This is a genomic window from Ensifer sp. (genome assembly GCF_035999135.1).
Lineage (GTDB): Bacteria > Pseudomonadota > Alphaproteobacteria > Rhizobiales > Rhizobiaceae > Ensifer.
The window spans coordinates 1-48,585 of sequence record NZ_DASYGZ010000238.1 but is presented as its reverse complement, the minus strand read 5'-3'; the positions used below and the strand labels follow the sequence as shown (position 1 = coordinate 48,585).

The 48,585-nt window shown below is 63.9% G+C and carries 32 protein-coding genes; 21 read left to right on the top strand and 11 right to left on the bottom strand.

The window, feature by feature from the left end; all coding sequences use genetic code 11:
* A partial coding sequence (locus tag VGO12_RS31185) for an isocitrate/isopropylmalate family dehydrogenase (RefSeq protein ID WP_327516611.1) occupies positions 1–255 on the bottom strand: 255 nt, incomplete at its 3' end.
* Positions 256–619: 364 nt separating this feature from the next.
* Here VGO12_RS31185 and VGO12_RS31180 point away from each other — a divergent pair.
* Both VGO12_RS31180 and VGO12_RS31175 read left to right on the top strand, forming a co-directional pair.
* Positions 620–1,261, top strand: coding sequence for a LysE family translocator (locus VGO12_RS31180; RefSeq protein WP_327516610.1), 642 nt, complete (start codon positions 620–622; stop codon positions 1,259–1,261).
* 106 nt (positions 1,262–1,367) lie between these two features.
* On the top strand, positions 1,368–3,422 hold the full coding sequence (locus tag VGO12_RS31175) for a M3 family metallopeptidase (protein WP_327516609.1): 2,055 nt from the start codon (positions 1,368–1,370) through the stop codon (positions 3,420–3,422).
* 13 nt (positions 3,423–3,435) lie between these two features.
* On the opposite strand, the gene VGO12_RS31170 is transcribed toward VGO12_RS31175, so the two are convergent.
* Positions 3,436–4,914: a glycosyl transferase family protein gene (locus VGO12_RS31170; protein ID WP_327516608.1), complete on the bottom strand. Its 1,479-nt coding sequence runs from the start codon at positions 4,912–4,914 to the stop codon at positions 3,436–3,438.
* Between the two features lie 149 nt (positions 4,915–5,063).
* On the opposite strand from VGO12_RS31170, the gene VGO12_RS31165 reads away from it, so the two are divergent.
* Complete coding sequence (locus VGO12_RS31165; protein WP_327516607.1) at positions 5,064–7,235, top strand: TonB-dependent receptor domain-containing protein; 2,172 nt, start codon at positions 5,064–5,066, stop codon at positions 7,233–7,235.
* A gap of 75 nt (positions 7,236–7,310) precedes the next feature.
* Here the strand turns inward: VGO12_RS31165 and VGO12_RS31160 are convergent, their stop codons facing one another.
* Positions 7,311–8,483: a dihydrodipicolinate synthase family protein gene (locus tag VGO12_RS31160; protein WP_327516606.1), complete on the bottom strand. Its 1,173-nt coding sequence runs from the start codon at positions 8,481–8,483 to the stop codon at positions 7,311–7,313.
* Positions 8,484–8,778: 295 nt separating this feature from the next.
* On the opposite strand from VGO12_RS31160, the gene VGO12_RS31155 reads away from it, so the two are divergent.
* From VGO12_RS31155 to VGO12_RS31135, 5 genes are read left to right on the top strand one after another with little or no spacing between them, the layout of a single operon-like run.
* Positions 8,779–9,819 (top strand): LacI family DNA-binding transcriptional regulator, encoded by a 1,041-nt coding sequence (locus VGO12_RS31155; RefSeq protein WP_327516605.1) that lies wholly within the window; start codon positions 8,779–8,781, stop codon positions 9,817–9,819.
* A complete protein-coding gene (locus tag VGO12_RS31150) occupies positions 9,816–10,817 on the top strand; it encodes a Gfo/Idh/MocA family oxidoreductase (RefSeq protein ID WP_327516604.1) in 1,002 nt (333 codons plus the stop codon). Before VGO12_RS31155 ends, VGO12_RS31150 begins: the two co-directional genes overlap by 4 nt.
* Before the next feature lie 4 nt (positions 10,818–10,821).
* The gene (locus VGO12_RS31145) at positions 10,822–12,441 is read left to right on the top strand and encodes an acyl CoA:acetate/3-ketoacid CoA transferase (RefSeq protein WP_327516603.1); all 1,620 of its coding nucleotides are present in this window, start codon (positions 10,822–10,824) and stop codon (positions 12,439–12,441) included.
* Positions 12,434–13,213 carry an enoyl-CoA hydratase/isomerase family protein gene (locus tag VGO12_RS31140; RefSeq protein ID WP_327516602.1) on the top strand — a complete coding sequence of 260 codons (780 nt, stop codon included), beginning with the start codon at positions 12,434–12,436 and terminating at the stop codon, positions 13,211–13,213. The genes VGO12_RS31145 and VGO12_RS31140 overlap by 8 nt, the downstream gene beginning before the upstream one ends.
* Complete coding sequence (locus VGO12_RS31135; protein ID WP_327516601.1) at positions 13,213–14,721, top strand: aldehyde dehydrogenase family protein; 1,509 nt, start codon at positions 13,213–13,215, stop codon at positions 14,719–14,721. The genes VGO12_RS31140 and VGO12_RS31135 overlap by 1 nt, the downstream gene beginning before the upstream one ends.
* Positions 14,722–14,820: 99 nt before the next feature.
* Here the strand turns inward: VGO12_RS31135 and VGO12_RS31130 are convergent, their stop codons facing one another.
* Positions 14,821–15,885, bottom strand: coding sequence for a LacI family transcriptional regulator (locus VGO12_RS31130; protein WP_327516600.1), 1,065 nt, complete (start codon positions 15,883–15,885; stop codon positions 14,821–14,823).
* 314 nt (positions 15,886–16,199) lie between these two features.
* On the opposite strand from VGO12_RS31130, the gene VGO12_RS31125 reads away from it, so the two are divergent.
* The 9 genes from VGO12_RS31125 (at position 16,200) to VGO12_RS31085 (ending at position 26,183) form a co-directional block, all read left to right on the top strand.
* On the top strand, positions 16,200–17,432 hold the full coding sequence (locus tag VGO12_RS31125; protein ID WP_414650804.1) for an ABC transporter substrate-binding protein: 1,233 nt from the start codon (positions 16,200–16,202) through the stop codon (positions 17,430–17,432).
* Between the two features lie 221 nt (positions 17,433–17,653).
* Entirely contained in the window at positions 17,654–18,532 is an 879-nt protein-coding gene (locus VGO12_RS31120) for a sugar ABC transporter permease (RefSeq protein ID WP_327516598.1), read from the top strand.
* Complete coding sequence (locus tag VGO12_RS31115) at positions 18,532–19,413, top strand: carbohydrate ABC transporter permease (RefSeq protein WP_327516597.1); 882 nt, start codon at positions 18,532–18,534, stop codon at positions 19,411–19,413. Before VGO12_RS31120 ends, VGO12_RS31115 begins: the two co-directional genes overlap by 1 nt.
* Positions 19,414–19,417: 4 nt before the next feature.
* Positions 19,418–20,533, top strand: a complete 1,116-nt coding sequence (locus VGO12_RS31110) for an ABC transporter ATP-binding protein (protein ID WP_327516596.1) — start codon at positions 19,418–19,420, stop codon at positions 20,531–20,533.
* A 6-nt stretch (positions 20,534–20,539) separates the two neighbouring features.
* Positions 20,540–22,048 carry a GMC family oxidoreductase gene (locus VGO12_RS31105; RefSeq protein ID WP_327516595.1) on the top strand — a complete coding sequence of 503 codons (1,509 nt, stop codon included), beginning with the start codon at positions 20,540–20,542 and terminating at the stop codon, positions 22,046–22,048.
* Entirely contained in the window at positions 22,045–22,824 is a 780-nt protein-coding gene (locus tag VGO12_RS31100; RefSeq protein ID WP_327516594.1) for a 3-ketoacyl-ACP reductase, read from the top strand. The genes VGO12_RS31105 and VGO12_RS31100 overlap by 4 nt, the downstream gene beginning before the upstream one ends.
* A 102-nt stretch (positions 22,825–22,926) precedes the next feature.
* Positions 22,927–24,582 carry a GMC family oxidoreductase gene (locus VGO12_RS31095; protein WP_327516593.1) on the top strand — a complete coding sequence of 552 codons (1,656 nt, stop codon included), beginning with the start codon at positions 22,927–22,929 and terminating at the stop codon, positions 24,580–24,582.
* A gap of 8 nt (positions 24,583–24,590) precedes the next feature.
* Positions 24,591–24,908, top strand: a complete 318-nt coding sequence (locus VGO12_RS31090; RefSeq protein WP_327516592.1) for a Dabb family protein — start codon at positions 24,591–24,593, stop codon at positions 24,906–24,908.
* A gap of 9 nt (positions 24,909–24,917) precedes the next feature.
* Positions 24,918–26,183, top strand: coding sequence for a glycerate kinase (locus VGO12_RS31085; protein WP_327516591.1), 1,266 nt, complete (start codon positions 24,918–24,920; stop codon positions 26,181–26,183).
* Between the two features lie 104 nt (positions 26,184–26,287).
* Here the strand turns inward: VGO12_RS31085 and VGO12_RS31080 are convergent, their stop codons facing one another.
* Entirely contained in the window at positions 26,288–27,625 is a 1,338-nt protein-coding gene (locus tag VGO12_RS31080; RefSeq protein ID WP_327516590.1) for an aspartate aminotransferase family protein, read from the bottom strand.
* A 148-nt stretch (positions 27,626–27,773) separates the two neighbouring features.
* Between VGO12_RS31080 and VGO12_RS31075 the strand changes: the two genes are divergently transcribed.
* On the top strand, positions 27,774–28,322 hold the full coding sequence (locus VGO12_RS31075) for a cupin domain-containing protein (RefSeq protein ID WP_065374039.1): 549 nt from the start codon (positions 27,774–27,776) through the stop codon (positions 28,320–28,322).
* Positions 28,323–28,561: 239 nt separating this feature from the next.
* Here VGO12_RS31075 and VGO12_RS31070 read toward each other — a convergent pair whose 3' ends face one another.
* The 4 genes from VGO12_RS31070 to hglS form a co-directional block, all read right to left on the bottom strand.
* Positions 28,562–29,794: a pyridoxal phosphate-dependent aminotransferase gene (locus VGO12_RS31070; protein WP_327516589.1), complete on the bottom strand. Its 1,233-nt coding sequence runs from the start codon at positions 29,792–29,794 to the stop codon at positions 28,562–28,564.
* 26 nt (positions 29,795–29,820) lie between these two features.
* Positions 29,821–31,353, bottom strand: coding sequence for an aldehyde dehydrogenase family protein (locus tag VGO12_RS31065; RefSeq protein WP_327516588.1), 1,533 nt, complete (start codon positions 31,351–31,353; stop codon positions 29,821–29,823).
* A gap of 89 nt (positions 31,354–31,442) precedes the next feature.
* On the bottom strand, positions 31,443–32,864 hold the full coding sequence (locus VGO12_RS31060) for an FAD-binding oxidoreductase (RefSeq protein ID WP_327516587.1): 1,422 nt from the start codon (positions 32,862–32,864) through the stop codon (positions 31,443–31,445).
* Between the two features lie 10 nt (positions 32,865–32,874).
* A complete protein-coding gene (gene hglS / locus VGO12_RS31055; protein WP_327516586.1) occupies positions 32,875–34,275 on the bottom strand; it encodes a 2-oxoadipate dioxygenase/decarboxylase HglS in 1,401 nt (466 codons plus the stop codon).
* 113 nt (positions 34,276–34,388) lie between these two features.
* Here hglS and VGO12_RS31050 point away from each other — a divergent pair, with 113 nt between their 5' ends.
* The 3 genes from VGO12_RS31050 (at position 34,389) to VGO12_RS31040 (ending at position 45,678) form a co-directional block, all read left to right on the top strand.
* Entirely contained in the window at positions 34,389–35,288 is a 900-nt protein-coding gene (locus VGO12_RS31050) for a LysR family transcriptional regulator (protein ID WP_327516585.1), read from the top strand.
* Between the two features lie 354 nt (positions 35,289–35,642).
* Entirely contained in the window at positions 35,643–44,270 is an 8,628-nt protein-coding gene (gene ndvB / locus VGO12_RS31045) for a cyclic beta-(1,2)-glucan synthase (RefSeq protein WP_327516584.1), read from the top strand.
* 253 nt (positions 44,271–44,523) lie between these two features.
* Positions 44,524–45,678 carry an OpgC family protein gene (locus VGO12_RS31040; RefSeq protein WP_327516583.1) on the top strand — a complete coding sequence of 385 codons (1,155 nt, stop codon included), beginning with the start codon at positions 44,524–44,526 and terminating at the stop codon, positions 45,676–45,678.
* 22 nt (positions 45,679–45,700) lie between these two features.
* Here the strand turns inward: VGO12_RS31040 and VGO12_RS31035 are convergent, their stop codons facing one another.
* Both VGO12_RS31035 and VGO12_RS31030 read right to left on the bottom strand, forming a co-directional pair.
* On the bottom strand, positions 45,701–46,333 hold the full coding sequence (locus VGO12_RS31035; RefSeq protein WP_327516582.1) for a LysE family translocator: 633 nt from the start codon (positions 46,331–46,333) through the stop codon (positions 45,701–45,703).
* A 149-nt stretch (positions 46,334–46,482) separates the two neighbouring features.
* Entirely contained in the window at positions 46,483–48,240 is a 1,758-nt protein-coding gene (locus tag VGO12_RS31030) for a glucan ABC transporter ATP-binding protein/ permease (protein WP_327516581.1), read from the bottom strand.
* Positions 48,241–48,585 lie beyond the last annotated feature (345 nt).

The window sequence follows — 48,585 nt, the reverse complement described above, 5'->3', positions numbered from 1 at the left end:
ATAAGGCACCGCATCCCACTTCGGACCGCCGACGGCGCCAAACAGCACCGCATCTGCCGCGAGCGCCTTTGCCATGTCCCCTTCCGAAATCGCCTGGCCGTGGGCGTCATAGGCCGAACCGCCGACCAGGCCCTCGTCGGTCACGAAGCCGGCGGAAAGCTCGGCGTTCATGTAGGCGATGATCTTGCGGACTTCCGCCATGGCTTCCGGGCCGATGCCGTCGCCGGGCAGAAGGAAGAGGTTGCGCACAGTCATGGATAGTCCTTCTCGCGGGGGGAAAACTCGGCCGCGTTCTAGCGCAACTTCGTATCGAGGGAAATCGGCGAAACGAAAGATTTGTGCGCGCACGCCAGGCGGTGCGTTCCCGGCGGAACAGCTGCTGTGCCGGGGGAGTGCGATGGTGTTTGCAAGGCAACGCATCTGCCGGCCATCGACCCTTCGAGGAGAAGATCATGTACAAGTTCGTCCGCGCGGTCGCCGCACATCTCCGGGCCACGACCAGGAACCTGACGTTTGCCGGCAAGCGGTCATCCGCGTCCTCCTATCAGTGGCTTCGCTTTCCGCTTGACTGAATCGGTGCCCCCGGATCGAATGCGGGAAACGCAACCGGGAACCTGCCATGTCCGAGACGCTTTTGTTCGGAGCTTTTCTCGCCGCTCTTTCCTATGTCCTCATTCCCGGACCGGCGTTTCTGGCGTTGCTCGGCATTGGGGCGGGCCAGGGACGCAAGGCAGGCGCGCTGTTCATGGGCGGGCATCTGGCCGGTGACGTCCTCTGGTCGACCCTTGCGCTGGTTGCGATCGTCGGCGCGCGCTCGGTCGGCACCACGATCTTCGATATTCTCGGCCTCTTCTGCGGTGCCTATCTCGGGTGGATCGGCTGGACGGCACTGCGCGCGAGACCGGCGGGCGAAAGCCGCGCCCTCGTAACTGTCGAGCGTCCCTTGCGCCGTGGGCTGATCTTCGGGCTCACCAATCCCAAAGGCTATCCGGTTGCGCTTGCAACCTTCACCGCCCTGCTCGCCAGCTCTGCCAGTGCGCTCGACTTCAACGCCCTGCCGGCGTTGCTCGGCGTCTCGCTCATCGGCTTTCTCGTCGCAGACCTGATCCTGATTGTCATCATCGGCACGTCTGTCGTCAGGCGCTTCTACCGACGCCATGAGCTGGCGATTGTCCGGCTCTCGGGCCTTCTGTTCATCGGGTTTGCCGTGCAGGCCGTGTGGCATGCGGCGCCCGGTCTTCTCGGTCTGCGCAAGCCTTGACGGTGCCGGCATCGGCAACCACCTACATTTTCGCCGCTTCCTTCTGTCATGGTCTGCGGTGTCTCTCCCCGGCCCTAAGCCGAGCCTGCATGCGAAAGGATTTCTGATGACCACTCTCAACCCCGCGCTCACACAGTGGACTGGCCACGAGGGCTTGCCCCGTTTCGACCTGGTGAAGGACGAGGATTTCGCACCCGCATTCGAGGCGGCGTTCCGGGAGCACGAGGCCGAGATCGACGCGATTGCCGACAATCCGCTTCAACCAACCTTCGAAAACACGATCGTCGCGCTGGAGATTGCCGGCGACGCGCTTTCGCGGGTGTCCTCGATCTTCTGGAACAAGGCGGGCGCCGACACCAACGAGACCATCCAGGCGCTGGAGCGCGAAATCGCGCCCAAGATGTCGCGGCACTATTCGAAGATCGGCATGAATGCGGCGCTGTTCAAGCGCATCGATACGCTCTGGCAGGGGCGGGAGGCGCTTGGCCTCGACCTCGAAGCCACCCGGGTGCTTGAGCGGCACTGGAAGGGCTTCGTCAAATCCGGCGCCAAGCTCGAAAAGCCGCAACAGGAGCGGCTCGCGGCGATCAACGAGAAGCTTGCGGGCATCGGCGCGAAATTCGGCCAGAACGTCCTTGCCGACGAAAAGAACTGGGTGCTCTTCCTTGAGAGCGAGAAACAGCTTGCCGGCCTGCCGGATTTCCTGCGCGACGCGATGGCGGCCGTCGCCGCAGATCGTGGCCAGAAGGGGAAATTCGCCGTCACGCTCTCGCGCTCGATCATCGAGCCGTTCCTGACCTTCTCCGACAATCGCGACTTGAGGGAACAGGCTTTCCGCGCCTGGATCGCACGCGGCGAGAACGGCGGTGAAACCGACAATCGTGGACTGATCGCCGAGATGCTGGCGCTTCGCGGCGAAAAGGCGAAACTGCTCGGCTATGAGAATTTTGCGGCGCTGAAGCTCGACGACACCATGGCGAAGTCGCCCGATGCGGTGAACGGACTGTTGATGCAGGTCTGGGAAAAGGCTGTCGCCCGCGCCCGCGAGGAAGAGGCCGAGCTTGCCAGGCTGATTGCTGCCGAGGGCCGCAACCACGACGTCATGCCATGGGACTGGCGGCATTACGCGGAAAAGCTCAGGGCCGAGAAATTCAGTTTCTCCGAAGGTGAACTCAAGCCCTATCTGCAGCTCGAAAAGATCATCGACGCCTGCTTCGACGTCGCCAAGCGGCTGTTCGGCATCACGGCGACGGAAAAGAAGGGCGTTGCCGGTTATCACCCTGACGTGCGGGTGTTCGAGATCAAGGACGCATCGGGCAAGCTGGTCGCGCTGTTCCTCGGCGACTTTTTCGCCCGGCCATCGAAGCGTTCCGGTGCATGGATGAGCTCGTTCCAGTCGCAGCACAAGCTGAAGCTCAAGAACGGCGCCGAAGGCGAACTGCCGATCATCTACAACGTCTGCAATTTTGCGAAACCCGCCCAGGGCAAGCCGGCGCTGCTGTCGCTTGATGACGCCCGCACCCTCTTCCACGAGTTCGGGCATGCGTTGCATGGCATGCTATCTGATGTCACCTACCCCTCGGTTTCCGGTACCGGCGTGTCGCGCGACTTCGTCGAACTGCCGTCGCAGCTCTACGAGCATTGGCTGACGGTGCCGGATATCCTGAAGCGCTACGCCGTTCACTACCAGACCGGCGAACCGATGCCCGAGGCCTTGCTCGGCAAGGTGCTGGCGGCGCGGACCTTCAACTCCGGCTTTGCCACCGTCGAGTTCACCTCCTCGGCACTGGTCGACATGGCCTACCATACGGCTGAAACGGTCACCGAACCGCTGGCGCTCGAAGCAAGGAAGCTCGAAGAGATCGGCATGCCGAAGTCCATCGTCATGCGCCATCGCAGCCCGCATTTCCTGCACGTCTTTTCGGGCGACGGCTATTCGGCCGGTTACTATTCCTACATGTGGTCGGAAGTGCTCGACGCGGACGCTTTCGCTGCGTTCGAGGAAACCGGCAATGCCTTCGATCCGGATATGGCCGGACGCCTCAAGGATCACATCTATTCGGTCGGCGGATCGGTCGACCCGGAAGACGCCTACAAAGCCTTCCGCGGCAAGCTGCCGAGCCCGGATGCGATGCTGGCGAAAAAGGGCCTCGCGGCCTGAGGGTGATGCCCGGTCACGCTGGATGGCGTGATCGTGCGCTCCACAGGGCGCGCGCCGTTCGGCAGGCCGCGGCGAAATCGTCGCTTCCGTCAAGGCTGATGAGGGCTGCGGCCGCCGTCGTCATGATGATCGTTTCCGCCCGCTCGTCGCGGGCGGCACCTGTCCAAACCGCCTGCCAGTATTCGCGGCTGCTGAGGCCCGTGCGCAGTTCAGCCGGCGGCGCAGCTGCCGCTGGAACGATGAGGTCCGACGGTTCGCCCGCGACAAGCCGGAAGAGCGGGGTCTGCCGGTAGGGCGTGAATTCCGCATGATCCCGCGTGTTGCCGAGGATCGTCAGGTCCTGCGTGCCAAGCAACAGGGCGATGTCGCGGCTGATCGTGCGGCTCGATGGGTTGGCGACGCCAAGCAGGCTGGCACGGGCGCTGAGCGGGTTGAGAAGGTGGATGGCGGCATTCAGCGGCATGCGCATCTCCATCAGGCGATAGAGCCCCAGCAGCCGATAGATCTGCGGAGCCAGCACCGACAGCGGCAGGTAGGCGATGCCAGCTGCGGAAAGCGCATCATGAGCCGCTTCGACGGAGCGGCAGATCGGGATGCCTGCGCAGGCTGCCGCGACTTCCAGCTTGTGTCGTTCCTCGCTTTCCTCGCCATAATTGCCATGCAGGACGACACGATGGCCGGCCGCGGCCACCAGCCGCGCCGCATGCAGGAACCAGGGGGCGGTTTTCAGCTTGGGTGAGAGATAGCAGGGCCAGTCGAGGTCGGCCGCGCCCTCTCCCGGTTCGACTGCGCCGATATGCCGTCGCATGGCGCGCACGAAACCTGCGATTTCGATCGCGGTCGGCCCGCGATAGTGCAGCACGGTCATCAGCGCGCCGATCTGCACCGGATCCGCTTCGCCGGCGAGAATGATCGCCAGCGCATCCTCAGCTTCGTCTTCACTCAAGGGCCGGCTGCGCCCCGCGCCCGTGCCGATCGTGGCGATGCAGCGGGCAAGCCGTTTTTGCGGTGCGGCGTCGCCGCCGATCCCGGCGAGCTTTGCCGCGAAATCCTCCGGAGCCGGTTCGCCTTCCAGAAGCCGGCTCGGCCGGACCGAAAGGGGCGGAGCGTTGCTGAGCCCCTGCCCGACCCAGCCCGAGTGACGCGCTTGAACCGAGGTGGACGGCCTCCGGGATCGGTCTGCGCCAAAAAGCGCCTCGGTCTCGGCCGCAACCGCCCGCACGCGCAGCCGCAGAGATTCAGCAAGCGGTGTCGGACGAAGCCCGTGGCCGGTGCGCAGAAACAGCGGATCGTCATAGTCGTCGCGCAGTTGGCCGAGCAGGCGGCTCATCGCCGACGGCTGCAGCCCGACGCTTGCCGCCGCCCGGCTGACGCTGTTTTCCCTGAGCAGCGCGTCGAGCGCCAGCAGCAGGCGCAATTTTCGGAGATCTGTCTGGCGCTCGCTCGAGTCCGATCCGACCGTCGTCTCGTCCGCTGCCTCACTCGCTATCACTCGGTGCCGCCTCACTGTCTGTTCCGGCATATTCGCAAGCCGTGTTTTGCGCCTGTTCAAATTTAGAACGGTTCCAAAACAGCGACGTTGCCGCCTGTCTCGCCAATATCTAAGTGGAGTTCGTTACTCAAGATATATGTGGGGCAAAGATGATCAAACGGGTGGGGCCTGCATTGGAAACCGGTGGCTCGTGGTGGCAGGCGGCGCCGTCACCAGGGCGCGTTTCGTTTGGCTGGTCGCGGCGTTTCGTTTGCGCTTGCCTTGCGGGCACGGCACTCGCCCTGCCGGTGAATGCGCAGGCGCAGAAGGCCAAGGAAAAGGCCGAGCAGGAGACAACCGAGCTCGAGCAGATCGTGGTAACGGCGACCGGCTTCGAACAGAACGTCAAGGAGGCGCCGGCCAGCATCACGGTCGTGACCGGCGAGGATCTGCGCAAGCGATCGTTCCGAGACCTGACGGATGCGCTCAGGGATGCGCAAGGGGTGGCCGTCACAGGTGTGGCCAACGAGCGCGATATCTTCATCCGCGGCCTGCCCGGCTCCTACGCGCTGATCCTCGTGGACGGCAAACGCCAGAGCACGCGCGACGCGCGCACCAACGGCAATTCTGGTTTCGAGCAGAGTTTCATCCCGCCGGCAGCGGCCATCGAGCGGATCGAGATCGTGCGCGGTCCGATGTCGTCGCTCTACGGTTCCGATGCCATGGGCGGCGTCATCAACATCATCACCCGCAAGGTCGCCGACACTTGGACCGGTTCGGTCACGACCGACGGCACGATGCAGCAGCACAAGCGCTTCGGCAACTCGGGTCAGATGTCGTTTTATGCCAGCGGTCCAATTCTCAAGGATACGCTCGGCGTGCAGATCTGGGGCCGGGGACTCAAGCGTGGTGAGGACAAACTTCTCTCCGGCATCACCGGCGCAAAGGAGCACGACCTGACGGGGCGGCTAGCCTATACGCCGAACGAGGACCACGACTTTTTCCTGGAGGGCGGGAAGGCGCGGCTGAAGCGCGACGCCAATGTCGGCAACACGATCGCGCCGGGCCCGCGGGCCGTCAGCACCTACAACGAAAACGACCGCGACCACTGGTCGTTCTCGCACACCGGGCGCTGGGGCCCGACGACCTCCGATTTCTCGATCCTGCAGGAATGGGCCGAGCGGCGGAACTACAACTACAGCCAGGCGGACAGCCGCTTCGTCAAGCAGCAGCGCGCGCCGGAGGTTCGCAACACCGTCATCGACGGCAAGTTCACCACGCCCTTCGATCTTGGCGGCAGCCACACGCTGGTCACCGGCGGGCAGTATTTCGAGGCGCGGTTGTCGGACCAGAATCCGGGCCGACGCAGTGGTCAGAACGAAACCTTCTCGGCGACGCAATGGGCGCTGTTTGCCGAGGACGAGTGGCGCATGGTCGACAGTTTCGCCCTGACCACGGGCCTGCGGCTCGATCACCACCAGGAATACGGCTACCATCTGAGCCCGCGCATCTATGGCGTCTGGGACGCGACCGACATGCTGACGGTGAAGGGCGGCGTCTCCACCGGCTTCCGCGCTCCGGATATCCGCAGCATTGCGCCGGGCTATGCCTATACGACCGGCGGCGGTGGCTGCACCTACGGGCCAAGCGGGACCTGCGGCGTGATCATCGCCGATCCGAACCTGAAGGCCGAATCGAGCACCAGCTATGAAATCGGCGCGGTCTGGGACAACGGCGACGTCATCCTCGGCGGCACCTATTTCTACACGGATTTCAAGGACAAGATATCCAACCTGCCGGTGATGGACGCGTCCGGAAATCCGGTGCGCTGGAGCGAGGATCCGAACTACCGCCTCTGGTACAACTACAACATCGATGACGCGATCATCCAGGGCGTGGAACTGACCGCCACGTGGAACGCGACCGCGGACCTGACGCTGCGCGCCAGCTATACCTACACCCAGTCGGAGCAGAAGACAGGCGATTTTGCAGGTTTCCCGCTGGCGCGCACGCCGGAGCACATGGCCAATCTGCGGGCTGACTGGTTCACGCCGATCGAGGGCCTCGAGGCCTGGGCCTCGGTCAACTATCACGGCGAGGAAATCTCTGCCGGCCCGCGCGTCTCCACCACCAGCGGAAAACCGGTGAAGATCAACGGCAAGACGGGCTACAAGTACGACGCCTATGCGACCGTCGATATCGGCACGAAATACGACGTCGGCGAAGGGCTGACGCTCAACGCAGCCGTCTACAACCTTCTCGACAAGGAGGTCGAACCGACGGACTTCAATGCCGTCGGCGAAGGCCGCCGCTTCTGGCTGAGCCTGACGGCGACATTCTGACCACGTCAGCGTTCGCCGGTCCACATGGGATGAGAAAGCAACGGCGCGCCCAAGGGGCGCCGTTCGCAATTGGGCTCATGCGACCTGCTCGACACCCAGGGTTGATAGCAGGCTCTGCATCCGCGACACCGCCAGGTCCGGCCGGTCGAGCACATTGGCGCGGTCGGCGAGACGGAAGATGTCGGAATAGTGCAACACCCCGCGCGCCGACTGCATGCCCGCCGGCATGGTGAAGTGCCGCTGGTGGCCGTTCAGCCAGGCGAGGAAGACGACGCCGGCCTTGTAGTACTGCGTCGGGGCTTCGAAGATCTTGCGCGACAGGGGAACGGTCGGCTCGATCACGCCGCGAAAGGTCGAAAGGTCGTCCTTTGCCAGTGCCGCCAGCGCCCTGGAGGCGGACGGCGCCACGGCGTCGAAGATGCCGAGCAGCGCATGACTGTACTTGCGGCCGTCGCCTTCGATCAGTTCGGCATAGTTGAAGTCGTCGCCGGTAAAGCAGAGCACCCCATCGGGCAGGCGGTCGCGCAGCGCCACCTCCCTGGCGTTGTCGAGCAGCGAGATCTTGATGCCCTCGACCTTGTCGCGGTTGGCCTCGATGATCGATAGCACGGTATCGAGCGCTTGGTCGAAATCGTCTGAGCCCCAATAGCCCCGAAGCTGTGGGTCGAACATGTCGCCGAGCCAGTGCAGCACCACCTTGTGCCGCGTTTGGCCGAGGATGCGACCGTAGACATGGCGATAATCGTCGGCGGAACGTGCGACGCGGGCGAGCGCTCGGCTCGCCATCATGATCGTCCGGCCCCCCTCGCCTTCGACGAAGCCGACCTGTTCCTCATAGGCCGCGATCACGTCGTCCAGGGAGCGCGCGTCAGCGGGCGCCAGATGATCTGTACCGGCGCCGCAGGCGAGATCGGCGCCCGGGACCTGCCGCGCCTCGGCCATCGAGCGGCGGATCAGTTGCTGCGCGCCCGGCCACGCCAGACCCATGCCACGCTGGGCCGTATCCATCGCTTCGGCGATCTTGAAGCCCAGGCCCCAGAGGTGATGGCGGAACGCCATCGTCGCGTCCCAGTCGATTGCCGGATTGCCCCAGGGATCGAGATCCCTGATCGGATCGGAAACCACATGGGCGGCTGCGTAGGCGATGCGGCTGAACGTCGGCGGCGTCTGCGGCCGCTCAATCGGTGTTCCCGTCAGCCGGTAGAGTTCGAGTGAACCGTCTTGGCGCGGCAGCGTCAGGCTTGTCATCGGGTCGGTCTCCTCCGCAGACGTTTGTCCTGAAATACTTTGGATCGTTCCAAATGGCAAGCGGCATTATTTTTAAGCTCGAATGCCTGACGTGCGGTTGGCGGCATCGCTGCCGTTTCCGACTGTTTTATATAGCTATTTTTAGACGCAAGATGCGACCGTCGCAAAATAAACGGTCATTCTCTTCCGCCAAGATGGCGTCGATCGCCGAAAAAGTGATCGCGGCCATCTTGACGAAATTGGAACGTTCCAATTATGAAAGAGGAAAGCAGACAAGAGAATTCGGGAGGATACTGTGGTCAAGGACAGGGTAACGGTCATCGATATCGCACACGCCGCCGGCGTGTCGAAGTCGACCGTGTCGCTCGTCCTTCAGGGCAGTTCGCTGGTCAACGAGGCGACGCGGGCCAAGGTCAACGCAGCCATTCGCGACCTCGGTTATGTCTACAATCGCAGTGCCGCCAATCTTCGCCAGTCGAAGTCCAAGATCATTGGCATCGTCGTCAACGACCTGACCAACAGCTTCTTTGCCGAGCTCGCCGTCGGCGTCGATGCGGTCGTGCAGTCGGCGGGCTTCGTGCAGTTCCTTGCCAACACCGGTGAAAAGATCGAGCGCCAGCGCGAAGTCGTCGCATCGATGCGCGAGCACGGTGTCTCCGGCCTGATCGTCTCGCCGGCGCGCGGCACCGAGGCTTCGGATCTCGCGCCGTTGGTCGACAGCGGCATTCCCGTGGTCCTCGTCGTTCGCGATATCGCCGGCGCCGAGGTTTCCTCGCTGATTTCCGACAACCACGCCGGTGCCATGGCCGCGGTGCGGCACCTCATCGAGCGCGGCCACCAGCGCATCGCCTTCCTTGGCGGCTTTCCCGATACCGCCGTCTTCGAGGCGCGCATGCGCGGTTATCGCGACGCTCTGATCGAGGCCGGCATGCCGGCTGCGGAGGCGCTGGTCATCGGTTCGGCGCCGTCGCGCGCCGGTGGCGTGACGGCGGTCGAGCAGGCGATGATGCTTGGCGATCGGCCGACGGCGGCGCTTTGCTTCAACGACGCGGTCGCCTTCGGCGTCTGTGATGGCCTGAGGGCGCGGCGGCTGGAGCCAGGCGCCGATTTCGCCGTCATCGGTTTCGACGACGTGATCGAGGCGAAGACCGCCGTGCCGGCGCTGACGACGGTGTCCGTCGATCCGCAAGGCATGGGGCAGCGGGCTGCCGAACTGCTCCTGAAGCAGATCAAGGCCGGCAAGGCGGAACCCGAGGCGATCGTCGGTTCGGTCCGCCTCGTCGTTCGTCAGAGCTGTGGCGGGCAATTGGAGAGAAAAAGGGAGGCACTGGCATGACACGGTGGGGTCTGATCGGCGCAAGCACGATTGCACGCGAATGGGTGATCGGCGCGATCCGCGCTGCCGGGGGCGAGGTCGTCTCGGTCATGAGCACCAGCGCCGAGCGAGGTGCTGCCTATGCCGAGGAAAACAATATTGCGAAGTCGGTGACTTCGCTTGCCGAACTGGTCGGCGATCCCGATGTCGATGCCGTCTATGTCTCGACCACCAACGAATTGCATCGCGAGCAGACGCTGGCGGCGATTGCCGCCGGAAAACACGTTCTTTGCGAAAAACCCCTGGCGATGACGCTTGAGGATGCCCGCGAGATGGTGTCGGCGGCGCGCGAGGCCGGTGTTGTGCTTGCAACCAATCATCACCTGCGCAACGCTGCCGCACACCGGGCGATGCGCGATGCGATCGCCGAAGGCAAGATCGGCCGGCCGATCGCCGCGCGTGTTTTCCACGCCGTCTATCTGCCGCCGCACCTGCAGGGCTGGCGGCTGGAGCGGCCGGATGCCGGTGGCGGCGTCATCCTCGACATCACCGTGCATGATGCCGATACGCTGCGCTTCATCCTCAACGACGACCCGGTGGAAGCCCTCGCCATCAGCCACAGTGCCGGCATGGGCAAGGAAGGACTGGAAGACGGCGTGATGGGCGTTATCCGTTTCCGTTCCGGCGTCATCGCCCAGTTCCATGACGCGTTCACCACCAGATACGCCGAGACCGGCCTTGAAGTGCATGGCACCGAGGGATCGCTGGTTGGCCGCAATGTGATGACGCAAAAGCCCATCGGCACGGTGACGCTGCGCAATGCCGATGGCGAGACCGAACTTACGCTCGACCATCGCAATCTCTACGAAACCGCGCTTTCCGCCTTCCATGCGGCGGCTCAGGGCAACGGCCGTCCATCGGCGACGGGCGAAGACGGCGTCTGGTCGCTGGCGGCTGGTCTTGCCGTGGTCAAGGCGGCAGCCACCGGCCAGGCCGTGGCGATCGAAACGGGACTTTGAACGGATGTCGATGAACAAGCATATCTCGCCGGCCGAAGCGGCGGCCCTGATCCCGGATGGCGCGGTGGTTTCCGTCTCGTCGTCGAGCGGTCTCGGTTGCCCGGACCTGATGCTGAAGGCGATCGGAGAGCGTTTCGAGGCGACCGGCCATCCGCGCAACCTGACGACGTTGCATCCGATCGCCGCCGGCGACATGAGCGGCATCAAGGGGGTCGACTACATCGCCAAGAAAGGGCTCTTGAAGAAGATCATCGGCGGCTCCTACCCTTCCGGTCCGTCGAGTGCCGAACCGCCGCTGATCTGGCAGATGATCGGCTCTGACGAAGTCGCCGCCTACAACATTCCCTCGGGCATCCTGTTCGACATGCATCGCGAGGCCGCGGCCAAGCGCCCTGGTGTGATGACCAAGGTCGGGCTCGACACCTTCGTCGATCCGTCGCGCGAAGGCTGCGCCATGAACGCCTCGGCTGCCGCCGAGCCGGTCGTGAAGAAAGTCTCCTTCGAGGGGGAGGACTGGCTTTATTTCAAGGCGATCGCGCCGCAGGTGGCGATCATCCGCGCGACGACGGCCGACGAGCGCGGCAACCTCACCTATGAGCACGAGGGCGCCTATCTCGGCGGCCTCGACCAGGCGCTCGCCGCGCGCAACAATGGCGGTATCGTCATTGCCCAGGTCAAGCGCGTCACCAAGGAAGGCTCGTTGAAGCCGCACGACGTGCGGGTGCCGGGCGTGCTCGTTGACTATGTGATCGTCGATCCCGACCAGAAGCAGACGACCCAGACGCTCTACGATCCGGCGATCTCCGGCGAGATCTTCCGGCCGCTCGACAGTTTCCGCGTGCCGGAGTTCAACATCCAGAAGGTGATCGCCCGTCGCGTAGCGCAGGAAATTGAGGCCGGCAGCGCCGTCAATCTCGGCTTCGGCATCTCGGCCAACGTGCCGCGCATCCTGCTCGAGGAAGGCTTGCACGGCGCCGTCACCTGGGTGATCGAGCAGGGCGCCGTCGGTGGCGTTCCGCTGCTCGACTTCGCCTTCGGCTGTGCGTCGAATGCCGATGCCTTCATGCCTTCGCCCTACCAGTTCACTTACTTTCAGGGCGCCGGCTTCGATGCCTCGCTGCTGTCCTTCCTCGAGATCGATCGCCATGGCTCGGTCAACGTCTCGAAACTCGCGTTCCGTCCGCATGTGACGGCCGGTGCCGGCGGCTTTGTCGACATCACCGCGCGGGCAAGGAAGATCGTCTTTTCCGGCATGTTCAATGCCGGCGCCAAACTTGCGATCGCCGATGGAAAGCTGGTGATTGAAAACGAAGGCAAACTGAAGAAGCTGGTCAACGAGGTCGAGCACGTCACCTTCTCCGGCCGTCGCGGCGTCGAGCAGGGCCAGGACATCACCTATGTGACCGAGCGCTGCGTGATGAAGCTGACGCCTGAGGGCGTGATGCTGACGGAGATCGCGCCGGGCGTCGATCTGCAGGCCCATATCCTCGACCAGTCGGAATTTCCGCTGATCGTGTCCGACACGCTGAAGACGATGGATGCGGCGCTGTTCCAGGACGCTCTTCTTGGCCTTGATTTGCCGAAGAAGCCGGCGCGCCGGCTTGACGGAGGCGACCGTGGCTGAGGGCCGTATCCGTATCGACATCGAAGGCGCCGTCGCGACCATGACGGTCGCGCGCCCCGAAAAGCTCAACGCCTTCGACATCGACATGCTGAAGGCGCTGGCATCGGCGTGCGACACGGTGGAAGCAGACCGCAATGTGCGGGTCGTGATCCTTACCGGCGAAGGCAAGGCCTTTTCCGCCGGTGGCGACATCAAGGCCTGGGGCGGCATGGATGCGCCCGCATTCGGCCATGACTGGGTGCGTTTCGGCCACCGCGTCTTCGAGCGGCTGGCGACATTGCGCATGCCCGTGATCGCGGCGCTCAATGGCCATGCGCTTGGCGGCGGGCTGGAGCTTGCTGCCGCCGCCGATATCCGACTGGCCGAGGCGCAGATCAAGATCGGCCTGCCTGAAACGAGCCTCGGCATGGTGCCAGGCTGGTCGGGCACGCAACGGCTCGTTTCCCGCTTCGGTGCTCAGATTATCAGGCGCATGGTTCTCGGCGGCGAGATGTTCACGGCCGAGGCGGCCCTTCGCGAGGGCCTGGTTGATGCCGTCGTCGAGACGGGAACGGTGCTCACAGCCGCCCGCGATTATGCGGCGCGTGTGGCCAAGCGTGGGCCGGCGGCGCTCGAGATTTCGAAACTGATGATTGCTTCGGCGAATGGCGAAGACAATGGCGCGGCGGTCGAAGCGCTCGGCTCGATCCTTGTCGCCAAGACCGGAGACCTCAAGGAAGGCGTCGCCGCCTTCAGCGAAAAGCGTGAAGCCCAATTCAAGGGAGAATGGTAATGACCATGCTCGTGAAACCCAAGTCGATCGAAGGCCACAAGGTCCGCGCCTTCCAGATGCTGATCGACGGCAAATGGGTGGACAGCGCCGAAGGGCGCACGATCGAGCGCGCGGCTCCGGGCCATGGCGTCGTCGTCAGTCGCTATCAGGCCGGCACCAAGGCCGACGCTGAAAAAGCCATTGCCGCTGCCCGCCGCGCCTTCGACGAGGGCGCCTGGCCGCGCATGACCGCGTCCGAGCGCTCGCTGGTGCTTTTGCGCGCCGCCGACATCATTGCCGAGCGTGCCGACGAGCTCGCCTATCTCGACGCGATCGAATCCGGCAAGCCGATCAGCCAGGCCAAGGGCGAACTCGGCGGTGCAGCCGATATCTGGCGCTACGCCGCAGCCCTTGCCCGGGATCTCCACGGCGAAAGCTACAACACGCTTGGCGACGGCACGCTCGGCGTTGTGCTGCGTGAGGCGATCGGCGTCGTCTCGATCATCACGCCCTGGAACTTTCCCTTCCTGATCGTCAGCCAGAAGCTGCCCTTTGCCCTTGCTGCCGGCTGTACCACGGTCGTCAAGCCGTCGGAACTGACATCGGCCTCGACGCTGCTGCTCGGCGAAATCCTCGAAGCCGCCGGCGTTCCCGCTGGCGTCGTCAACATCGTCACCGGAACGGGACCTGAGGTCGGTGCGCCGATGACGACGCATCCTGATGTCGACATGGTGTCCTTCACGGGGTCGACCGGCGTCGGTCGCCTGACCATGGCCAATGCGGCACAGACACTGAAGAAGGTGTCGCTGGAGCTTGGCGGCAAGAACCCGCAGATCGTCTTTCCCGATGCCAATCTCGACGAGTTCATCGATGCCGCGGTCTTTGGCGCCTATTTCAATGCCGGCGAATGCTGCAATGCCGGCTCGCGGCTGATCCTGCATCGTGACATCGCCGACGAGGTGACCAAGCGCATTGCCGAGCTTTCGGCCAAGGTCAAGGTCGGCGATCCGCTCGACCCGCAAACCCAGGTCGGTGCCATCATCACGCCGCAGCACCTGGAAAAGATTGCCGGCTATGTTTCTGCAGCCTCGAAGGACGGCGCGTCGGTCGCCCATGGCGGCGCGGCGCTCGATCTCGGCATGGGCCAGTTCATGGCGCCGACGATCCTTTCGGGCGTCCGGCCGGACATGGTGGTGGCGCGCGAGGAAGTGTTCGGCCCGGTTCTCTCGGTCCTGACCTTCGAGACGACGGACGAGGCGATCCGCATCGCCAATGCCATTGATTACGGGCTTTCGGCTGGCGTCTGGAGCCGCGATTTCGACACCTGCCTGACGATCGGTCGCCGTGTGCGCGCCGGCACCATCTGGATGAACACCTTCATGGACGGTGCCTCGGAGCTTCCCTTCGGCGGCTACCGCCAGTCGGGCCTTGGCCGCGAACTCGGCCGGCATTCGGTCGAGGACTATACCGAGACGAAGACGCTCAACATGCATATGGGCGCGCGCACCGGCTGGTGGATGCCGCGCTAAGACTACAGCTCAGGAGGAGAAAACATGCGGATCGGCGGCGGAAAACAGGAGCGGAAGGCAGCGCCACGCGGCGCCACCGTTTGCGCCCGTTCCCTCCGCTCAACCGGCCGCGTCGAAGCTTGCGGGGATCTGCGGACAGAGAAGCAGTTGCAGCCTGCTGACGTCGCTCTCACCGCCGATCTTCTGCAGCAAGACCCGGCCCATGTCCTCGCCGGTCGCGGTCAGGTCCTCGTAGATCGTTTCGACCTGGGGCTGGATGGCGCTCAACAGATGCGAGGTCTGCTTGGCAACGATGTCGTATTCGCGCCCGAGCGTCAGTCCGCAGTCGCTCATGCCGGTGATGGTCGCAAGGGCGCAGACCTCACCGCCGCACATGAAACTGTCGGGCGGATCAGGCTCGGCATAGCGCTGGCGCACCCGGTCGCGGATCATGCCGGCCGGGCTGTCGAGATCGACGCCGGTCAGGATCTCGTAGGCGCAGCCGGCCTCGCGCACGGCGGTCATGAAGCCGTGCTGCAGGTAGCCGGCGAAGGTGAAGTCGGCCGGGCCGCTGATCAGCGCCGGCTTGCGTCGCCCCTTGGCGATCAGGCGCTTCGTCGCCTGATAGGCGAAGGTGAAATTGTCGTAGTCGACGTAGGGGTGTGGCGTGGAAAGCTCCGTGCGCCCATGGGTGACGAAGGGAAAGCCGAGGTCGGACAGCAGCCGCACACGCGGATCGAGCGGTTCGGTGCGCGAAAAGATCAGGCCGTCGGCCATGGCGTTGCGGGTGATGTAGTGCACTGCCTCGACATTGGTCTTGTTGAGGAAGTTCGGCATGACGATCAGGTGGTAGGCGGTGCCCTGCAGCGCCTTGGCGATGCCGCTCATGATCGAGGTGCCGTAGCCGAGGATTTCTTCGTGTGGGTCGAGCAGCACGCCGATGACATTGGTTCGGCCGGTCTTCAGGCGTTGGGCGGCGCGATCGGGCGAATACCCGATCTCGTCGGCGACCTCGCGCACCCGTTTGCGGGTCTCGAGCGAGATCTGCGGCGCATCGGAAAGCGCGCGCGAAACGGTGGTGACGGCAAGGCCGGTGATTTCTGCGATCGTGCGAAGGGTCGGCTTGCCGCGCTTGGCGGTGGAGCCACTGTCTTCGGCATGAGCGGGCTTGGAGGGGGCGGCCAATGCTAGTCATCCTGAATGCGGGCGGGAGCGGTTTTTGTAACGTGGTGCGAACGCTTAGGCAATCGAATCATGAAAACGTTTTAAATCTCGCATTGCGTCATCGTATGTTGCACTGCAATAGCTAATGTGAGCTATATAATTCAGTAAATTCAATCGGTTCCGAAGGTGCTAAAGTACAAATTGGCGGAATGCTTGACTTGCTGAATTTATAACGTTTTAAATGGCCAGCCGCTGGCTGAAGCGGCGCGAATTCCGGGGTGGAGGAGGTTCCGCCTCGTTAACTTGCAAACGGGAGGATAACGATGCGCAAGTTGATGACGACGACGGCCGTAGTGGCGCTGATGATGGCGGCCACCGCCGCGCGCGCAGCTGAAAATGTGGAAGTTCTGCACTGGTGGACATCAGGTGGCGAAGCTGCCGCCCTCGACGTTCTGAAGAAGGATCTGGAAAGCAAGGGCATCTCCTGGACCGACATGCCGGTCGCCGGTGGTGGCGGTACGGAAGCGATGACCGTTCTGCGTGCCCGCGTCACCGCAGGCAACGCCCCGACCGCCGTGCAGATGCTCGGCTTCGACATTCTCGACTGGGCCAAGGAAGGCGCGCTCGGCAACCTCGATGAGACCGCGTCCAAGGAAGGCTGGGACAAGGTCATCCCGACTGCGCTGCAGCAGTTCTCGAAGTATGACGGCCACTGGATCGCAGCACCGGTCAACGTTCACTCGACCAACTGGGTCTGGATCAACAAGGCGGCACTCGACAAGGCTGGCGGCAAGGAGCCGACCAACTGGGACGAACTGGTCGCACTTCTCGACAACTTCAAGGCTCAAGGGATCACCCCGATCGCCCATGGCGGCCAGCCCTGGCAGGATGCGACGATCTTCGACGCAGTCGTGCTTTCGCTCGGCACGGATTTCTATAAGCAGGCCTTCATCGACCTCGACCCGGCAGCGCTCGGCGGCGACAAGATGAAAGAAGCCTTCGATCGCATGACGAAGCTGCGCTCCTATGTCGACGACAACTTCTCGGGTCGCGACTGGAACCTTGCGTCGGCCATGGTCATCGAGAACAAGGCCGGCCTGCAGTTCATGGGTGACTGGGCAAAGGGTGAGTTCCTGAAGGCCAAGAAGGTGCCGGGCACCGACTTCGTCTGCATGCGCTTCCCGGGCACGCAAGGTTCGGTTACCTTCAACTCTGACCAGTTCGCGATGTTCAAGGTCGCCGACGACAAGGTCCCGGCACAGCTCGCCATGGCTTCGGCCATCGAAAGCCCGACCTTCCAGTCGGCCTTCAACGTGGTCAAGGGTTCGGTCCCGGCCCGCACCGACGTTCCGGACACGGACTTCGACGCTTGCGGCAAGAAGGGCATCAAGGACCTCGCCGAAGCCAACACCAACGGCAAGCTTTTCGGTTCCATGGCCCACGGCCATGCCAACCCGGCTGCCGTCAAGAACGCGATCTACGATGTCGTGACGCGTGAATTCAACGGCGAACTGACGTCCGAAGAGGCCGTCAAGGAACTGGTCTCGGCCGTCGCGGCCGCGAAGTAACGGGCTCGTTCCGGGGCGCAACTTGAGTGTTGCAGCGACCTTGGCACGTCTTGAATGACGTGCGGCGCTGCCAAGCGCCCCGGACACCCACTCCGATATGCAGGCGCCGTTAAACCGCCGTGGCCAATGGGACGCGGGGAAGGGCGCCTTGATACCCAGAACCTCGCGCGGATGCCGACTTGGGGATGTCCCGACGGCCGCGCCAGAAGTGGTGAACGTTCATGGATAGCCGCAGTCGCCTGCAGGACCTGATACCGAAGCTGGTGCTTGCCCCGAGCTTCCTCATCGTCCTGATCTTTGTCTATGGCTTCATCGCCTATACCGGCTTTCTGTCGATGACGGACAGCAAGATGCTGCCGTCCTACAATTTCGTCGGTTTCAGCAACTATGCGAAGCTTTGGGCGCTGCCGCACTGGTGGCGGGCGGTGAGCAATCTGGCGATCTTCGCCGTGCTCTACATCGCCATCTGCTCCGTGCTTGGCCTCGGGCTTGCGATCCTGCTCGACCAGAAGATCCGCGCCGAAGGCTTCCTGCGGCCGATCTATCTTTACCCGATGGCGCTGTCCTTCATCGTGACGGGCACCGCGTGGAAGTGGTTCCTCGACCCCGGCATCGGTCTTGAAAACACCATGCATCTCTGGGGCTGGGAGAGCTTCTCCTTCAACTGGATCAAGGACCGCAACTACGCGATCTACTGCGTCGTCATCGCCGCCGTCTGGCAGTCGACCGGCTTCATCATGGCGATGTTCCTGGCGGGCCTTCGCGGCGTCGACAACGAGATCATCAAGGCGGCGCAGATCGATGGCGCCAAGACCTCGACGATCTATCGCCGGATCATCATTCCCCTGATGCGGCCGGTGTTTCTTTCCGCCTTCGTGGTGCTCGCGCATCTGGCGATCAAGGCCTACGACCTGATCATCGCGCTCACGGGCGGTGGTCCGGGGCAGGCGACCGAGCTGCCGGCGACCTTCATGTATTCCTACACGTTTACCCGCAACCAGATGGGCATCGGCGCGTCCTCGGCGATCATCATGCTGGTGATGATCTTCTCGATCATCGTTCCCTATCTCTATTCCGAAATCCGGGGAGCAAGACGCTGATGAGCGCTCCGAGCCCAGACAACATCATCTCGCACAACCGCCTCACCCGCGCGTTGATCTACACCGCGCTGATCCTCTTTGCGCTCTATTCGCTGCTGCCGCTCTACGTGATGCTGGTGAATTCGGTGAAGCCGCTCGACGAGATCCGCCAGGGCGGCATGCTCAACCTGCCGCAGACCTTTACGATCGAACCCTGGCTTCAGGCCTGGTCGACGGCGCAGATCGGCGTGCAGCCGACGGGCCTGAAACCGTTCTTCATCAACTCCATCCTGATGGTCGTTCCGGCTGTCGCGATCTCGACGATCGTTGGCGCCCTCAACGGCTACGTGCTGACGAAGTGGCGCTTCCCGGGCGCCAACATCTTCTTCGGCATGCTGCTGCTCTCGTGCTTCATCCCATTCCAGATCGTGCTGATCCCGATGGCGCGTATTCTCGGCATCCTCGGCATCGCCGGTTCGATCTGGGGCCTGATCATGGTGCACGTGGTCTACGGCATCGGCTTCACGACGCTCTATTTCCGCAACTACTACGAGGCCTTCCCGACCGAGCTGGTGCGCGCCGCACAGATCGATGGCGCAAGCTTCTTCCAGATCTTCTGGCGCATCCTGTTGCCGTCGTCCGGCCCGATCATCGTCGTCTCGGTCATCTGGCAGTTCACCAACATCTGGAACGACTTCCTGTTCGGCGCGTCCTTCTCCGGGCCCTACTCGACGCCGATGACCGTCGCGCTCAACAACCTCGTTTCGTCCTCGACAGGCGTCAAGGAATACAACGTCCACTTCGCGGGCGCGATCCTCGCCGCCCTGCCAACGCTCATCGTCTACATCGTGTCCGGCCGCTACTTCGTTCGCGGGCTGATGTCGGGCGCCGTGAAAGGATAAGCTCATGTCTTTCTTGAAAATCAGCAATCTGCGCAAATCCTACGGCTCGCTCGAGATCCTCAAGGACATCAACCTGGAGATCGAAAAGGGCGGTTTCCTGGTGCTCGTCGGCCCGTCCGGCTGCGGCAAGTCCACCCTGCTCAACACGATTGCCGGCCTGGAGCCGATCACCTCGGGCGAGATCGCCATCAACGGTCGCTCGGTCGCCGATCTGCATCCGTCGAAGCGCGACATCGCGATGGTGTTCCAGTCCTACGCGCTCTACCCCAACATGACCGTTGCCGGAAACATTGCCTTCGGCATGGAAATCCGCGGCGTGCCGAAGGATGAGCGCGAAAAAGCGATCAAGCAGGTCGCCGACATGCTGCAGATCGGCCATCTGCTCGACCGCAAGCCGAGCCAGCTCTCCGGCGGTCAGCGCCAGCGCGTCGCCATGGGCCGGGCGCTGGTGCGCAACCCGCAGGTCTTCCTGTTCGACGAGCCGCTTTCCAACCTTGACGCCAAGCTGCGCGTCGACATGCGCACCGAGATCAAGCGCCTGCACAACCGCATGAAGACGACGATCGTCTACGTCACCCACGACCAGATCGAGGCGATGACGCTGGCAACGAAGATCGCGGTGCTGAAGGATGGCGTCTTGCAGCAGTTCGGAACGCCGGCGGAGATCTATAACAACCCGGCCAACATGTTCGTCGCCGACTTCATGGGATCGCCGGCGATGAACCTTCTGACCGCGCGCATCGAAAAGAGCGGCGCTGACGTCGCCGTCACGCTGGCGCGTCCGAATGCCGAGCCGCTGAAACTGGCAGTGCCGCATGCCAACGGCGCGCTGTCGGCCTATGCTGGAAAGGACGTCGTCTTCGGCATTCGTCCGGAAGCGCTGACCGACCCTGACGGCGCCGACCGCAATGCCAAGGTGGTCGCCGAGGGTGAATGCCTGATCGAGGTGGTCGAGCCGGCCGGGTCCGATACCTTCGCGGTCACCCGTCTCGGCGGCAAGGAAATCGTTGCCCGGCTGAGAGCCGACGCCCGCATTGCGGCCGGCCAGACGTCGCGTCTTGCCTTCAACCTCGACAAGGCGGTGTTCTTCGATCCGCAGAGCCAGCAGCGGATCGCGTAACGGATCATGCAGGAGCAGCCGGACATCGTCATCATCGGGTCGGGGATCGGCGGCTCCACCATCGCTTCGGGGCTTGCCGGCTCAGGCGCCCGCATCGCGATCCTCGAGCGCGGCGAGCACCTGCCCGACACGCCCGAGGCGCGCAGCTACAGCTCGATCTTCGTCAAGGGCCATTTCCGGCCGAAGGAGATGTGGCGCGAGCCTGACGGGACCGCGTTCAATCCGGGAAACTTCTATTTCGTCGGCGGCAATTCCAAGCTCTTCGGTGCGGTTCTCCTGCGCTACCGGGCCGAGGATTTCACCGAGATGCAGCACCTGGGCGGCATCTCGCCGGCGTGGCCGTTTCCTTACGGCGAGCTCGAGCCGTGGTATGGCAAGGCCGAGCAACTGTTCGAGGTGCGCGGCGAACTGGGCGATGACCCGACGGAGCCGTTCCATAGCTCGCCATACGCTTTTGGCCCGGTGCCGGACGAGCCGGCCATAGCCCGCGCCCGCAGTGAGTTGAAGGCACAGGGCTTGCATCCGGCGACCTTGCCGCTCGGCGTGGATATCGACACGTGGCTTTCGGGCGGGCGCACGCCCTGGGATGGTTTTCCGAACACCGGCAAGGGCAAGAAGGACGCCGAGACCGCGCCGCTTGCCGCCGCGCTTGATGATCCGAACATTGAGCTGATCACGTCGGCGCATGTCGATACGCTGGAGGCTGGTCCGGATGGACGGATCGCGGCGATCCACTACACCCATGGCGGCGAGAAGAAGACGCTGTCGCCGAAACTGGTGATCCTGTCGGCCGGCGCGATCAACTCGGCTGCGATCCTGCTGCGTTCCGGCGACGGCAAGGGTCTGGCCAATGCGTCCGACCAGGTCGGTCGCAACTTCATGAACCACAATTGCAGCGCCATGCTGGCGATCAATCCGTTCAAGCGCAACGACAGCGTCTACCAGAAGACGCTGATGCTGAACGATTATTACCTGACCGGCGGCCGGGGCGGCCTGCCGCTCGGCAATGTGCAATTGCTCGGCAAGATCAACGCCGACATCCTCAAGGCCAACGCGCCGGGATTTGGCGCCTGGGCGCCACGCTTCGCCTTCGATCTCATGGCCGGCCATGCGGTCGACTGGTACATGATGACCGAGGACCTGCCGAACCCGGAAAGCCGGATCATGGTCGATGGCAAGGGCATCATCATGCAGTGGCGGCGCTCGAACATGGAGGCGCTCTCCTCCCTTGAGGCGAAGATGCGCGAGCATTTCAAGGCTGCGGGCTATCCGATCGTTCTGTCGCAAGCCTTCGACAAGCGTACGCCGTCGCACCAATGCGGCACGGTACGGATGGGCACGGACCCGAAGGACGCGCCGCTCGACACCTACTGCCGCGCCTTCGACCATGCCAACCTCTTTGTCGTCGACGCCGGCTGCCTGCCGACATCCGCCGCCGTCAACCCGGCGCTGACAGTCGCCGCCCAGGCGCTGAGGGTCGCCGACCATATCCTTACGAAGGAGATCCGATCATGACGTCATCGACGCGTCCCGTCGCCATCGTCACCGGCGGCCGCCGCGGCATCGGGCTCGGCGTTGCCCGAGCGCTTGCCGGTGAGGGATTCGATATTGCGATCACCGGACTTGGTGCTGCCGACAGCGCCACGGACAAGACGCTGTCCGAGCTTGCGGGCGATGGCGGCCGGGCGATCTACATCGAGGCGGATCTCGCCGATGTCGGCGGTCATGCCGCCACTGTCGAGCGCATCCGTGCCGAACTCGGGCCGATCCGCTGCCTCGTCAACAATGCCGGTATCGCCTCTGTCGTTCGGGGCGATTTCCTCGACCTTTTGCCGGAGAACTTCGACAGGATCGTCGCCACCAACCTGCGCGGCACGGTGTTTTTCACCCAGGCCGTTCTGATCTCGATGCTGACCGACCCGGCCGACCGGGCGCCCCGCTCGATCATCAACATCACCTCGGTGTCGGCGACCATGACCTCGCCGGAGCGGCTCGACTATTGCATGACCAAGGCCGGCCTTGCCGCCTTCAGCCAGGGGCTGGCGCTCAAGCTTGCCAGTTCAGGCATCTCCGTCTTCGAGATCCGGCCGGGCATCATCCGCTCGGACATGACCGCCGGCGTATCGAGCAAATACGACACGCTGATCGACGGGGGGCTGGTGCCGATGCGGCGCTGGGGCGAACCGGACGACATCGGCAACATCGCGGCCGGACTTGCCGGCGGCAAATTCGGCTTTGCCACCGGCTCGGTCATCCAGGCGGATGGCGGGCTGTCGATCGGCCGACTCTAGGAAACAGGCAGACGTTTTGAGGCTCGCAAGCGGGCAGGGTTTGAATTGGACACGTCGAAAATTTGGAACGTTCCAAATGGCGGCGGCGGAGGAAGACAGGGAATGAGCTACGACTACATCATCACCGGCGCCGGCCCGGCCGGCTGCGTTCTTGCCAACCGGCTCTCCGAGGATCCGTCGGTCCGCGTGTTGCTGCTCGAAGCCGGCGGTGGCGACTGGAACCCGCTGTTCCATATGCCCGCCGGCTTTGCCAAGATGACCAAGGGCGTCGCCAGCTGGGGCTGGGAGACCGTGCCGCAGAAGCACATGAAGGGCAGGGTGCTGCGTTATACCCAGGCCAAGGTGATCGGCGGCGGCTCGTCGATCAATGCCCAGCTCTACACCCGCGGCAACGCCGCCGATTATGACCTCTGGGCCTCCGAGGACGGCTGCACCGGTTGGGACTATCGCAGCGTGCTTCCCTACTTCAAGCGCTCGGAGGACAACCAGCGTTTTGCCGACGATTACCATGCCTATGGCGGGCCGCTCGGTGTCTCGATGCCGGTCTCCGCGCTGCCGATCTGCGACGCCTATATCCGCGCGGGGCAGGAGCTTGGCATCCCCTACAATCACGACTTCAACGGCCGCCAGCAGGCGGGCGTCGGCTTCTACCAGCTCACCCAGCGCAACCGCCGCCGCTCGAGCGCGTCGCTCGCCTATCTCTCGCCGATCAAGGACCGCCGCAATCTGACGGTTCGCACCGGGGCGCGCGTGGCCAGGATCGTGCTTGAGGGCACCCGCGCCGTCGGCGTCGAGGTCGTCACGGCCAAGGGCAGCGAGACCATCCGGGCGGAACGCGAAGTGCTGGTGTCCTCCGGCGCCATCGGATCGCCGAAGCTGCTTTTGCAGTCGGGCATCGGTCCGGCCGATCACCTGAAGTCGGTGGGCGTTTCGGTGAAACACGACCTGCCGGGTGTTGGCGGCAACCTGCAGGATCACCTCGATCTGTTCGTTATTTCCGAGTGCACCGGCGACCACACCTATGACGGTGTCGCGAAACTCCATCGTACGCTATGGGCTGGGCTGCAATATGTGCTCTTCCGCTCGGGCCCGGTGGCATCCTCGCTGTTTGAGACCGGCGGTTTCTGGTATGCCGATCAGAACGCCCGTTCGCCTGATATCCAGTTCCACCTGGGTCTCGGCTCGGGCATCGAGGCAGGCGTCGAAAAGCTGAAGAATGCCGGCGTGACGCTGAACTCTGCCTATCTGCACCCGCGCTCGCGTGGAACGGTGCGGCTTTCCTCTTCCGATCCGGACGCTGCACCGCTGATCGATCCCAACTATTGGGAGGATCCGCATGACCGCAAGATGTCGATCGAGGGCCTGAAGATCGCCCGCGAGATCATGCAGCAGGCAGCACTCAAACCCTTCGTGCTGGCGGAGCGCCTGCCGGGCAATTCGGTCGTCACCGACGAGGAGTTCTTCGACTATGGCTGCGCCAATGCCAAGACCGACCACCACCCCGTCGGCACCTGCAAGATGGGCACGGACGCCGCGGCCGTTGTCGGCCTCGACCTGAAGGTGCGCGGGCTTGAAGGCCTGCGCGTTTGCGACAGCTCGGTGATGCCGCGTGTTCCCTCTTGCAACACCAACGGGCCGACGATCATGATGGGCGAGAAGGGCTCGGACATCATCCGCGGGCTGCAACCGCTGCCGCCGGCGATCTTCGCCCATGAACGTAACGACAGTCGCCCGCGCGCCCGCGCCGATATCCGTTGAGGTCCTAAATGATCCGCCATTGCGTCTTCATCCGCTTCCGTCCCGAAATCACCGGGGAGGAAAAGGCGGCTATCTTTGCGGAGATTGCCGCGCTGAAATCACGGCTGCCGGGCTTTCTCGCCGCGCAAGTCGGCGCCAATGTCAGCCCGGAGGTGGGCATGGACAAGGGCTTTGGTGAGGGCTTCATCGTCGACTTTGCCGATGCGGCGGCGCGCGACGCCTATCTCGAAGACGAGGAGCATCGGAAGACCGGCGCCAAGATCGTTGCGGCTGCGGAAGGCGGCATTGCCGGCATCTTCGTCTACGACCTCGAAATTGCCGACTGAGCGAGAGCCATGATCGAAGCGCGCCCCTTCCTGACCCGGTTGTTCGAGGAAGCCGTTCGAGCCGCCGACCCCTATGAGGCGATCAAGGCACATCTGCCCGAACCGCCGAAGGGGCGGACGGTGGTCGTCGGTGCGGGCAAGGCTGCAAGCCAGATGGCTGCCGCTTTCGAAAAGCTGTGGCAACATCCCGTCAGCGGCACGGTCGTTGCACGCCACGGACCGGTGGAGCGGTGTGAGACGATCACGGTGCTGCAATCGGCCCATCCGGTTCCGGACGAAGCTGGGCTTATCGCATCGGACGCATTGTTGAAAGCGGTTACAGGGCTGACAGCGGACGATCTGGTGATCGCGCTGATCTCGGGCGGCGGTTCTGCCCTGCTGCCAGCACCGCCCGCAGGCTTGACGCTCGCCGACGAGATCGCCGTCAACAGGGCGCTGCTCGCCTCGGGCGCACCGATCTCGGCGATGAACGTCGTGCGCAAGCACGTGTCGCGGATCAAGGGCGGGCGGCTTGCCGCAACCGCCTTTCCGGCGCGAGTGGTCAGTCTCGTCGTCTCGGACGTTCCCGGCGACAACCCGGCCTTCGTCGCTTCGGGGCCGACCGTTCCCGACCGCAGCACGGCCGAGGAGGCGCTCGAGATCGTCGCCCGCTATCGCATGGAGCTTCCCGACGGTGTGATGACGCATTTGCGTTCGGAGGCAGCGAAGGCACCCGATCCGGACGATCCACGTTTCGCCAGGCACACGGTCCATGTGATCGCCTCTGCTGCCGTCTCGCTCGAAGCGGCGGCGGCCAGGGCGCGCGAACTCGGCATCGAGCCGCATATTCTCTCCGACGCGATCGAGGGTGAGGCCCGCGACATCGGTCGCATGCATGCAGCCCTTGCCCGCGAAGTGGCGCTGAGGAACCGTCCCTTCGCCAAGCCGGTGGTGCTTTTGTCCGGCGGCGAGACGACGGTGACGATCTCCGGCAAGGACTATGGCAAGGGCGGGCGCAACAGTGAGTTCCTCTTGTCATTGGCTCTCGATATCGACGGTGTCCCGGGGATCGATGCGCTGGCTGCCGATACGGATGGCATCGACGGCTCGGAAGACAATGCGGGGGCCTTCGCCGATGGCGAGAGCATCGCCCGCATGCGGGCGGCGGGCATCGATCCGCGGCTCCATCTCGTCCGCCACGACGCCTGGTCCGCCTTTTCGGGGAGCGACGATCTCTTCGTGCCGGGACCGACCGGCACCAACGTCAACGATTTCCGGGCGATGCTGATCCGCTAAGGCGCGGCGTCTGCAGGGAAGTTAGCCGGATTCCATCTTCGATTGGAAACGACAAAGCCGCCGCCGAGGTTCTTCGGCGGCGGCGTTGTGTTGACTGCCCGGGCTTACTTGGCGCGCTTCAGCGCATCGCCGAGGATCGAGACGATCTCACCAAAGTGTTTCTCTTCGGCGATCAGCGGCGGCGAGAAGGCGATGATGTCGCCGGTGACGCGGATCAGCAGGCCCTTTTCGAAGCAATCGACGAAGACGTCGTAGGCGCGGGCGCCGATGGCGCCGTCGCGCGACTGCAGCTCGATGCCGGCAATAAGCCCGATCGTGCGAATGTCGATGACATTGGGCAGGCCCTTGAGCGAATGCATGGCGTCGTGCCAGGCATCCTGCAGCTCGACGGCGCGGGTCATCAGGCCCTCGTCGCGGTAGATGTCGAGCGTGGCGATACCGGCGGCGCAGGCGGCCGGGTGGCCGGAGTACGTGTAGCCGTGGAAGAGCTCGATCGCGTTTTCCGGCCCATGCATCAGCGCGTCGTGCACCTTGCGGCTGGCAAAGACGGCGCCCATCGGGATCGCGCCGTTGGTCAGGCCCTTGGCCGCCGTCACCATGTCAGGGGTGACACCGAAGAAGTCGGTGGCAAACGCCGCGCCCAGGCGACCGAAGCCGGTGATGACTTCGTCGAAGATCAGAAGAATGCCGTGCTTGTCGCAGATGGCGCGCAGGCGTTCGAGATAGCCCTTCGGCGGGATGAGCACGCCGGTCGAGCCGGCGACGGGCTCGACGATGCAGGCGGCGATGGTTTCGGCGCCATGCAGCGCCACCAGCCGCTCGAGATCGTCGGCAAGCTCGGCGCCGTGCTCCGGCTGGCCCTTGACGAAGGCGTTCCTGGCGGGGTCATGCGTATGGCGCAGATGGTCCGAACCTGGCAGCTGCGGGAAGACGCGGCGGTTGTTGAGAATGCCGCCGACCGAGATGCCGCCGAAGCCGACGCCGTGATAGCCGCGTTCGCGGCCGATCAGGCGCGTGCGCGTGCCCTGGCCGATGGCGCGCTGGTACGCAATCGCGATCTTGAGCGCGGTGTCGACCGATTCCGAGCCGGAACCCGTGAAGAAAACGCGGTCGAGCTTCTGGCCTTCAGGGCCGGGCGCGATCTCGGCGAGGCGCTCGGCAAAGTCGAAGGCGATCGGGTGGCCCATCTGGAACGAAGGCGCGAAATCCATCGTCGACAGCTGGCGCTCGACGGCAGCCGCGATCTGGCGGCGGCCATGGCCGGCGTTCACGCACCAGAGCCCGGCGGTGCCGTCCAGAATCGCGCGGCCATCGGTGCTGGTGTAGTGCATGCCCTCGGCGGACGCGAGCAGGCGCGGCGCCTGCTTGAACTGCCGGTTGGCGGTAAACGGCATCCAATAGCTGTCGAGTACGGGGGCGTTGGGTTTGGTGTGCTGGTTCATGGCGTCCTCCTGAAGTCGCGCGATTGACGCCATGATTTGATTTGCCAAACAAGTCCTTTTCTGATGTCAGTTAAAGCATTGAATTATAACACTACGGAGTGGCGTATTTGCGATATTCCGAACAACCTGAACAGGGAACTGCACGCCCATGAGCGTCGACATCGGAAACCGGCTTCGACACCTCAGGCTGATGCACAATCTGTCGCAGCGCGAACTCGCCAAGCGCGCAGGTGTCACCAATTCGACGATTTCGCTGATCGAATCGAACGCGTCCAATCCTTCCGTCGGGGCGCTGAAGCGCATCCTCGATGGCATCCCGATCGGGCTTGCCGAGTTCTTTTCCTTCGAGCCGGAGAAGCCGCGCAAGGCGTTTTATGCAGCCGAGGAACTGGTGGAGATCGGCAAGGGGCCGATCTCCTACCGACAGATCGGCGAAAACCTCTTTGGCCGCAGCCTGCAGATCCTGAAGGAGGTCTATCAGCCGGGCGCAGACACTGGAAAAGTGCCGCTGGTGCATGACGGCGAGGAGGGGGGCATCGTGCTGTCTGGGCGCATCGAGGTCACCGTCGACGATGAGCGGCGGATCCTCGGGCCGGGGGATGCGTATTATTTCGAAAGCCGGCGACCGCACCGGTTTCGCTGCGTCGGGCCGGTGCCCTGCGAGGTGATCAGCGCCTGCACGCCGCCGACGTTTTGAAGAGGCAGGGGACGTACTCGTCGCAGCGGCGGAATGCCCCTCATCCCGCTGCCGCATATCCCTCTCAAGACCTGTGGACACGCCAAGCAGCTGCGCTCCGTGGGGAGCGAAGGCAGAAGGTTCGTTGGGTGGAAAAGGGGCTGGTGCATCGTTCTCGACGCTGTCCCCTCTCCCCGCAAGCGGGGAGAGGGCTAGGGTGAGGGGCATCTCCGAGCTCGGAGTGCCCGACAACTGCTTGATTACGAGAGCAGGGCGCAGGCGTCGGCGATACGCGTGAGCGCTTCCTTCAGTTCCGTTTCCGAGGTCGCGTAGGAGATGCGGAAGAACGGCGAGAGACCGAAGGCCGAACCCGGGACGACGGCGACATGGGCGTCGTCGAGCAGGTAGGCGCAGAAGTCCGTATCCGTCTCGATCCGCTTGCCCGAGGGCGTAACCTTGCCGAGCATGCCGGCGCAGCCGGAGAAGGTGTAGAACGCACCTTCCGGGACGCGGCAGTCGAGACCGGCAATGGCGTTGAGGCCATTGACGACGAGGTCGCGGCGGCGCTGGAAGCTCGCGGTGCGTTCCTTCAGGAATTCCTGCGGGCCGGTCAGCGCTGCGACCGAAGCGGCCTGGCTGACGGAGGAGGGGCAGGAGGTTGCCTGGCTCTGGACAACGGCCATCGCCTTGATCAGGTCGCGTGGGCCGCCGGCATAGCCGATGCGCCAGCCGGTCATGGCATAGGCCTTGGAGACGCCGTTGACAGTAAGCGTGCGGTCCTTGAGCCGAGGCTCGAGCTGGGCCGGAGTAACGAAGCGGAAGCCGTCATAGACGATGTGCTCGTACATGTCGTCGACCAGCAGCCACACATGCGGATGCTTCAGGAGCACGTCGAGCAGCGGCCGGTAGTCGTCGGCGCTGTAGGCGGCACCCGACGGGTTCGACGGCGAGTTCAAGAGCACCCAACGCGTCTTCGACGTGATCGCCGCTTCGAGCTTGTCGGCCGTCAGGCGAAAACCCGAGGAGGCATCGCAGGGGATCAAAACCGGCTTACCTTCGCAGATCTGGACGATATCCGAATAGGAGGTCCAGTAGGGCGTCGGGATGACCACTTCGTCGCCGGGATTGATCGACGCCATCATGGCGTTGAACAGGATCTGCTTGGCGCCGGTTGCCACCGTGATTTCGTCCTGCTCGTAGGCAAGGCCGTTTTCACGCTGGAATTTTTCGCGGATCGCCTTCTTCAGCTCCGGCGTGCCGTCGAGGGCCGTGTACTTGGTGTCGCCGCGTTTGATCGCTTCGCAGGCGGCGTCCTTGACATAATCAGGCGTGTCGAAGTCGGGTTCGCCGGCGCCGAGGATGATGACCGGCTTGCCTTCGCGCTTCATGGCTTGCGCGCGGGCGCCGATCTTCAGGATTTCGGACACTCCGATCGAGGAGATCCGCGAGGCGGGCTGAAAGCCCGCCTCCTTGACCGATTGGTTGATGGTCATGGTCGTTTCCTACTCAGGAGCGCCGGTTATTCGATGTCGAACGACACGCCCTGCGCCAGCGGCAGAGCCTTCGAATAGTTCACCGTGTTGGTGGCGCGGCGCATGTAGGCCTTCCACGAGTCCGAGCCGGATTCGCGACCGCCGCCGGTTTCCTTTTCGCCGCCGAAGGCGCCGCCGATTTCAGCACCGGATGTGCCGATGTTGACGTTGGCAATGCCGCAATCCGAGCCGTCGACGGCCAGGAAGCGTTCGGATTCCTGCATGTCGCGGGTGAAGATCGAGGACGACAGGCCGGCTGCGACCGCGTTGTGGTCGTCAAGAACGGCGTCGAAATCGCTGTACTTCATGACGTAGAGGATCGGCGCGAAGGTTTCTTCGAAGACCGGGCCCGCCTGGGCAGGCATTTCGACGAGAGCCGGCTTGGCATAGTAGCCGTTGTCGTAGCCGAGCTCGACGCGTTCGCCGCCGGTGACGCTGCCGCCATGCGACTTGGCTTCTGCAATCGCCTTCTGCATGCCGTCAAAGGCAGCCTTGTCGACCAGCGGGCCGACGAGAGCGGTCGATTCCAGCGGGTTGCCGACCGATACCGAGCCGTAAGCCTTCTTCAGGCGCGGAACGAGCTGGTCGTAGACGCTTTCATGCACGAACAGGCGGCGCATGGTGGTGCAACGCTGGCCGGCGGTGCCCATGGCGCCGAAGGCGATGGCGCGCAGCGCCATGTCGAGATCGGCCGAGGGGCAGACGATGCCGGCATTGTTGCCGCCGAGCTCGAGGATGGCGCGGGCGAAGCGCTTGGCAAGGCGCGGGCCGACGTCACGGCCCATGCGGGTCGAGCCGGTGGCCGAAACGAGCGGAACCTTCGGGTTGTCGACGAGGACTTCACCGATGGCGCGGTCGCCGATCAGCACCTGCGACAGGCCTTCCGGCGCGTCGCCGAAGCGGGCGACGGCGCGCTCGAAGATCGCCTGCGAGGCGAGAGCCGTGAGCGGGGTCTTTTCCGACGGCTTCCAGACGACCGAGTTGCCGCAGACGAGCGCCAGCGCCGTGTTCCAGGACCAGACGGCGACCGGGAAGTTGAAGGCGGAGATGACGCCGACGACGCCGAGCGGATGCCAGGTTTCCATCATGCGGTGGCCGGGGCGCTCGGTGGCGATCGTCAGGCCGTAGAGCTGACGGGAAAGGCCGACGGCGAAATCGCAGATGTCGATCATTTCCTGGACTTCGCCGAGGCCTTCCGAGGTGATCTTGCCGGCTTCGATCGAAACCAGGCGGCCGAGGTCTGCCTTGAAGGTGCGCAGTTCTTCGCCGAGCAGGCGGATCAGTTCGCCGCGCTTCGGGGCCGGAACGAGGCGCCAGGCCTTGAAGGCTTCATGGGCCTTCTCGATCTTGGCGGCAGCTTCCGCGGCCGAAACGGTCTTCAGATTGCCGATCTTTTCACCGGTGACCGGGCTATAGGACGGCATGTCGCCGCCGGTGTAGAGTTCCTTGGCGACGCCCATCTTTTCGAGAAGCGCTGCTGCTTCCTTGGTGACGTCGACTGTCTTGGTTGCGATGTTCATGGTCTGACTCCCGTCTTATTGGTTTGGATCATTCGTTGGACCGGAATGGGGGCGGAAACCGCATACGGTTTTCCTCATTCCGCTCCGGGCTATCCGAAGCGCACGCTGCCGAGCTTTCCCGGCGAGGTGAGCGTCTTCAGGCCCTTGGCCATGTCCTTGAGCTTGTCTGGTGTATAAAGGTCGTAATAGGCCTGGTTGCGGCGGCCGATCGCATGTTCTGCGCTGAAGCTGCCGTGATACTCCTCGACGGCGACGGCGAAAACCCATTGGCGCAGCCGAGGCTCGAACGTTTCGTCCTTGAGAAGGTCGCTGTCCTTCGGAACGACGAGGTTGAAGTGCACGCCGCCGTCACCGATATGGCCGAAATCGCAGACGGTCACGCCGGGGAATTTTAACGGCATTTCGGCCTTCATATGGTCGCAGAAGGCCATGATGTCGCCCCGGCGGAAGGAGACATCGAAGGCGATCAGCTTGCCCAAGTGCTTTACGCCCTCGGAAAGCGCGTGACGCAGCGCCCAGATCTCATGCGGCGGGCCGACGAAGGCGTCGGCGAGCGGCGCCGCCTCCATCTCCCAGACCTCGGCGAGCGCCGTCTCCAGCACGGCGTCGAGCGACTGCTCGCCCTCGCGCGGCGCCCACGTGCGGCTGATCTCGGCGAGAATGACGTAATCGGGGACGTTGCCGCCCTGGAACGGGTTCTTCAGCGACGGCACATGGGCAAAGGCCGCCCTGACCGAATTGCCCGACATGCCCTCGAAGGCCGAGAGATAGGCGCCGAGACGCTCTTCCATGGCGCGCAGCAGCGGCAGGACATGGGCGCCGCTTGCCGGAACGAGCAGGGCGGTCGCGGTCTGCTGCGGCAGGTACTCAAGGTTCAGCACGCATTCGGTGACGATGCCGAAGGCGCCGGACGTGCCGACGAAGATCTGCTTCCAGTCGACGCCGGTGTTGTTCTTGCGCAGGTCGTATTGCAGGTCGAGAACGGTGCCGTCGGTATCGCCGAGCACCACCTTCAGGCCGAGGGTGTTGCGGCGCACGTCGCCGTATTTCAGGAAGCGCGAGCCGCCGGTGTTGGTGGCGATCATGCCGCCGATGCGCGGGTCGGCACCGAGGTCGATCGGGAAGAACAGCCCGTGCTCCTCCAGCCGACGGTTGAGATCCGACAGCCGGAAACCGGCATCGAGCCGCACCGAGCGGTTGTCGAGGTCGAGCTCGAAGCGCTTCGCCAGCCGGTCGAGGCTGAGCACGGCTTCGTCGCCCGACTGATCCGGGGTCGAGCCGGAGACGAGCCCGGTATTGCCGGATTGCGGGACCAGCGCGATGTCGTTCTTCACGCAGTAGGCAACGACGGCGGAGACGTCTTCGGTCGTTGCCGGCCTGAGCACGAGCGAAGTCCGGCCGCGATCGTAGCGCGCGCCGGTCTCGTAGGCTTCAAGGTCTTCCGGACGCGTGACGACACCCTTGTCTCCAAGGATGCCGGCAAGCGCGTCGATGTGCAGTTGGTCGATCATCGGACAAGCATCATTCCGCAGCGATGGCGCCGGTCAAGGCCTGAATGCAGCTTTCGATCGAAGCCTGCTCTATGCCGGCATAATGATCGAACTCGTTGAGCACCGTCGCGCCGAGGTCGGCTTCGTAGCGCTTCTGGTTCGGGCTGGCGACAAAATCCTGCTGTGCGCCGTCGCCGAGGTTCGACTGGAAGATACCCGCGGCGCTGACCGGCAGGAAGTCTTCATAGACGATGGCGTCGAACTGGACGAGACCGTCGGCGATCATCGCCTCGATGTCACGCTTTGTGGAGATGCCCGCCTTGCGGCCCTTGTCCGTCAGCGAATAGCTGAAATAGCCAAGCCCGGCTTCGCGGATACCCGCCCAGGTGTCCGGGAAGGGTTCGAAAGCGCCGGCAAGGGCTGCTTCATATTCGCGCGCGTTGGAGCCGTCGGCAGCCGGACGGACGATCTTGCGCGAGGCGTCGAGCAGGTCGTCATAGAGTGCGCGGCCTTTGGGGGTCAGCGCGATGCCGCGCTGTTCGATCTCGCCGAAGCGGGCGGTGTGCGAGCCTTCTTTCCAGGCGCCGTCGGCATCCCTGAAGGAAACAGCCTCTTCCAGCGCCTTGAACGAGGTCTGGCGCAGGAGGATCGGGCACTTGCGGGTCGGCGGGCCCTCGACGACGGCCTTCGGCGCGATTTCGTATTCCGGCATCAGCGCCTGAACCTTGTCGATATCGAGCGTGCGCGGCGTCAGGTGGTTGATGTGCGGGCCCTTGAAGGAGACGACGTCGGCAATCAGGCGGTGGGCGTCATGCAGCCGCTTGTACATGTCGGCGCTGAAATTGGCCTTGTCGTGCCAGCGGAAGGTTTCGAGCACTTCCGAGACGAAACGTTCGGCATCCGCCTTGTCGAGGCCGCCGTCGCGCTCGGCCTTTTCGGTGAGTTCGACCGCGACAGCGGTAAAGATCTGGCGTTCGGCGAGAACAACCTCCGCTTCCGATCGCAGGGCTTCGTCGGCAATCAGGTCGAGGCGGAGCAGCGACGTGAAGACGCGGAATGGGTTGCGCTTCAGCGCGGCATCGCCGACCGGGCGGAAAGCGGTCGAGTGCACCGGGACGCCGGCGGTCGACAGGTCATAGTAGCCGACCGGGTACATGCCCATGACGGCAAAGACGCGGCGCATCATCGCAAGTTCGGCCGGGGTGCCGAGACGGATCGCGCCGTGGCGCTCCTCGGAGATGCGCTCGAGCGTATCGGTGGCGTCGAGGCGCTCTTTCAGCCTGGGGTCGGCGGCGAGCGTATCGGCGTTGACCTTGGCAACCAGCTCCATCAGCGTGCCGTAGGCCGGCACTTCTTCGCGGTACATGACCGACATGGCTGCGGAAAAGGCCGAGCGGATGTCGTCGGCGGATACGAAACTATTCTCTTTCACTGGGGCTCGCCTCGCGCTATGGGTGAAGGACAAGGTCATTCTCATTTCGGATCATATCCGATCGAACTGGCCATTGATCGCGTTGCTTCTGACTATGTTGATGCGAGGGCGGAATGAAGTTGAGCCGCAGACTGGTTCCTGACGTAACGACGCTGCAGGCGTTCGAGTGCGCGGCGCGACACGGCAGCTTTACCCAGGCGGCGGCCGAACTGAACCTCACCCAGAGTGCCGTCAGCCGTCAGATCAAGGATCTCGAAAACCAGCTCGGCGTCCTCCTGTTCGAGCGCGTGCGCCAGCGGGTGATCCTGTCGGATGCCGGCCAGAAGTTCCTGCCCGAGGTGCGCCGTCTCCTGAACCAGACCGAGGAACTGATGGTGCGGGCAATGGCGTCCGCCCGGGCGGACTCGACGCTGTCGATCGCGTCGCTGCCGACCTTCGGCAGCCGCTGGCTGGTGCCGCGCCTTCCCGATTTCCTCAAGCGCCACCCGGACACGGTCATCAACATTGCCTCGCGCTCGGCGCCCTTCGACTTCGAGGAGCAGAACTTCGATCTCGCCATCCACTACGGCCAGCCGGTCTGGGCGCGCGCCACCTGCAGCTATCTCTGCAGCGAAATCATCGTGCCGGCCGCAAGTCCGGCGATGCTGGCAGCGCATCCGGTCGCGTCCCCGGACGATATCGTCACCGGGCCGATGCTCCATCTCGCCACAAGGCCGAAGCTTTGGGCGCAATGGTTCGAAGCCAACGACATGGACGGGCGCGGCGCCTATCGCGGCAACCGCTTCGACCAGTTTTCGATGGTGATCGAGGCGGCGACCGCAGGGCTCGGTTTTGCCCTTCTGCCGCGATACCTGATCGAGCAGGAGCTTGCGGCGGGGACTTTGCGCATCGTGCTAGACCGGCCGATGCAGACGGAAAACAGCTATTATCTCGCCATCCCCGAAGGCAAGCTCGAGAACCCGATCAGCCTGGCGTTCCGCGAGTGGATCACCGAGCAGGTGGCTGAGCGCTGACGCGCTTTTGCGCATTTCGAGGGAACCTTCGCTGCCCCATCACGTTTCGCCTTGTCTGCCATCCGCGATGAAGCTTGAGAAGGGGCAAATTGAGAGAGCTGTATCGAAGTGCCAAGGGGGCGCGCACTGAGGCCGGTATCGGCCTGAAACGACTGTGCGCAAATCGTCCAAACTTGTATGAGCAATCCTTGCAAGCTGTTGGCACCACGGCTAAAAAATGCCATTTTCATGCATCACCGCGGCCTTGAAAATCAATGCGCCGCCGGCTTTGCAATCTCCGATGCCCAGTCGTGGGCGGTGCCTGTTACCGCCAGGTTCCGGATTCCCGGGACGTGACGGTGGATGGGAGGGCACATGACTGTGTCTAGCAACGCGCCGGCGAAGCCTGAATTCTCAGGACCGCAGCCAACCCGGCACCCCGACGAGGGCCGGGCCGATCAACCCCGGTTGGATTCAGAACCCGTACCCATGCAGCTTCAAACTACGCCGCCCACCGCTCCGCGCGAACCGGAAGCCAAGCAGATCGACTACAACGATTCGATCCGCGCGACCTTCTTCTCGATGGAGGACCTCCGGCAATGCGGTGAGAACCTCGCATTGAAGGGTGTCTCCTCGCTGCCGGGGTTCTTCCCGTTCGAGTTTCGGCCGCGGCATCGGGAAAACGAACACGAGATCCTGCGCGTCTATCGGGCGACCGCAGCCGACGTGGAGGCGGGCGCGACCATCACGCCGGCCGCCGAGTGGCTGCTGGACAACCATCACGTCGTCGAAGAGGCGATCCAGGAAGTTCGGCGCGACTTTCCGCGCCGGTTCTATCGCCAGCTCCCCACACTCTCGGTTTCCGGCACGGTCATTCCACGCACCATGGCGCTTGCCTGGCTCTATGTCGCCCACACCCACAGCACCGTTACGCGCGAAAGCGTCACGGCGATCGTCGAGGGCTTCCAGAAGCACGAGACCTTCAAGATCGGCGAACTCTGGGCGCTGCCGTCGATCCTGCGCTTCGTGCTCATCGAGAACCTGAGGCGGATCGCGATCCGCGTCGAGCGTTCGCGCGGCATGCGCCGCAAGGCCAACGACGTCGCCGACCAGATCGTTCGCCTGAACGATCCGGAAAGGTGCCGGGCGCTGCTTGCCGAATCCGAGGCGCTCGCGGCCGACAACACCTTCGTCGCGCAGTTGCTCTATCGAATGCGCGACGGCTCGCAAACGTCAGGCGCGGTCATCGCCTGGATCGAAGAGCGGCTCGAAAAGCGCGGCAGCGACGTCGAGAGCGCGCTGGTCGCTGAGCAGAATCGCCTGTCATCCGGCAACGCGACGATGAGCAACATCATCCGCAGCCTGCGCGAGATCGACGACACCGACTGGGCCGTCTGGTTCGAAAGCGTCAGCAAGATCGACGCGGCGCTGCGCGAAGGCACCGACTACGCCGCCCTCGACTTCGGTTCGCGCAACAAATATCGCGACACGATCGAGAAGCTGGCGCGTCGCTCGGGTCATAGCGAATACGAAGTGACCCAGATCGCGGTCGAGATGGTGCGCGAGGCGGAACAGGCCGCCACGACGGAAGCGCCGCTGCAGGAACCGAACGTCGGCTCCTTCCTTGTCGGCAAGCAGCGCAAGGTGCTGGAAAAGAAGATCGGTTACCGGCCGTCCGTGCTGCAGACGATCATCCGCCTCAGCCGCAAGCTCGACTGGTTCGCGATCGCCGGGCCGAACATCCTTTTGACGATCCTGGCGATGATCGCCGTCTATTCCTTCGTCAGTCCGATGGCGATCCCGAGCGGCGCCAAGCTGATCATGCTGCTGCTCTTCGCCCTGCCGGCCTCCGAAGGCGCGATGGGGCTGTTCAACACGCTGGTGACGCTGTTCGTCAAACCATCCCGCCTCGTCGGATACGAATTCATCGACGGCATCCCGCAAGACGCCCGCACGCTGGTCGCGGTGCCCTGCCTGATCTCCAAGCGTGACCATGTCGACGAACTGGTGCGCAATCTCGAGGTCCACTACCTCGCCAATCCGCGCGGCGAGATCTACTTCGCGCTGGTCAGCGACTGGGCCGACAGCAAGGACGAGGAAACGAGCACCGATACGGACGTTCTCGACTATGCCAAGCGCGAGATCGCCCAGCTCTCGGCGCGCTATGCCTATGACGGCAAGACGCGCTTCTACCTCTTGCATCGCCGCCGCCTCTACAACGAGCAGGAAGGCGTTTGGATGGGCTGGGAGCGCAAGCGCGGCAAGCTGCACGAGCTGAACATGCTCTTGCGCGGCGACCGCGACACCTCGTTCCTGCAGGGCGCCAACACGGTGCCGGAAAACGTGCAGTACGTCATGACGCTCGATTCCGACACGCGCCTGATGCGCGATGCGGTGACGAAGCTCGTCGGCAAGATGTACCATCCGATCAACCGCCCCGTGGTAGATCCGAAGACCCAGGACGTGATCGCCGGCTACAGCCTGCTGCAGCCGCGCGTGACGCCGTCGCTGACGACCGGCAGCGAAGCATCGGCCTTCCAGCGCATCTTCTCGTCCAACCGCGGCATCGACCCTTATGTCTTCACCGTCTCCGACGTCTACCAGGACATCGCCGGCGAAGGCAGCTTCACCGGCAAGGGGCTCTACCATGTCGACGCCTTCGAGGCGGCGCTGAAGGGCCGGATCCAGGAAAACGCCGTTCTCAGCCATGACCTGCTCGAAGGGTCCTACGTGCGCTGTGCGCTCGTGACCGACGTCGAGCTCGTCGAGGACTTCCCGACCCGCTACGAGGTCGAGATGTCGCGCCAGCATCGCTGGGCCCGCGGCGACTGGCAGCTCCTGCCCTACATCTTCAATTTCTCGAACGGGCTGTCGATGCTTGGTCGCTGGAAGATGTACGACAATCTCAGACGCTCGCTGATCCCGCTCGCCTGGCTCGTCGCCTCGGTCATGGGCTGGTACTACATGGAGCCGACCGAAGCGCTGATCTGGCAGATCGTGCTGATCTTCAGCCTGTTCGTGGCGCCGACCCTGTCGCTCATCAACGGCCTGCTGCCGCGCCGCAACGATATCGTTGCCCGCGCGCATCTTCATGCCGTGCTCAACGAGGTGCGCGCCGCCAATGCGCAAGTTGCGCTGCGCATCGTCTTCATCGCCCACAATGCGGCAATGATGGGCGATGCGATCGTGCGCTCGCTGTACCGTACCTTCGTCAGCGGCAAGCTGATGCTCGAATGGCGCACCGCCGCCCAGGTCCAGAGCGCAGGTCACGGCACGATCGGCGACTACTACCGCGCCATGTGGATCGCGCCGGCACTGTCGGCGATCTCGCTGGCGCTTGCGGCGATCTCTGACACCGGCCTGCCCTTCATCGGCATTCCCTTTGCGCTTTTGTGGGCACTCTCCCCAGCCGTTGCCTGGTTCGTCAGCCAGTCGGCCGAAACCGAGGACCAGCTTGTCGTCTCCGACGAGGCGATCGACGAGATGCGCCTGATTGCGCGCCGCACCTGGCGCTATTTCGAAACCTTCGTCACGGCCGAACAGCACTTCCTGCCGCCGGACAATTTCCAGGAAACGCCGCAGCCGGTGCTCGCCGAGCGGACCTCGCCAACCAATATCGGCGTGTATCTGCTGTCGGTGATGTCGGCGCGCGATTTCGGCTGGATCGGCTTCGAGGAGACGATCAACCGGCTGGAGCAGACGATCGCCACCATCGACCGGATGCCGAAATACCGTGGTCACCTGTTCAACTGGTATCGCACCAACACGCTCGAAACCATGGAGCCGCGCTACATCTCGTCGGTCGACAGCGGCAACCTCGCCGGCCACCTGATCGCCGTTTCGTCGATGTGCCGCGACTGGGCCGAAGCGCCGTCCGCGCATGTGCAGGGCAGCCTGACCGGCATCGGCGACGTCGTCGCCATCCTGCAGGAAGTGCTGCGCGACCTGCCTGACGACCGCAAGACGGTCCGGCCGCTGCGCCGGCTGATCGAGGAACGCATCGTCGGCTTCCAGAACGCGCTCGCCGCCGTCATCCGCGAGCATGAATTCGCGTCTATCCGGGTGATCAACCTCGCGGTGCTCGCGCGCGACATGCACAAGCTGACGGTCAACCTCGACCACGAGGTGCGCACGCCGCAGAGCGGTGAAGTCACGAAATGGGCGAATTCGCTGGTCACGACCTGCGAAGCCCATATCGCCGACGGCGTCTTCGATCTTGGCGCCATAGAGACGCTGCGACAGCGTCTGCTGGTCCTGAAGGACCGGGCGCGTGACATCGCCTTCTCGATGGATTTCGGCTTCCTGTTCCGGCCGGAACGGCGGCTGCTGTCGATCGGCTTCCGCGTCAACGCCAACGAGCTCGACGAGGCCTGCTACGACCTTCTGGCATCGGAAGCGCGGCTCACCAGCCTGTTCGCGATCGCCAAGGGCGACCTTCCCACCGAGCACTGGTACAAGCTCGGCCGGCCGATCGTGCCGATCGGCGCACGCGGTGCGCTGATCTCCTGGTCGGGCTCGATGTTCGAATATCTGATGCCGCCGCTGGTCATGCAGGAGCGGCAGGGTGGCATCCTCAACCAGACCAACAATCTGGTGGTCAAGGAGCAGATCAATCACGGTCGTCGTCTCGGCACGCCCTGGGGCATTTCGGAAGCCGCGTTCAACGCGCGTGACCACGAGCTCACCTACCAGTACACCAATTTCGGCGTACCGACGCTCGGCCTCAAGCGCGGCCTCGGCCAGAACGCGGTCATTGCGCCCTATGCCTCGATCCTGGCCTGCATGTACGATCCGAAGTCGGCGCTCGCCAACCTGGCCCGGCTTCGTGAAGTCGGCGCGCTCGGCGCCTACGGCTACCACGATGCGGTCGACTTCACGCCGACGCGCGTGCCCGAGGGGCAGAAATGCGCCGTGGTGCGCAACTACTATGCGCACCACCATGGCATGTCGATCGCAGCGGTCGCCAACGTCGTCTTCAATGGCCGCCTTCGCGAGTGGTTCCATGCTGACCCGGTGATCGAGGCGGCGGAACTGCTGCTGCAGGAAAAGGCGCCGCGCGACATTCCGATCATGAACGCCAAGCGCGAACCGGAATCCGTCGGCAAGGGCCAGGACGACCTGCTGCGCCCTGAAGTCCGCATCATCGAGAATCCGCTGTCGCAGGATCGCGAGACCGTGTTTCTCTCCAACGGCCATTATTCCGTGATGCTGACCGCCAACGGCGCCGGTTACGCCCGCTGGAACGGCCAGGCCGTGACTCGATGGAAGCCGGATCCGGTCGAGGACCGCACCGGCACCTTCATCTTCCTGCGTGATACGACGACCGGCGAGTGGTGGTCGACGACGTCGGAGCCGCGGCGTGCGCCCGGCGAAAAGGTGCTGACCCGCTTCGGCGACGACAAGGCGGAGTTCGTCAAGACTGTCGGCGACCTCATCAGCGAGGTCGAGTGCATCGTCGCGACCGAACACGACGCCGAGGGGCGGCGGGTGATGCTGCTCAACACCGGCACCCAGGACCGCTTCATCGAAGTAACCTCCTATGCCGAGCCGGTGCTTTCGACCGACGAGGCCGACAGCGCCCATCCGGCGTTCTCGAAGATGTTCGTGCGCACGGAAATCAGCCGTCGCGGCGACGTCATCCGCGTCAGCCGCAACAAGCGCAGTTCAGGCGATCCGGACATGGAAGTGGCGCATCTCGTCACCGACAATGCTGGTAGCGACCGCGATACGGAAGCCGAGACCGACCGCCGTCGCTTCATCGGGCCCGGCCGCACGCTTGCCGAAGCCGCCGCCTTCGATGCGGATGCGGTTCTTTCGGGAACGGACGGATTCACGCTCGACCCGATCATGTCGCTGCGCCGTGTGGTGCGCGTGCCCGCCGGCAAGAAGGTGAGCGTCGTCTTCTGGACGATCGCGGCGCCGAGCCGCGAGGAGGTCGATCGGGCGATCGACCGCTATCGCCACCCGGAAACCTTCAACCAGGAACTCATCCACGCCTGGACCCGCAGCCAGGTGCAGATGCGCCATGTCGGCGTGACGTCGCAGGAGGCCGCAAGCTTCCAGATGCTCGGCCGCTACCTCGTCTATCCGGACATGCACCTGCGTGCCGATGCGGCGACGGTGCAGGCGGGTCTTGACTCGCAGACGAAGCTCTGGCCGCTGGCGATTTCCGGCGACTACCCGATCTTCAGCCTCAGGATCAACGACGACGGCGATCTCGGCATCGCCCGCGAAGCTCTGCGTGCCCAGGAGTACCTGCGCGCCCGCGGCATCACCGCCGACCTCGTGATCATCAACGAGCGTGCCTCGTCCTATGCACAGGACATGCAGCACGCCCTCGATTCCATGTGCGAAAACCTGAGGCTGCGCGGCCTTTCGGACGGGCCGCGCCAGCACATCTTCTCGGTGCGCCGCGACCTGATGGAACCGGAGACCTGGTCGACGCTCTTGTCGGCCTCGCGCGCCGTGTTCCACGCCCGCAACGGCACGATCTCCGACCAGATCGCCCGCGCCAATTCGCTCTACTCACCGGCGCCGGCAAAGGGCGCCGAAAAGAGCGGCGAGTTCTCAGGTCCGCTGCTGGCGGCACCGCAGGAGAATGGGGACGCAGCGCCGGCCGAAATCAAGGGCGACGATCTCGCCTTCTGGAACGGCTTCGGCGGTTTCGCCGATGGCGGCCGGGAATATGTCGTGCGCCTGCGCGGCGGCGAAGCGACGCCGCAGCCCTGGATCAACGTGATCTCCAACGACAGCTTCGGCTTTCACATCGCGGCGGAAGGCGCTGCCTACTCCTGGAGCCGCAATTCGCGCGACTACCAGCTGACGCCCTGGACCAACGACACGGTCGTCAACCGTCCGGGCGAAGCGATCTTCATTCGCGACATGGCGAGCGGTACGGTGTCGACGCCCTATGCGACGCTCTCGCGCCGCCGCTCCGTCGTGTTCGAAACGGCGCACGGGCTCGGCTATTCGACCTTCCGGAGCACCCAGGACGAGCTTGAGATCGAGGCGATCCAGACCGTGCATCGCAACCTGCCGGCCAAGCTGGTGCGGGTGTCGATCCGCAACCGTGCGGCGACCGCGCGGCAGCTGAGGCTCTATGGCTACAGCGAGTGGGTGCTTGGCAACAACCGTGCGCGCTCGGCGCCGTTCATCCTTTCCAAATGGGACGAGACGGCCGAGGCGCTGGTGGCGACCAACCCCTACAGCATCGACTTCTCCGGTCGTTCCGCCTTCTTCGCCGTGGAAGGCGGAAAGGCGGCGGGGTACACCGCCAGCCGCCGGGAGTTCCTGGGCGCGCTCGGTGGCATCCTCGTGCCGCAGGCCGTTTTGTCGGGGGCAGACCTGTCCGGCTCCGTCGATGTCGACGGCGACCCCTGCGCAGCACTGGCAACCGATCTTACCATCGAGCCCGGTGCCGAGCGGCAGGTGACCTTCATCCTCGGCGATGCCGATAACGAGGACCAGCTTCGCGCCGTCATCGGCGAGTTGCGCCAGACCGCCTTCGACACGGTGCTCGAAGCCAACACCACCTTCTGGCGCGACTTCACCGACATCGTGAAGGTGGAGACACCGGATCCGGCCTTCGACGCCATGATCAACAACTGGCTGCCCTACCAGAGCCTCGGTTGCCGCATCATGGCGCGCTCGGCCTTCTATCAGGCAAGCGGTGCCTTCGGCTTCCGCGACCAGCTGCAGGACACGCTGGCCTTCCTGATCCACCGGCCCGAGCTTGCGCGCGCGCAGATCCTCAACGCCGCCTCGAGGCAGTTTGCCGAGGGTGACGTGCAGCATTGGTGGCTGCCGGGAACCGGCGCCGGGGTGCGCACGATGATCTCCGACGACGTCGTCTGGCTCGCCCATGCGGTCACCCGCTACAACACGGTGACGGGTACGGCCGACCTGCTTGCCGAGCGGCTTCCCTTCATCACGGGACCGGCGCTGGAAGAAGGGCAGCATGACGCCTTCTACAAGCCGGAGATCTCCGAAGAGATCGGCGACATCTTCGAGCATTGCGCTCGCGCCCTCGATCTGGCGATCAAGCGTACCGGCGACAACGGCCTGCCGCTGTTCCTCGGCGGTGACTGGAACGACGGCATGAACCGGGTCGGCGAGAAGGGCCAGGGTACGAGCACCTGGCTTGGCTGGTTCCTGGCCGGCACCCTGCGCGGCTTCCTGCCCTATGCCCGCGAACGCAAGGACGAGACCCGTGTCGCCCGCTGGGAAGCGCATCTCGAAGCTCTGAAAAAGGCGCTCGCCACGGCCGGGTGGGATGGCGACTACTACCGCCGCGGTTACTACGACGATGGCACGCCGCTTGGAACCAGCGAGGCGCTGGAATGCCGGATCGATTCGATCGGCCAGTCCTGGAGCGTACTGTCGGGCGAGGGCGACGACCAGCGGTCGCTGAAGGCGATGGATGCGGTCATGGCCGAGCTGGTCGATCCCGACCAGCGCATCGTGCGGCTGTTCACGCCGCCGCTCGAACGCACGGCGCAGGATCCCGGCTACATCAAGGCCTATCCGCCCGGCGTGCGCGAGAATGGCGGGCAGTATACCCATGCCGCCACCTGGGTAGCGCTTGCCTTTGCCGAGCAGGGCAGGGCGGAAGAAGCCTGGCGGGTCTTCCAGATGCTGAACCCGATCTCGCATGCCGAAACCCGCGAGGCGGCCGAGCATTACCGCGTCGAGCCCTATGTGGTTGCCGCCGATATCTACGGCGAAGGCAATCTGGCGGGGCGCGGTGGCTGGACCTGGTACACGGGTTCGGCGGGCTGGCTCTATCGTGTCGGCGTCGAGGGTATCCTCGGGATCCGCCGGCAGGGCGACAGGCTGGTCATCCGGCCGGTGTTGCCGGCGGCCTGGGACGGTTACGCGGCGGAAGTGACGCTCGACGGCACGCGGCACAAGATTTCGGTGAAGCGTGACCAGAAAAGTGGCGAGGCGATCGTCACCGTCAACAATAGTGTCACAAAAAACGCGCATGAAGGCATTTTGCTGTAACTGCCGGTATGGACGACGAGATGAAACCGGCTTTGTTCCCGCAAGGGCAAGGCCGGTTTTTCTTTGGCGATCCGCCGGCGGCACGACCTCGAAGGCCGGGTGTCGTGCCGATTTAAGCTGGTGCGACCCCGCGCGCTCAGAACTGTGCGGTGTCGCTTCTCATGGTGCCGGCCATTCCATCTCGCGGAATGGGCCGCCGGCGCCCGTTTCAACAGGGATGGGGCGGGGCGCCAAATCCTGGAAAACGCACTGCATGCTGCAAAAGACTTTTCAGGGTGGCGTGAACCCCACGTCGACCCGAATGGTTGCGAAGGAGCGCGATACCCGCCTCGACGTGTTCAGGGCGCTGTGTCTCTTGACGATCTTCGTCAATCACGTTCCGGGGCAATATCTCGAGTTTCTGACGCACAAGAATTTCGGCTTCTCGGATTCGGCCGAGGCCTTCGTGCTGATCTCCGGCCTGTCGGTCGGCCTTGCCTATGGCGGCAAGTTCGTCGCCGGCGGACGACTGGCTATGACCTTGAAGATCTGGCGCCGGGCGCTGGCGCTCTACATCGCCCATATCATGACCAGCATCGTGACCCTGGCGATCTTTGCCGGCGGCGCGCTCTATTTCGGCCGGCAGGATCTGATCGGCGAGATCAACATCCGGCCGATGGTGGAACAGACCGAGCAGGGCATCGTCGCCATGGTGCTGCTCGGACACCAGCTCGGCTACAACAACATCCTGTCGATGTATGCGGCACTGTTCCTGATGCTGCCGGCCATCCTCTGGCTGAACGGTGTCAGCAAGACGCTGTTGCTGCTCCTCTCGGCCATCCTCTGGCTGACGGCCGGCATCTTCAAGGTCGTGCCATCCAATTTCCTCGACGAGGGCTACTGGTTCCTCAATCCCTGGTCCTGGCAGTTCCTGTTCGTCATCGGCGTCGTCTCGATGACATCAGTGCGCAACGGCAGGACTTTGCCGCGGTGGCCCTGGCTGATCGCTCTTTCTGGCCTCTATCTTGCGGCCTCGGCGGTCTGGGTGCTGTTCTCCTTGTGGAGCACCGACCTTTCCTTTGGCCTGCCCGCGGTGCTGACCGGCTTCGACAAGACGTTCCTGTCGTTGCCGCGGCTGCTGCATGTGCTGGCGATTGCTTACATCGTCGCGGTCACGCCAAATATCAGCAATCTCGCGAAGCTCGACAGTGATCATCCCCTTGCTGTCGTCGGCCGCCATTCCCTGGCGGTTTTCATCTTCGGCACGATTCTCGCGATGGCGGGACAGGTGCTGCTCTTTGTCACCGGGCGAGACCCGATCCTTGGCAGCCTCTTCGTGCTCGTCGGCATCGGGCTGCATTTCGCCTACGCCTACTATCTCGAATGGCTGAAGGGTTTGACCGCGGCCAAACCATTGAGGGCGGCGTAAGAGGCGCCGCCCACCGTGGATGTCAGTTTCGGGATCCAAGGGCAAGGCGGCAGGCAAGCCCTGTGAATACGCCGGCAAGCAGATATTGCGGCAGCTTCGGGAAACGCCTGATGCCTGCGAGCCGTGCGCGCAGGTGGCTGCCGACGAGGATGACCGAGCCGTTCACCAGCAGGCCGATGCCGTTCAAGATGGTCGCAAGCACGAGCATCTGTAAGACCATCGACCCGCCACTCGCATCCACGAACTGCGGAAACAGGGCGAGCACGAACAGCGCCATCTTCGGATTGAGCAGGTTTGTCATCAACCCCTCGCCGAAGATCCGTCGGCCCGAAAGCCGCCTGAGTGACGAATTCGGAGACAGGGTCGGTACCTGCGAGCGGACGGTTTTGTAGGCGAGGTAGAGCAGATAGGCGCAGCCGGCCCAGCGCACGATCTCATAGGCAATCGGAACAGTGACAAAGAGTTGCGAAAGGCCGAGCGCCGCAGCGAGCGCATGGCAATAGGTGCCAAGCGCGATGCCGGCATAGGTAAGAAACCCGGCCGAACGGCCCTGGCTGATGCTGCGCGAGGCAATCAGCAGCATGTCGGGACCGGGCGTCGCGGTGAGCACGAGGCTCGCTGCGGCGAAGAGAGCGATGGTGGAGATATCCGGCATTGGTGAATCCCTTTGGAATTGAAGCCGGAATTCCGATCTACCAACAATCTCGGAAATGACAAGTCTTGTCGATGTGGCATTGCCGAAAACAAAACCACCCGCGTTTGACGGCGGGTGGCTGGTCTAATTTGATTGGCTTCGAGCGACGCTTACGCCGCCGTATGGCTCATGCGGACATCGTCGTCCGTCAGGATGCCGCTGGCACGAAGCAGCGCTGCGAAGCGGCCGTTGCTCTGGCTGAGCTCGTTGAACCCACCCATCTCGACGACACGGCCCTGATCCATGAAGATCACCAGGTCGGCTTCGCGCACCGTCGACAGGCGGTGGGCGATGATGAAGGTCGTGCGGTTCTTGCGCAGCGCATCGATCGCATCCTTGACGCGGGCCTCGGTCTCGACGTCGAGCGCGCTGGTCGCCTCGTCGAGCACCAGGATCGGCGCGTTCTTCAGGATGGCGCGGGCGATGGCCACACGCTGGCGCTCGCCGCCCGAGAGCCGGTTGCCGCGTTCGCCGACGACCGTGTCGTAACCCGTCGTGCGGCCCTCGATGAAGTCGCAGGCGGCAGCTGCTTCCGCTGCGGCCATGACTTCTTCGATCGTCGCATCGTCGCGACCGAGACGGATGTTGTCCGAGATCGAGCGGTTCATCAGGCCCGCATCCTGGAACACGGTGGCGATCGAGCGGCGCAGCGACTTGCGCGTCACCTTCGAGATGTCGTTGCCGTCGATCAGGATCTGGCCGTCGCGCGGCTCGTGGACGCGCTGCAACAGGTTGACCAGCGTGGTCTTGCCGGCGCCGGTCGGGCCGACGATGGCAATCGTCTGGCCGGCCTTGGCGGTGAACGATACGTTGTGCACGCCCTGGTTCGTGTTGGCAAAGTCGAAGGAGACATCGCGGAACTCGACTTCGCCCGTCACCGCGGGCAGCTCCGTTGCGCCAGCCGGCTCGTCGCGTTCGCGCACGGCGTCTTCCAGCGTGAAGAAGTCCTCAAGCTTGGCGCGGGCTTCGAAGATCTGCGTCACGAAGGCCTTCATCTGGTCGAGACGGCCGATCAGAAGGTTGGCAAAGCCGATGAAGGCGATGACTTCGCCGACGCCGAGTTCACCACGCTGCACCAGCACGGTACCGATGACGAGGATGGCCATCATCGAGATGGTCGAGGCAACGCGGTTCAGGCCGCTTGCGAGCGCCCACCAGTCGAGCACCGGGAACTGGGCCGAGATCAGCCGTTCGGTGAACTTCTTCAGCTCGCGGGTTTCGGCCTCAATGCGGTTGTAGCTGTGCACGACCGAGACGTTGCTGATCGCGTCGGAAACGTGGGAAAAGACGGTGTGATAGTGGTTTTCGACCGAAGCCTGGCCTTCCTTGGTGCGGCTCATCACGGCCTTGCTGATCATGACGTAGGCGGCGCCGAGCACGAGGAGCACCAGCGACAGGCGCACGTCCATGGCAAAGGCGGTCGGAATGAGCAGCATCAGCGCGACAGCGGTCGCCAGATGCTGACGCATGAATTCGAGCCACAGACCGAACAGGGTTTCGCAGGCGCGCAGCAGCGTGTGTAGCGCGTTGGAGGTGCCGCGCTGGCTATGCCAGGCGAGCGGCATGGAAACGATACGGCCGAAGGCCTCCGTCAGAAGCGTCGCGCGGCGGCCGTGGGCCAGCCGGTCAGCCTCGCGGGCGACCAGCACGAAGGCGACGGTGTTGAAGACACCGAGGCCTGCCCACATCAGAAGCATCGGCGTGACTTCGCCTTTCGACGAGATGGCGTCGATGATGCGGCCGAACAGGATCGGTTCGGCGATCGTAATGGCCGCCAGAATGACGTTGGCGAGCACGATCGCCGAAACACGGAACTTGTGAACCGCAAGATAACTGAGCGCTCTTGCATACACCTGGAACAATGACACTTGTCTCACCCCTTCCGGGTACCGGATTTGACGCGCCGCAGTCCTTCTGCGGCGGATGCACCCGCGTCCTCGAGGTTTTCCGTGGCGGGTCTTGGGTCCACCGTTCAAACACTCGGGGCCGCGCTGAGACGGTCTTGGCGGCACAGGAAAGCCGTTGTCGGACGCATGGACAGCCACTCGTTTTCCCGTTTCGCGCTTGAGTGCGCTTGGCGAGAATATTCATAGTCTGCTATCTGTCGTGCCAACTCCGATTTCTTGCATATTTCGCATAAGACCGGGCGTGGTATGACGGATTATCGCGGGTGCAACATGAATGGTCGCTGAACGGTGCCTTTATGTCCGGAT

Bases quoted from the DNA above. Each gene is read 5' to 3' on its own strand.
- VGO12_RS31180 (WP_327516610.1), top strand. From the start codon at position 620: ATGTCCGAGACGCTTTTGTTCGGAGCTTTTCTCGCCGCTCTTTCCTAT.
- VGO12_RS31175 (WP_327516609.1), top strand. From the start codon at position 1,368: ATGACCACTCTCAACCCCGCGCTCACACAGTGGACTGGCCACGAGGGC.
- VGO12_RS31165 (WP_327516607.1), top strand. From the start codon at position 5,064: ATGATCAAACGGGTGGGGCCTGCATTGGAAACCGGTGGCTCGTGGTGG.
- VGO12_RS31160 (WP_327516606.1), bottom strand. From the start codon at position 8,483: ATGACAAGCCTGACGCTGCCGCGCCAAGACGGTTCACTCGAACTCTAC.
- VGO12_RS31150 (WP_327516604.1), top strand. From the start codon at position 9,816: ATGACACGGTGGGGTCTGATCGGCGCAAGCACGATTGCACGCGAATGG.
- VGO12_RS31145 (WP_327516603.1), top strand. From the start codon at position 10,822: ATGTCGATGAACAAGCATATCTCGCCGGCCGAAGCGGCGGCCCTGATC.
- VGO12_RS31135 (WP_327516601.1), top strand. From the start codon at position 13,213: ATGACCATGCTCGTGAAACCCAAGTCGATCGAAGGCCACAAGGTCCGC.
- VGO12_RS31125 (WP_414650804.1), top strand. From the start codon at position 16,200: ATGACGACGACGGCCGTAGTGGCGCTGATGATGGCGGCCACCGCCGCG.
- VGO12_RS31120 (WP_327516598.1), top strand. From the start codon at position 17,654: ATGGATAGCCGCAGTCGCCTGCAGGACCTGATACCGAAGCTGGTGCTT.
- VGO12_RS31115 (WP_327516597.1), top strand. From the start codon at position 18,532: ATGAGCGCTCCGAGCCCAGACAACATCATCTCGCACAACCGCCTCACC.
- VGO12_RS31110 (WP_327516596.1), top strand. From the start codon at position 19,418: ATGTCTTTCTTGAAAATCAGCAATCTGCGCAAATCCTACGGCTCGCTC.
- VGO12_RS31105 (WP_327516595.1), top strand. From the start codon at position 20,540: ATGCAGGAGCAGCCGGACATCGTCATCATCGGGTCGGGGATCGGCGGC.
- VGO12_RS31100 (WP_327516594.1), top strand. From the start codon at position 22,045: ATGACGTCATCGACGCGTCCCGTCGCCATCGTCACCGGCGGCCGCCGC.
- VGO12_RS31095 (WP_327516593.1), top strand. From the start codon at position 22,927: ATGAGCTACGACTACATCATCACCGGCGCCGGCCCGGCCGGCTGCGTT.
- VGO12_RS31090 (WP_327516592.1), top strand. From the start codon at position 24,591: ATGATCCGCCATTGCGTCTTCATCCGCTTCCGTCCCGAAATCACCGGG.
- VGO12_RS31085 (WP_327516591.1), top strand. From the start codon at position 24,918: ATGATCGAAGCGCGCCCCTTCCTGACCCGGTTGTTCGAGGAAGCCGTT.
- VGO12_RS31080 (WP_327516590.1), bottom strand. From the start codon at position 27,625: ATGAACCAGCACACCAAACCCAACGCCCCCGTACTCGACAGCTATTGG.
- VGO12_RS31075 (WP_065374039.1), top strand. From the start codon at position 27,774: ATGAGCGTCGACATCGGAAACCGGCTTCGACACCTCAGGCTGATGCAC.
- VGO12_RS31070 (WP_327516589.1), bottom strand. From the start codon at position 29,794: ATGACCATCAACCAATCGGTCAAGGAGGCGGGCTTTCAGCCCGCCTCG.
- VGO12_RS31065 (WP_327516588.1), bottom strand. From the start codon at position 31,353: ATGAACATCGCAACCAAGACAGTCGACGTCACCAAGGAAGCAGCAGCG.
- VGO12_RS31060 (WP_327516587.1), bottom strand. From the start codon at position 32,864: ATGATCGACCAACTGCACATCGACGCGCTTGCCGGCATCCTTGGAGAC.
- VGO12_RS31050 (WP_327516585.1), top strand. From the start codon at position 34,389: ATGAAGTTGAGCCGCAGACTGGTTCCTGACGTAACGACGCTGCAGGCG.
- ndvB (WP_327516584.1), top strand. From the start codon at position 35,643: ATGACTGTGTCTAGCAACGCGCCGGCGAAGCCTGAATTCTCAGGACCG.
- VGO12_RS31040 (WP_327516583.1), top strand. From the start codon at position 44,524: ATGCTGCAAAAGACTTTTCAGGGTGGCGTGAACCCCACGTCGACCCGA.
- VGO12_RS31035 (WP_327516582.1), bottom strand. From the start codon at position 46,333: ATGCCGGATATCTCCACCATCGCTCTCTTCGCCGCAGCGAGCCTCGTG.